Source organism: Cytobacillus sp. (genome assembly GCF_964223445.1).
GTDB lineage: Bacteria > Bacillota > Bacilli > Bacillales > Cytobacillaceae > Cytobacillus.
This window is the reverse complement of sequence record NZ_CAXQGS010000129.1, coordinates 57,672-112,824: the sequence shown is the minus strand read 5'-3', so window position 1 is coordinate 112,824 and position 55,153 is coordinate 57,672. Positions and strand designations below refer to the sequence as shown.

66 protein-coding genes and 1 riboswitch (2 of these 67 only partly in view) are annotated in these 55,153 nt (G+C 41.2%); of the genes, 15 read left to right on the top strand and 51 right to left on the bottom strand.

The window, feature by feature from the left end; all coding sequences use genetic code 11:
* Positions 1-101, top strand: partial view of a ferredoxin gene (locus tag ACEQ1T_RS22465; RefSeq protein WP_009332793.1) — the 3' end only. Its footprint begins 148 nt before the window's first position; the window shows 101 of its 249 coding nt (coding positions 149-249); its start codon lies beyond the left edge, outside the window; it ends in the stop codon at positions 99-101.
* A 131-nt stretch (positions 102-232) separates the two neighbouring features.
* Here ACEQ1T_RS22465 and ACEQ1T_RS22460 read toward each other — a convergent pair whose 3' ends face one another.
* From ACEQ1T_RS22460 to ACEQ1T_RS22370, 19 genes are all read right to left on the bottom strand, one after another.
* Positions 233-817, bottom strand: a complete 585-nt coding sequence (locus tag ACEQ1T_RS22460) for an ECF transporter S component (protein ID WP_370224804.1) — start codon at positions 815-817, stop codon at positions 233-235.
* A gap of 162 nt (positions 818-979) precedes the next feature.
* Positions 980-1,151: riboswitch (FMN riboswitch) on the bottom strand.
* Positions 1,152-1,298: 147 nt separating this feature from the next.
* Positions 1,299-2,111, bottom strand: coding sequence for a histidinol-phosphatase (locus tag ACEQ1T_RS22455; protein ID WP_370224802.1), 813 nt, complete (start codon positions 2,109-2,111; stop codon positions 1,299-1,301).
* 68 nt (positions 2,112-2,179) lie between these two features.
* Positions 2,180-3,079, bottom strand: coding sequence for a LysM peptidoglycan-binding domain-containing protein (locus ACEQ1T_RS22450; RefSeq protein ID WP_370224801.1), 900 nt, complete (start codon positions 3,077-3,079; stop codon positions 2,180-2,182).
* Between the two features lie 214 nt (positions 3,080-3,293).
* Complete coding sequence (locus ACEQ1T_RS22445; RefSeq protein ID WP_370224799.1) at positions 3,294-4,559, bottom strand: hypothetical protein; 1,266 nt, start codon at positions 4,557-4,559, stop codon at positions 3,294-3,296.
* The gene (gene sigX / locus ACEQ1T_RS22440; protein ID WP_206838287.1) at positions 4,534-5,085 is read right to left on the bottom strand and encodes an RNA polymerase sigma factor SigX; all 552 of its coding nucleotides are present in this window, start codon (positions 5,083-5,085) and stop codon (positions 4,534-4,536) included. The genes ACEQ1T_RS22445 and sigX overlap by 26 nt, the downstream gene beginning before the upstream one ends.
* A 254-nt stretch (positions 5,086-5,339) precedes the next feature.
* The gene (locus ACEQ1T_RS22435; protein ID WP_370224797.1) at positions 5,340-7,124 is read right to left on the bottom strand and encodes an ATP-binding protein; all 1,785 of its coding nucleotides are present in this window, start codon (positions 7,122-7,124) and stop codon (positions 5,340-5,342) included.
* Entirely contained in the window at positions 7,121-7,837 is a 717-nt protein-coding gene (locus ACEQ1T_RS22430; RefSeq protein WP_019380359.1) for a response regulator transcription factor, read from the bottom strand. The genes ACEQ1T_RS22435 and ACEQ1T_RS22430 overlap by 4 nt, the downstream gene beginning before the upstream one ends.
* Before the next feature lie 428 nt (positions 7,838-8,265).
* The gene (ccsB, locus tag ACEQ1T_RS22425) at positions 8,266-9,447 is read right to left on the bottom strand and encodes a c-type cytochrome biogenesis protein CcsB (protein ID WP_370224796.1); all 1,182 of its coding nucleotides are present in this window, start codon (positions 9,445-9,447) and stop codon (positions 8,266-8,268) included.
* Positions 9,448-9,459: 12 nt separating this feature from the next.
* Entirely contained in the window at positions 9,460-11,091 is a 1,632-nt protein-coding gene (locus ACEQ1T_RS22420) for a cytochrome c biogenesis protein ResB (protein WP_370224794.1), read from the bottom strand.
* A gap of 19 nt (positions 11,092-11,110) precedes the next feature.
* Positions 11,111-11,635, bottom strand: a complete 525-nt coding sequence (gene resA, locus ACEQ1T_RS22415) for a thiol-disulfide oxidoreductase ResA (RefSeq protein WP_009332804.1) — start codon at positions 11,633-11,635, stop codon at positions 11,111-11,113.
* 181 nt (positions 11,636-11,816) lie between these two features.
* Positions 11,817-12,542: a 23S rRNA pseudouridine(2605) synthase RluB gene (gene rluB, locus ACEQ1T_RS22410; RefSeq protein WP_206838296.1), complete on the bottom strand. Its 726-nt coding sequence runs from the start codon at positions 12,540-12,542 to the stop codon at positions 11,817-11,819.
* A 210-nt stretch (positions 12,543-12,752) separates the two neighbouring features.
* Positions 12,753-13,289, bottom strand: coding sequence for a spore maturation protein (locus tag ACEQ1T_RS22405; RefSeq protein WP_206838298.1), 537 nt, complete (start codon positions 13,287-13,289; stop codon positions 12,753-12,755).
* Between the two features lie 7 nt (positions 13,290-13,296).
* Entirely contained in the window at positions 13,297-13,884 is a 588-nt protein-coding gene (locus ACEQ1T_RS22400; protein WP_206838300.1) for a nucleoside recognition domain-containing protein, read from the bottom strand.
* Complete coding sequence (locus ACEQ1T_RS22395; RefSeq protein WP_206838302.1) at positions 13,877-15,028, bottom strand: D-alanyl-D-alanine carboxypeptidase family protein; 1,152 nt, start codon at positions 15,026-15,028, stop codon at positions 13,877-13,879. The genes ACEQ1T_RS22400 and ACEQ1T_RS22395 overlap by 8 nt, the downstream gene beginning before the upstream one ends.
* A 225-nt stretch (positions 15,029-15,253) precedes the next feature.
* Positions 15,254-16,144: a superoxide dismutase gene (locus ACEQ1T_RS22390; protein WP_206838305.1), complete on the bottom strand. Its 891-nt coding sequence runs from the start codon at positions 16,142-16,144 to the stop codon at positions 15,254-15,256.
* 129 nt (positions 16,145-16,273) lie between these two features.
* Entirely contained in the window at positions 16,274-16,762 is a 489-nt protein-coding gene (locus ACEQ1T_RS22385; protein ID WP_206838308.1) for a YpuI family protein, read from the bottom strand.
* A gap of 31 nt (positions 16,763-16,793) precedes the next feature.
* A complete protein-coding gene (locus tag ACEQ1T_RS22380; protein WP_206838311.1) occupies positions 16,794-17,213 on the bottom strand; it encodes a hypothetical protein in 420 nt (139 codons plus the stop codon).
* A 98-nt stretch (positions 17,214-17,311) separates the two neighbouring features.
* Positions 17,312-17,899, bottom strand: a complete 588-nt coding sequence (gene scpB, locus ACEQ1T_RS22375; protein ID WP_206838313.1) for an SMC-Scp complex subunit ScpB — start codon at positions 17,897-17,899, stop codon at positions 17,312-17,314.
* A gap of 1 nt (position 17,900) precedes the next feature.
* Entirely contained in the window at positions 17,901-18,662 is a 762-nt protein-coding gene (locus tag ACEQ1T_RS22370) for a segregation/condensation protein A (protein ID WP_206838315.1), read from the bottom strand.
* Positions 18,663-18,873: 211 nt separating this feature from the next.
* Here ACEQ1T_RS22370 and ACEQ1T_RS22365 point away from each other — a divergent pair, with 211 nt between their 5' ends.
* On the top strand, positions 18,874-18,972 hold the full coding sequence (locus ACEQ1T_RS22365) for a YjcZ family sporulation protein (RefSeq protein WP_206838319.1): 99 nt from the start codon (positions 18,874-18,876) through the stop codon (positions 18,970-18,972).
* A gap of 204 nt (positions 18,973-19,176) precedes the next feature.
* The gene (locus ACEQ1T_RS22360; RefSeq protein ID WP_206838321.1) at positions 19,177-19,698 is read left to right on the top strand and encodes a DUF309 domain-containing protein; all 522 of its coding nucleotides are present in this window, start codon (positions 19,177-19,179) and stop codon (positions 19,696-19,698) included.
* A gap of 127 nt (positions 19,699-19,825) precedes the next feature.
* On the opposite strand, the gene ACEQ1T_RS22355 is transcribed toward ACEQ1T_RS22360, so the two are convergent.
* A complete protein-coding gene (locus ACEQ1T_RS22355) occupies positions 19,826-20,173 on the bottom strand; it encodes a GNAT family N-acetyltransferase (RefSeq protein ID WP_206838322.1) in 348 nt (115 codons plus the stop codon).
* Between the two features lie 491 nt (positions 20,174-20,664).
* Between ACEQ1T_RS22355 and ACEQ1T_RS22350 the strand changes: the two genes are divergently transcribed.
* Positions 20,665-21,534, top strand: a complete 870-nt coding sequence (locus ACEQ1T_RS22350) for a DUF1002 domain-containing protein (RefSeq protein WP_370224789.1) — start codon at positions 20,665-20,667, stop codon at positions 21,532-21,534.
* A 26-nt stretch (positions 21,535-21,560) separates the two neighbouring features.
* Here ACEQ1T_RS22350 and lysA read toward each other — a convergent pair whose 3' ends face one another.
* The 16 genes from lysA to spoIIM form a co-directional block, all read right to left on the bottom strand.
* Complete coding sequence (lysA, locus tag ACEQ1T_RS22345; protein ID WP_206838326.1) at positions 21,561-22,880, bottom strand: diaminopimelate decarboxylase; 1,320 nt, start codon at positions 22,878-22,880, stop codon at positions 21,561-21,563.
* Between the two features lie 184 nt (positions 22,881-23,064).
* Positions 23,065-24,549 carry a spore germination protein gene (locus ACEQ1T_RS22340; RefSeq protein ID WP_206838327.1) on the bottom strand — a complete coding sequence of 495 codons (1,485 nt, stop codon included), beginning with the start codon at positions 24,547-24,549 and terminating at the stop codon, positions 23,065-23,067.
* A complete protein-coding gene (locus ACEQ1T_RS22335; RefSeq protein WP_206838329.1) occupies positions 24,521-25,111 on the bottom strand; it encodes a stage V sporulation protein AE in 591 nt (196 codons plus the stop codon). Before ACEQ1T_RS22335 ends, ACEQ1T_RS22340 begins: the two co-directional genes overlap by 29 nt.
* A gap of 55 nt (positions 25,112-25,166) precedes the next feature.
* Entirely contained in the window at positions 25,167-25,589 is a 423-nt protein-coding gene (locus ACEQ1T_RS22330) for a stage V sporulation protein AB (RefSeq protein ID WP_206839292.1), read from the bottom strand.
* The gene (locus ACEQ1T_RS22325; RefSeq protein ID WP_206838330.1) at positions 25,579-26,199 is read right to left on the bottom strand and encodes a stage V sporulation protein AA; all 621 of its coding nucleotides are present in this window, start codon (positions 26,197-26,199) and stop codon (positions 25,579-25,581) included. Before ACEQ1T_RS22325 ends, ACEQ1T_RS22330 begins: the two co-directional genes overlap by 11 nt.
* A gap of 227 nt (positions 26,200-26,426) precedes the next feature.
* A complete protein-coding gene (gene sigF, locus ACEQ1T_RS22320) occupies positions 26,427-27,185 on the bottom strand; it encodes an RNA polymerase sporulation sigma factor SigF (RefSeq protein ID WP_009332823.1) in 759 nt (252 codons plus the stop codon).
* Between the two features lie 12 nt (positions 27,186-27,197).
* Entirely contained in the window at positions 27,198-27,638 is a 441-nt protein-coding gene (gene spoIIAB, locus ACEQ1T_RS22315; protein ID WP_206838332.1) for an anti-sigma F factor, read from the bottom strand.
* A gap of 4 nt (positions 27,639-27,642) precedes the next feature.
* A complete protein-coding gene (gene spoIIAA, locus ACEQ1T_RS22310; RefSeq protein ID WP_206838334.1) occupies positions 27,643-27,993 on the bottom strand; it encodes an anti-sigma F factor antagonist in 351 nt (116 codons plus the stop codon).
* Between the two features lie 225 nt (positions 27,994-28,218).
* Entirely contained in the window at positions 28,219-29,382 is a 1,164-nt protein-coding gene (locus ACEQ1T_RS22305) for a D-alanyl-D-alanine carboxypeptidase family protein (protein WP_206838337.1), read from the bottom strand.
* A gap of 147 nt (positions 29,383-29,529) precedes the next feature.
* Positions 29,530-30,834: a pyrimidine-nucleoside phosphorylase gene (locus ACEQ1T_RS22300; protein ID WP_206838340.1), complete on the bottom strand. Its 1,305-nt coding sequence runs from the start codon at positions 30,832-30,834 to the stop codon at positions 29,530-29,532.
* Positions 30,835-31,062: 228 nt separating this feature from the next.
* Positions 31,063-31,884 (bottom strand): purine-nucleoside phosphorylase, encoded by an 822-nt coding sequence (locus ACEQ1T_RS22295; protein WP_370224786.1) that lies wholly within the window; start codon positions 31,882-31,884, stop codon positions 31,063-31,065.
* A gap of 31 nt (positions 31,885-31,915) precedes the next feature.
* A complete protein-coding gene (gene deoB, locus ACEQ1T_RS22290) occupies positions 31,916-33,100 on the bottom strand; it encodes a phosphopentomutase (protein WP_370224783.1) in 1,185 nt (394 codons plus the stop codon).
* A gap of 323 nt (positions 33,101-33,423) precedes the next feature.
* Positions 33,424-34,317: a site-specific tyrosine recombinase XerD gene (gene xerD / locus ACEQ1T_RS22285; protein ID WP_206838345.1), complete on the bottom strand. Its 894-nt coding sequence runs from the start codon at positions 34,315-34,317 to the stop codon at positions 33,424-33,426.
* Between the two features lie 9 nt (positions 34,318-34,326).
* Complete coding sequence (locus ACEQ1T_RS22280; RefSeq protein WP_206838347.1) at positions 34,327-34,554, bottom strand: YqzK family protein; 228 nt, start codon at positions 34,552-34,554, stop codon at positions 34,327-34,329.
* 242 nt (positions 34,555-34,796) lie between these two features.
* The gene (locus ACEQ1T_RS22275; RefSeq protein ID WP_206838350.1) at positions 34,797-35,264 is read right to left on the bottom strand and encodes a Fur family transcriptional regulator; all 468 of its coding nucleotides are present in this window, start codon (positions 35,262-35,264) and stop codon (positions 34,797-34,799) included.
* A 236-nt stretch (positions 35,265-35,500) separates the two neighbouring features.
* Positions 35,501-36,145 carry a stage II sporulation protein M gene (gene spoIIM, locus ACEQ1T_RS22270; RefSeq protein WP_206838352.1) on the bottom strand — a complete coding sequence of 215 codons (645 nt, stop codon included), beginning with the start codon at positions 36,143-36,145 and terminating at the stop codon, positions 35,501-35,503.
* 168 nt (positions 36,146-36,313) lie between these two features.
* On the opposite strand from spoIIM, the gene ACEQ1T_RS22265 reads away from it, so the two are divergent.
* Positions 36,314-36,889, top strand: coding sequence for a GNAT family N-acetyltransferase (locus ACEQ1T_RS22265; RefSeq protein WP_370224780.1), 576 nt, complete (start codon positions 36,314-36,316; stop codon positions 36,887-36,889).
* 15 nt (positions 36,890-36,904) lie between these two features.
* Here the strand turns inward: ACEQ1T_RS22265 and ACEQ1T_RS22260 are convergent, their stop codons facing one another.
* Together ACEQ1T_RS22260 and ACEQ1T_RS22255 are read right to left on the bottom strand one after the other, a co-directional pair.
* Complete coding sequence (locus tag ACEQ1T_RS22260) at positions 36,905-38,071, bottom strand: endonuclease Q family protein (protein ID WP_206838355.1); 1,167 nt, start codon at positions 38,069-38,071, stop codon at positions 36,905-36,907.
* Between the two features lies 1 nt (position 38,072).
* Positions 38,073-38,624, bottom strand: coding sequence for an NUDIX hydrolase (locus ACEQ1T_RS22255; RefSeq protein WP_206838357.1), 552 nt, complete (start codon positions 38,622-38,624; stop codon positions 38,073-38,075).
* A 77-nt stretch (positions 38,625-38,701) separates the two neighbouring features.
* Between ACEQ1T_RS22255 and mciZ the strand changes: the two genes are divergently transcribed.
* Positions 38,702-38,836, top strand: a complete 135-nt coding sequence (gene mciZ / locus ACEQ1T_RS22250; protein ID WP_206838359.1) for a Z-ring formation inhibitor MciZ — start codon at positions 38,702-38,704, stop codon at positions 38,834-38,836.
* Positions 38,837-38,908: 72 nt separating this feature from the next.
* A complete protein-coding gene (locus ACEQ1T_RS22245) occupies positions 38,909-39,832 on the top strand; it encodes an aldo/keto reductase (protein WP_370224777.1) in 924 nt (307 codons plus the stop codon).
* Positions 39,833-39,865: 33 nt separating this feature from the next.
* On the opposite strand, the gene ACEQ1T_RS22240 is transcribed toward ACEQ1T_RS22245, so the two are convergent.
* The 6 genes from ACEQ1T_RS22240 to ACEQ1T_RS22215 form a co-directional block, all read right to left on the bottom strand.
* Positions 39,866-40,588, bottom strand: a complete 723-nt coding sequence (locus ACEQ1T_RS22240; RefSeq protein WP_206838364.1) for a hypothetical protein — start codon at positions 40,586-40,588, stop codon at positions 39,866-39,868.
* A 67-nt stretch (positions 40,589-40,655) separates the two neighbouring features.
* Positions 40,656-40,901 (bottom strand): YqkE family protein, encoded by a 246-nt coding sequence (locus tag ACEQ1T_RS22235; protein ID WP_206838366.1) that lies wholly within the window; start codon positions 40,899-40,901, stop codon positions 40,656-40,658.
* A 77-nt stretch (positions 40,902-40,978) separates the two neighbouring features.
* A complete protein-coding gene (locus ACEQ1T_RS22230; protein ID WP_206838368.1) occupies positions 40,979-41,350 on the bottom strand; it encodes a VOC family protein in 372 nt (123 codons plus the stop codon).
* Between the two features lie 70 nt (positions 41,351-41,420).
* Positions 41,421-42,089 carry a 3-oxoacid CoA-transferase subunit B gene (locus ACEQ1T_RS22225; protein WP_206838371.1) on the bottom strand — a complete coding sequence of 223 codons (669 nt, stop codon included), beginning with the start codon at positions 42,087-42,089 and terminating at the stop codon, positions 41,421-41,423.
* 24 nt (positions 42,090-42,113) lie between these two features.
* Positions 42,114-42,803, bottom strand: coding sequence for a CoA transferase subunit A (locus ACEQ1T_RS22220; RefSeq protein ID WP_370224775.1), 690 nt, complete (start codon positions 42,801-42,803; stop codon positions 42,114-42,116).
* Between the two features lie 55 nt (positions 42,804-42,858).
* Positions 42,859-44,046, bottom strand: a complete 1,188-nt coding sequence (locus ACEQ1T_RS22215) for an acetyl-CoA C-acetyltransferase (RefSeq protein ID WP_206838376.1) — start codon at positions 44,044-44,046, stop codon at positions 42,859-42,861.
* Positions 44,047-44,239: 193 nt separating this feature from the next.
* On the opposite strand from ACEQ1T_RS22215, the gene ACEQ1T_RS22210 reads away from it, so the two are divergent.
* From ACEQ1T_RS22210 to ACEQ1T_RS22200, 3 genes are all read left to right on the top strand, one after another.
* On the top strand, positions 44,240-45,148 hold the full coding sequence (locus tag ACEQ1T_RS22210; protein ID WP_206838378.1) for a hydroxymethylglutaryl-CoA lyase: 909 nt from the start codon (positions 44,240-44,242) through the stop codon (positions 45,146-45,148).
* A gap of 116 nt (positions 45,149-45,264) precedes the next feature.
* Positions 45,265-45,396, top strand: coding sequence for a hypothetical protein (locus ACEQ1T_RS22205; RefSeq protein ID WP_269082991.1), 132 nt, complete (start codon positions 45,265-45,267; stop codon positions 45,394-45,396).
* 127 nt (positions 45,397-45,523) lie between these two features.
* Positions 45,524-46,450 (top strand): alpha/beta hydrolase, encoded by a 927-nt coding sequence (locus ACEQ1T_RS22200; RefSeq protein WP_206838380.1) that lies wholly within the window; start codon positions 45,524-45,526, stop codon positions 46,448-46,450.
* Positions 46,451-46,495: 45 nt separating this feature from the next.
* Here ACEQ1T_RS22200 and ACEQ1T_RS22195 read toward each other — a convergent pair whose 3' ends face one another.
* Both ACEQ1T_RS22195 and ACEQ1T_RS22190 read right to left on the bottom strand, forming a co-directional pair.
* On the bottom strand, positions 46,496-47,038 hold the full coding sequence (locus ACEQ1T_RS22195; protein ID WP_206838382.1) for a hypothetical protein: 543 nt from the start codon (positions 47,036-47,038) through the stop codon (positions 46,496-46,498).
* A 182-nt stretch (positions 47,039-47,220) separates the two neighbouring features.
* Entirely contained in the window at positions 47,221-47,547 is a 327-nt protein-coding gene (locus ACEQ1T_RS22190; protein WP_206838383.1) for an iron-sulfur cluster biosynthesis family protein, read from the bottom strand.
* 116 nt (positions 47,548-47,663) lie between these two features.
* Between ACEQ1T_RS22190 and ACEQ1T_RS22185 the strand changes: the two genes are divergently transcribed.
* A complete protein-coding gene (locus ACEQ1T_RS22185) occupies positions 47,664-47,882 on the top strand; it encodes a CDGSH iron-sulfur domain-containing protein (RefSeq protein ID WP_370224773.1) in 219 nt (72 codons plus the stop codon).
* Between the two features lie 17 nt (positions 47,883-47,899).
* Here ACEQ1T_RS22185 and ACEQ1T_RS22180 read toward each other — a convergent pair whose 3' ends face one another.
* The 3 genes from ACEQ1T_RS22180 to ACEQ1T_RS22170 form a co-directional block, all read right to left on the bottom strand.
* Positions 47,900-48,058 carry a hypothetical protein gene (locus ACEQ1T_RS22180; protein ID WP_206838387.1) on the bottom strand — a complete coding sequence of 53 codons (159 nt, stop codon included), beginning with the start codon at positions 48,056-48,058 and terminating at the stop codon, positions 47,900-47,902.
* An 87-nt stretch (positions 48,059-48,145) separates the two neighbouring features.
* Positions 48,146-48,475, bottom strand: coding sequence for a YolD-like family protein (locus tag ACEQ1T_RS22175; RefSeq protein WP_206838389.1), 330 nt, complete (start codon positions 48,473-48,475; stop codon positions 48,146-48,148).
* Between the two features lie 14 nt (positions 48,476-48,489).
* Positions 48,490-49,749 (bottom strand): UV damage repair protein UvrX, encoded by a 1,260-nt coding sequence (locus ACEQ1T_RS22170; protein ID WP_206838392.1) that lies wholly within the window; start codon positions 49,747-49,749, stop codon positions 48,490-48,492.
* A 240-nt stretch (positions 49,750-49,989) separates the two neighbouring features.
* On the opposite strand from ACEQ1T_RS22170, the gene ACEQ1T_RS22165 reads away from it, so the two are divergent.
* Positions 49,990-50,196 (top strand): YqzH family protein, encoded by a 207-nt coding sequence (locus ACEQ1T_RS22165; RefSeq protein WP_370224771.1) that lies wholly within the window; start codon positions 49,990-49,992, stop codon positions 50,194-50,196.
* A 206-nt stretch (positions 50,197-50,402) separates the two neighbouring features.
* Here the strand turns inward: ACEQ1T_RS22165 and ACEQ1T_RS22160 are convergent, their stop codons facing one another.
* On the bottom strand, positions 50,403-51,197 hold the full coding sequence (locus ACEQ1T_RS22160) for an SDR family oxidoreductase (RefSeq protein ID WP_206838393.1): 795 nt from the start codon (positions 51,195-51,197) through the stop codon (positions 50,403-50,405).
* A 1-nt stretch (position 51,198) separates the two neighbouring features.
* Complete coding sequence (locus ACEQ1T_RS22155; protein ID WP_206838395.1) at positions 51,199-52,173, bottom strand: MBL fold metallo-hydrolase; 975 nt, start codon at positions 52,171-52,173, stop codon at positions 51,199-51,201.
* Positions 52,174-52,851: 678 nt separating this feature from the next.
* Between ACEQ1T_RS22155 and proC the strand changes: the two genes are divergently transcribed.
* The 3 genes from proC to namA form a co-directional block, all read left to right on the top strand.
* Positions 52,852-53,682 carry a pyrroline-5-carboxylate reductase gene (proC, locus tag ACEQ1T_RS22150; protein WP_370224770.1) on the top strand — a complete coding sequence of 277 codons (831 nt, stop codon included), beginning with the start codon at positions 52,852-52,854 and terminating at the stop codon, positions 53,680-53,682.
* A gap of 68 nt (positions 53,683-53,750) precedes the next feature.
* Entirely contained in the window at positions 53,751-54,890 is a 1,140-nt protein-coding gene (locus tag ACEQ1T_RS22145) for a glycosyltransferase family 2 protein (RefSeq protein ID WP_206838399.1), read from the top strand.
* Between the two features lie 97 nt (positions 54,891-54,987).
* Positions 54,988-55,153 carry the start of an NADPH dehydrogenase NamA gene (gene namA / locus ACEQ1T_RS22140; RefSeq protein ID WP_206838401.1) on the top strand. It continues 854 nt past the right edge of the window, so the window shows 166 of its 1,020 coding nt (coding positions 1-166); the start codon lies at positions 54,988-54,990; the stop codon falls past the right edge of the window.

Here is a 55,153-nt window from a genome sequence, read left to right as displayed (position 1 = left end):
TATTAGTTGATGATATGATGGATGCATTCGAAGGCTGCCCGACCGATTCAATCAAAGTAGCTGATGATGCTTTTGATGGCGACCCGCTTAAATACGAATAATCCTCAACCATACTCTAACCTTTGTTAAGCTGCTGCTCCCTTTCATCATGAAAGGGAGTTTTTTTGTTAACATTGCATGCATGAACAGAAAAGCAGCGGCACATTTGCCGCTGCTATAAACTTATATAGTATTAAGCTGCGCTTTTAATAACAGCCTGCTTTTCCACCCAAGTTCTCATGCGTGTAAAAATAAGCATGAAAACAATTGAAATGATTAAACCTTTTAAAATGTTGAATGGCAAAATCCCTGTCACAATCATTGTTCTCATTTCAGGCGCTGACATTGCAGGGAAGTTAAGGAAGAATGTATATGCCGGCAGAATTACAAGGTAATTCAGCACACTCATAATGACAGCCATAACCATTGTGCCGATTACAAGCCCAAACGTCATGCCCTTTTTTGTTTTCAGCTTGCTGTACACATAATAGGTCGGCAGGACGAACAAAATGCCTGCGGCAAAGTTTGCAATATGCCCAACAGGAACACCTGTTGCACTCCCTGTCATGAAGTAATCAAGAATATTCTTAATAAGTTCCACTAAGATCCCTGCTGCTGGACCAAAGATTAACGCTGCGATTAATGCAGGAATATCGCTGAAGTCAATCATCAGAAATTGCGGAAACGGCGGGATTGGGAAATTGAGCAGCATTAATACGTAAGAGATGCTGCTTAGCATTCCAATAGCAACCATAGATTTGATATTAAGTTTTTTCAAGTTCCTCTCTCCTTTTTAGGACTATCTCTCCTAAAGAAGAAAGGTTCAGCTAAGCAAAAGTCTTCGCAATAAATAACCCTCAAGCTAATATAACTTGAGGGATAGTTGCAAAGGCACGCTTAATAACGTTCAAAACCTGCATATTTTGAACGTCTGCAGAACCTCCATCTTCTCCCATCCAGACTGTACTGTCGGCTTTGGAATTGCACCAAATCCTGCCCAAATAAACTGCAGAGCTTTTTATTCAAAAACTCTGCTCTAAGGCTCGCGGGCTTAGAGTCAATATTGACCCATCACCGCCGGTCGGGAATTTCACCCTGCCCCGAAGATAGACCGTATTTATTTATACAGATTCATTATACTGAAAAAAAGTTATTCTGTGAAGGGATATGTTCACCTGTCAGGTTTAGATCCATGCCAAAACCCTTTCAGTTTTTTTAGATATAACAAAAAAAGACGGCAATAAGCCATCCTTTATATATTATCCAAGCGGATATTCCTTTCTTTCTCCTTTTGAGAAGGTCATGATGGACTGATACCCCACTTCTTTTGCAAGGTCAATTGCCTTTTCAAAATCTGCACCTACATGTTCAGGAAAGTGCGCATCAGACGATAAAACAATCGGGATATTTTTTTCATGGCATCTCTGAAGAAGACGTTTGTCCGGGTATAGTTCCCCCACTGGTTTTCTCAGACCAGCCGTGCTAATTTCAACACATGTCTTGGATTCTGCCAGCGCATTGGCTGCACGATCATATTGCTCCAGCAAAAATTCTTCGTCCTGTGGAACATATTTAAAAATTTTCACGAGGTCTAAATGGCCAACAATATCGAATAAATTTGACTGAGCCAGAGTAACCACCTGATCAAAATATTTTCGATATACTTCATATAGATCCCGTTTATCCCATTCTTTTCTAAATTCAGCCAGGTCTATACCGAAATCTCCAACCCAATGAATGGATCCGATTACATAGTCAAACGAATAACTATTGATAAACTTCTCCATTTCACCATGTTTGCCTGGTGTGTAGTCCATTTCGATCGACATCTTCACATCTATGTCATTGCTCCAAGCTTCATGAAAAACATTCACATAGTCTTTCATATCATAAAAACGCCTCTCGTTTACCCATGGATTCTGCAGGATGTCTGCTGTCTGGTAGAAATGATATGCATGCTCTGAAATTCCAAAAGATTCAATCCCTTTCTGAACTGCAGCATCTGTGAATTTTTTTAAGTAATCCAGGCTCAACGTGCCATTTTCGAGATGATTATGATAGTCTGTAAGCATTTTTCAAACTCCCCCAGTTTTTTACCCATTATACTTTAAGGGAGTAAAGCGGTGCAATCATTTCTATTCTATTTTTTGTGAATGATTAGAATTTGTCCAATTTTTATTACATCTGAATCAGCATTATTTAAGTCTTTGATTGCTTCTGCAGTTGTATCATGAAATTTCGCAATAGAAGATAGAGTATCTCCTTGTTTAACAGTGTATTCTGTATATTTCTCGGGTTTTATCAATAGCTTTTGACCTAAAAAAATGTGATCAGGATTAATATTATTTAAATCCGCAATATCCCCAGCATTCAGATTATAGTGTGCAGCAATAGACCACAATGTTTCCCCTGTTTTAACTATATGGTAAGTTTCCACGGAATCATTTTTTATTTTCCCTGATTCAACATTAGACGGCCGTGCTGAAACTTCACGCGCATTTTCCTCTTTAATCACAGCATTTACAGCTTGTCCAACTACTCCCATTCCAAATGCAACAGAGGGATCAACTGCATTTATTTTATCAGCTGTCCATGCATGCGTATGTATTTCAAAATGGAGATGCACACCTGACGAGTCACCCGTGCTTCCCATCAGTCCGATTTTCTGTCCCTGCTCAACATTTTCTCCTTCAGCAGAAAAACGTTTTTCCAGATGGGCGTACACTGTTTCAGTTTGGTTGTTATGTTTAATGAATATCACATTTCCGTATGTTTGGGAATAATAAGACCTGGACACAATTCCTGTGTCAACAGCATAAACTGGATTCCCGGAATCCCCAGCTATATCGATGCCTTTATGATGCCCTTTCCTTGTCCCAAACGTGTCTGTAATTACACCATCTGCAGGCCATACCCAATGCTTTGTCATTTCCGGAATTTTTGGCTCCGCAGCTTTAGAATGCTTCCCTCCCAAAAATAACAGACTCACACAAAGAGCCATTATTCCTGCGATAAAGAAACGCCTTATGTAATCCTTCATCCTTTTCCTCCTATGTTGTCAGCTGAAATATCCGTACGAGTGCCTGCCACTGTCCACACTCTCTTTCACCCTATGACAGCTTGTACTCTTTTAGAACAATTAACATAAAGCTCTTAAAAGCACAGTTATTAGTATACTTCCAGCAGCATGGTTTTTATGCAGTCCTGAGGGATTTTTATTCAAAAAAAAAAGGCAGCCACATGGGCCGCCCTCTCTAATTTGGCAAATCTCGTTTATTAGCTGCTACTGGTACCTTTAATTCTTCAGTAAGGTCAAACTTGCCGATTTTATCAACATCTGCATTTTCCAATTTAACTGTATCAAAATTAAAATCTTTTGCCGTAAGAAGTATTGCTTCAATCGCATGAAGTGTTGATTCATCATCAATTATTTCTGATTCATTATGAAAACGGATTAAGAGTTTGCCATCCTGTATTTCTTCTGTTTCAAAATCAATGTCTTCTGGTATGGATGCCTGCAAATTATTTTCAGTCCGGTCTTCCTTCATGGCTGTTAGAGCATCTTTTATAGAGTTGAGATGTTGTCTAAGCGGGACCAGGAATGGTGTTGATTCTGCGCCATTTGGATATAAGAAATAATAAATTAAGTTACCATTGCTATTTTCCGGGATAAATTCCTCTCTATTTCCATAATGGCTAAATTCAACGCCGATTTCCCCTTCAGTCATGAGGTTAATCTTTTCTATATCAAGATTATTCATTATATTGGACAAGACCTTCTCTAAAAGTAATTCTGTCGCGGAAGACATACTATATGGATGATCCGCTGGCACATCAACAGTTAACATTTTATTTTCCTGATCATAGGTGAAATTTGCTTTCAGAGGATAGTAATCATCTAAACCCCATTCATCTTCGGTAAGCCTGCTCATCGTGTCTTCAAATTGTTCAAATTTCGTCCTGGCAGGGTCTTCATCAATTAAAACACTGACGGGTACAATATTTTGCGCATCCTTATCCGGAATCGCATAAGTCAGTACCTCTTTCCCTGCCAAATCTTCTTCATAAACGGCAGTAGGGCTTGATTCTGATGCAACTGTCTTCTTGTTTATCTCATCATTTAATTTCGCTTCCGCTTCCGGCTCAGTTGACAGCTCTGCCTGGTCCAGTTCTTCTGAGCCTTTCTCTTGGGCAATTAATTCAGAGTCTTCCTCTTTCGCTTCCAGAATAGTGTTATTTTCATTGGTTATTTGTTCAGATGAGGTTGATCGGTCCGCTTTCAATTCGACCTGCTTATCTGCAGACTCCTGCCAGCTCATAAGGTTTGGGACGAGAATAAAAAGCAGGAGCAAGGCAGCAGCCGCTGCGATAGACGGCAGGATCCATGTTCTGTTTTTTTGCTTTCCCATCTTCAATTCGATGGCTTGATAAATGTCTCTCGGATCACGATCATCCTTAATTTTAGGCATCTGGCTCAGAAATTCCTTAAGCTGCTCATCGCTCCACTTTGATTCCTTCATTATCCATTCCCTCCTTCACCTTAAAATCTTCCATATGCTTTTTAAGCACCTTTAAAGCACGATGCTGGGTTGTTTTAACCTTGCTTTCGGTCCAGCCTAGTGAATCAGCTGTTTCAGTAATGCTGAGTTCATGTATATATCTCATAATTATGACAAGCCTCTGGTCAATGGTGCATAAATCCAGACAGCGATAGATCAGCTGAATTTCTTCTCTTTGCAAGGCAATTTCTTCAGGCAGTGGGAGCTCATCCTTTACCTGCTGAGTTGACCAGTCAAATTTCTCCATAATCCTTTGCTTCCAGCCCTTTTGTTTGCGAAAGGAATCTATGGCAACATTCCGCGCAATTGAAAAGAGCCATGTTTTTTCGCTGCTTTTTCCTTCAAACCTTTCATATGATTTTAATACTCTTATATAGACTTCCTGGACTAAATCCTCAGCCAGTTCCTTGTTTTTGACCATATAAAAAAGAAATTGAAAAACGTCATGATGGTATTTTTTATAAAGTTCATCAAAAACGGAGTCCATGGATTCCCCTCCCCGTTCAATAAAATAGTCGTTCTCTCTCTAAAAAAAGTTACAGTTTAACTATATTATTATTTCGCAGAAAAGCGCAAGAGCCTGTTTAAGTGCAGGATTACTCCCTTTCCTGCAGAAACCCCGGCCTAATGCATAGAAATACCTTTCAAAAAAAAGGGGAAGGAAATTTCATGCATCTCCTTCCCTAAGCTTATTATTAATTGTTTCCCGTGTATCAAGAACAATCGTCACATTTCTCGCCTTTATCCTTCATTTCGAGGAATAAAAATTGAAAATGTCGTACCATGTCCGGTCTTGCTTTGAACGGTAATATGACCTTTATGAGCTTCAATTATATTTTTTGCAATTGCAAGGCCTAGACCTGTTCCAGATCGGCCCCTCGTTCTTGCTTTGTCCGCTTTGTAAAAGCGTTCAAATACAAACGGCAGGTCTTCTTCGGGAATCCCCGAGCCAGAATCCTTCACTTCAATAAACAGTCCCCGTTCATCACTTCTTTCGATCACTTTTACCTCTCCATTCTGAGGGGTATGCCGGATGGCATTATCAATCAGATTGGTCATGACCTGTTCAATTCTGTCCGGATCAAATTGAATAGGGACACCCTTGCTTTGCAGATCATTTTCCAGACTAATTTCCTTCTCTTTTGCCAGCCCCTGAAACTTCCTTATAATTCTTTGCAGATAGGAATTCACTTCAGTGTCTTCCATTGTCAGCTGAATATGTCCAGCTTCCATTCTGGCAAGATCCAGCAATTCATTCACAAGCCGGCCCATTCTCAGGGATTCATCATAAATGACACTTGCCATTTCTTTTTTCTCTTCGTCCGTTCCGGCAATATCATCGACGATCGCTTCACTATACCCCTGCATCATAGAAATGGGCGTCCTTAATTCATGAGAAACATTCGCTATAAAATCGTTGCGGAGCTTATCAAGCTTACGCTCTTCCGTCATATCCCGGATAACCGCAACCGCTCCTCTTATATATTTATTGTTATAAAGAGGGCTGACGATGATCACCCAGGAACGTCCCTGTATAGAGATTTCACCAATTTGCTCCTTTTCGGTATTTACAGCAAGCTGGAAAAGTTCCATTACTTTGGATGGCACTTCCTCTGTATTATTCTCTATGTCATCCAGTTCATAAAACCAGCTTTGCAAAAACCGCTCCGCAGGAGGATTTGTGATCAGGATCGTGCCATCCCGGTTAAAGGTAATTACCCCATCAGCCATTCCGCTTAGAATGCTTGCCAGCTGTTCTTTTTCCTGGCTTAGAGCATTCATATTGAATTTCAGCTGTCTGCCCATTTGATTAAAAGCCATGGCTAATTCGCCAACCTCATCATTAGTCAGAATCGGAACCTTTGTATCAAATTTGCCTCTTGCTACCTCAAAGGCAGCTTCTTTCATTTTTCTGAGCGGAGCATTAATTCTTGTCGATAAGAAAAATGCAAAGATGGTTGTTAAAATGATGGCGACTCCTGCTGCCAGCAAAATGAACTTGGTCGTTGAACGCAGTGTTTCATGCATGACTTCAATGGATTGATAAATAAAGACGGCCCCTTTGCTGCTGTCACCTTCAAGAGGCACCCCAATTATAAGAATCTTGCTGTCATCATCTGCATCTTCTTCTGAATACTCAGGATTAACAGATGTTACTTTTTTTACAGTTTTATCTTCCGTGAGAACTTCTTTTAAATCATCCTCCTCGGTGAGGTAGGAGATGGGGAGTTTTAATGAATCTGTATGGTTTGGGGAATAGTAGTACTCATTCGGCGAGTTAATAATGACTACTTTGGTAACATCATCGACAAGCTCCCAGGAAATCTCCAAACCGACTTCACGATTATGCTCTTTTAAAATTCTGGTTATTTTATGGGCTGTATTCGATAATCCTTTTTCTGTTTCATTTATATGGTAATTCTCAAAAAACTCAAGCAGCATGACTGTTAAAATCAGCAGTACAAAGGAAACTAATAAAAGAATAGTGCCCCATAGCTTACCTGCAACACTCCTAAAGAGCATCATTCATTGATAACCTCGAACTTGTAGCCCACTCCCCAAACAGTGACAATCATTCTGGCAGCCTGCTCAGAAACTTTATTTAATTTTTCTCGCAAGCGCTTTACATGAGTATCGACTGTTCTTAAATCTCCGAAAAATTCATAGTGCCATACTTCCTTTAGCAGCTGTTCCCTGTCAAAAACCTTATCTGGCGCCTTTGCCAGGAAATAAAGAAGTTCATATTCCTTAGGCGTTAAACTGACTTCTTTCCCATCAGCCAGCACTTTGTGAGCATCATTATCAATCGTTAGATGAGGAAAAACGATTACATCTTTCGCTGTTGTTTCTGTTTGAAGGTAGGTAGTTTTAGAAGACCTGCGCAATAATGCCTTCACGCGAAGCACAACTTCTCTTGGGCTGAAAGGTTTTACAATGTAATCATCAGTGCCCACTTCAAAACCCTGTACGCGGTTAACTTCTTCCCCTTTTGCAGTCAGCATGATTACGGGGGTAGCTTTTTTCTCTCTCAGCTCTCTGCAGACTTCAATGCCGTCTTTGCCAGGCATCATTAAATCCAAAAGAATGACATCGTAATCATTTGCCAAAGCTTTTGACAAAGCCTGGTTTCCATTTTCCGCTTCATCAATCGAATAATTTTCACGCTCAAGGTACATCTTTAATAAACGGCGGATTCTCTCTTCATCATCCACTAGTAAGATTTTTACTTGGTTTTCCATTTTTCAAATCCCCCTAACGTTCAATTAAATAAATAAAGCTTTAATTAAAGCCCTCACTATTGTGAAGTGAAGGCTTGTATGTTTAATATCAGAATTATTATCTTTGAATTTTGAGAACTGTCTAGCTCCAGCGCCTATCCCCTCGAGGTCACAAGCTTGTCTTGTTTCGGCTCCTAGGGACTCGGGGGTCATAAGCCGTTTCCTTTCAGAAGGAAAAACGCCTTCTTACAGGAACCATCTTATGCCTGTCGTCCCTGGGCAGTCGCCTCCACATTTCGGTCAATCCGCCCAAAAAGGCAAAGAACGCCTTTCCGGGAGGCTCGTCTTGTGCTTGAGGTCCGCAGGATGCGGGTCATGCAGACGTTGCCACAGGACGTGGTGTTCTTAGTCTGCGTTCCTTCGTGAGCAAGGCGCTTCCGCTTTTCTTGTTATGATCCGGCGTAGGAGTGCAATCCTGCAATGACCAGGTTTACCGCAACCAGGTTAAACATGATAATGATAAATCCGATTACTGCGAGCCACGCAGACTTTTCACCGTGCCAGCCCTTTGAAAGGCGAAGGTGAAGATAGGCAGCATAAAATAGAAAGGTAATAAGCGCCCATACTTCCTTTGGATCCCATCCCCAGAAACGGGTCCAGGCGATTTGTGCCCATATCATGGCAAAAATCAACGCTCCGAGCGTAAATACCGGAAATCCGATTAATACTGAACGGTAGCCGATCTCATCAACCAAATCCAGATTAATATTTTTTGCAAGCGGCTGAAGCGCAGCTCCAACCCTTTTTCGGAGAATCAATCTTAAAGCAAGATATAGAATGATACCTGAAGCCAATGACCATATAACTGTATTTAGTTTTTTGGCATTAATAATTGCAGGCATTTCCGCCAGTGGTTCAAATTTTCCTTCCGTAATCAGCTTTCCCTCGTTTGGACCGGTTAAAGCAGGCATATGATATTCAAGCACAGCTTCCTGTCCGTTCTTATCGACCCAGTTAAATTCGGCCTTGTAGCCGGAAACTGAAAAGCTTGAGCTTATAATAATAAAGCCAAGTGTACAAACCAAGCCAAACATAACGGCTTCCAGCCAGAATCTCTGTTTACTTTGCTTAGATTGATCGACTGATTTTACTAAATAGATAATACCTGCAGCAAAGCTTACAGCTAATATAGCCTGTCCAACTGCTGCTGTTGTAACGTGGATATGAAGCCAATCACTCTGCAGAGCCGGAATCAGGGGTGAAACTTCCCGCGGAAACATGCTTGCATAAGCGATCATAAGCACAGCAACAGGTAGTGTAAAGACTCCTAAAATAGGTGTTTTATAAATCAAGTAAATCACTATAAAAGCACCTACAAGCGACATTCCAAAGAATGTTGTAAATTCAAATAAGTTGCTGACAGGCGCATGTCCGGCTGCAATCCATCTCGTAATAAAGTAGCCGAGCTGTGCAGCAAACCCGATAATGGTAATCCATAGTCCAATTGCTGCCCATTTGTTTGGCCCTTTGTTTATATTTTTCTTATCCTTTATGGAGCCAGCAAAAAAGACAGTAGCAATTAAATAGAGGATAAAAGCTGTGTATAGTAAATTGCTGCTTATTGTAACCAATCAGATTCCTCCTTAGCCTTTCTTTTCACTTTGATTTTGAAGCTGGTCTTCCGGCACCTTAATTCCGGTTCCGTCCAATGCTGCCTCTATTTCCCTTTTAAGTCCATGCCAGTTTTTATTAGTGTGTCCGGCTACCCACACTTCTCCATTGACACGGCGCAGCCAGATTCTACGATGGTTCCAATAAGACCCTTGCGCAACACCTATCATGAAAATAACACCGCCCAATGCGATAATCCATAGAGTCAAATCTTTTCGGACAGTCAGAGCCGATACATTTTTAGTATCTATGCCTTTAAATGCCATCTTATATTCATTGTCGCCAAAAGGTTCAATTGTCTGCCGGATTGCAACAAAGCTAATTTCTCCATCTGGCTTTTCCGGAGTATACATTTTAAAAACAAAGGCAGGATTATTAGGAACTCTGGACTTTGTAATCGGTTCCCCATTTTCATCAAATTCAAAATCGGGAAAATAACTGACAACCTCCGCTTTATAGCCATTTCCAAGATCATAAACATCCTGAGGATCGTTCAGGTCGACTGTTAAATCACCATATTCTTCACCCGTTTTTTTATTTGTCAAGGCAAAGGACATTTTGTTAAGCTCATTAAGTTTATAATCTACTTGGTATAATGCAAATTTTTCAAACTTCAGAGGTTTATTTACCTTAATTTCAAAGTCCTTAACTTTCTCGAGATCAGCCTCTTCCCCTGCAACTGTATCTCCCTTTTTTTTATATAGAGTCACATTGGACTGATAATTTTTTGCTACCATCCCTGCCTTATCAATCGCTTCTTCAAACACTTCTTTATCTTTCTCTTTATCGTACATTTCAAGGATGAAGCCATCATTTTTAAGGTAGTATTCTCCATTGGTTTCAGGAATGACCTTTGTCTCGCCTTCCCGGATCCAAAGTATTTTGTCAACGTACATGCCCGGTACAAAACGCAGCATTCCTCCGATTAAAAATATGATAAGCCCTACATGGTTAACGTATGGGCCCCATCTTGAAAAACGTCCCTTTTCGGCAAGGATGTTTCCATTCTCTTCTCTGATGCTGTATTTCTTGGATTTTAATTTTTCTTTTGCCATTGTAAATGCCCGGTCATTGTCTTCTGCCTGAGACACCCCAAAAATCCGCTGGCGCAGCAGATAGCTTTCATGACGGCTTACCCTCTGTTTTTTTAGAGCCCTGTACAAAGGGATTACCCTATCCAGGCTGCATATCACAAGCGAAATGCCAATTGAGGCAATCAAAATCAAATACCACCATGAGCTATAAAGGTTATGAAATCCTAAATCATAGTATAATTTGCCTATCCAGCCATATTGATCTTCGTAATATTCTTCAGCAGGCATGATCGGCGGAATATACATTTCCTGAGGCAGAATTGTCCCGAGAGCTGAAGCAATCAGCGTAATGACAATCAGCCAGACTCCAACCTTAACAGATGAGAAGAAATTCCATATCTTATCAATTATCGTTTTGTTATAGGTTTGCGAACGGCGTGCACTTCCCTCATACCGCATATCCAGAAGTTTCTTATCCTTTTCCTTTTCTTCCAATACCTTGCCGCATGACTCACATAGTATTGTACCTATGGGGTTTACATGGCCGCAGTCGCACTTTACTTCTTTCATATATAAAACTCCCCGTAACCTATGGTTTAATCTGTTCCATATAGTTCTTGATCGTATCTTCAGTCATCTCTCCTGTAATATACTTGACAACCTTACCATCTTTATCGATAAGGAAAGTGGCAGGAAGAGGATTAATCCCGTAAGCTGATTGGACCTGGGTATTCTTATCAATGACAATAGGGAAAGATAAATCGTAACGCTCAGAAAATTTATTAACTGCCAAATCTGTTTCTCCTACATTGACAGCCAAAACCTGAACACCCTCATCTTTAAATTGCTTATATTGGTTGTTCATATATGGCATCTCTTTCTCACAGGGCTTGCACCATGTTCCCCAAAAGTTCAGGAAAACACCCTGGCCTTCATAATCTGATAATCGGTGTTTATTTCCATCCATATCTGTCAGAACAAAATCTGGTGCCTTTTCCCCCACGGCAACCTTTTGAATCTTGTCTTTTGTAAAATTAGCGTATAGCGTATATGCCACGGCAGCACCAAGGACAAGCAATATGACAGTTCTCATTACCAGACGCTGCTTTTTCATAAAAAACTTCCCTCCTAAGGCATCCTTTCAGATCAAAAATCGTACATTTAACAAGTTATATGTAACATATGGAAAAAGAATTTAGCCTCATAGCTGTTTACTATTATAGCATTTTTCATCATACCTATATTGTTAACAAATTATCGTAACTGTGACACTTCTATGAATTTTTCAGGGCTAACTATTTCTTCGTCATAGCAAGTGCCCGCAGCTGCTTAACTTCATGGGCCGTAAGTTCTCTCGCATCTCCCGCTGATAACCCCTGCAAATTGAGATAGCCATATCTCTCCCTCTTCAGTTTCAGAACGGGGTGGCCAATGGCTTCAAACATCCTCCTAACCTGGCGGTTACGTCCTTCATGAATGCTGATTTCCACAATTGCTGTCTGTTTTTTCTTATCCATTGATAAAAGTTTGGTTTTAGCAGGTGCTGTTTTTCCATCTTCGAGTACCACACCTCTTTGAAGGCTTCTCATGCTTTCTTTTGAAGGGATGCCTTTTACCTTGGCAACGTAGACTTTTTCAATCTCATTGCTTGGGTGCATTAAAAGATTTGCAAACTCCCCATCATTGGTAAGAATGAGAATTCCGGATGTATCGTAATCCAGTCTGCCAACTGGGTAAATTCTTTGTTTGATGCCTTCAAAAAAATCCGTGACGACTTTTCTGCCTTTATCATCGGAAACGGCAGAAATTACGCCTCTTGGCTTATAGAGAAGGAAATAAACGGGCTCCTCTCTCTCAACTGGAATCCCATCCACTTCAATCCGATCTGAAGGAGATACTTTAACACCCAGTTCCTTCACAGTTTTTCCATTAACTTTTACACGGCCTTCAGCCATTAGCTCTTCCGCTTTTCTTCGCGAAGCAAACCCGGCATGGGCAATAACCTTCTGCAATCTTTCCATATATGTCACCTCAAAGTTTTATTTACAGTATTTCATACTTTTTCACTCCTACTGAATTATGACATAATTCGTCAAGTTTTCAAAGCAAACCATAGTCAAAACAGCTTACATTAAAAAGAGTCTATATTTACTGAAAGTTGGAATTTGGAAGTAAAATAAAAAAGATACCCCAATTCAGGTATCTTTTGTGCAGGAAAATGTATTTTAATGTTACATACTGCCAAAAACAAGTGTTACGATCACAATGGATGCAATGATGCCTGCCAAATCGGCTAAGAGTCCGACTTTGAGGGCATCTCCCATTTTTTTGATTCCTACCGCTCCAAAGTAGACCGTCAATACATAAAAAGTTGTATCTGTACTGCCCTGAAGCACGGAGGCAAGTCTGCCTATGAACGAGTCGGGACCATGGACAGCGATTAGGTCACTGGTCATTCCCAGAGCTGCAGTCCCAGAGATCGGACGGATGATAGCAAGGGGTACGATATCAGGAGGTACTCCAATTGCATCAAGTCCGGGCCTGATCAGATCCATAAAATACTCCAGAGCGCCGGAAGCCCTGAAGACCGAGATGGCTACAAGCATGCCGACAAGAAACGGAATGATGGATACAGCAATTTTTATGCCTTCTTTTCCGCCTTCAGTAAAGCTTTCATAAGTAGGAACTTTCTTAAATGTTCCATATATTAATATAAAGCCTATTAAAATAGGAATTAACCAAAGGGAAACAGCTGACACAATCTCCATCCTAACCTCATCCTTTACGCGTTCTTCGGTAATAGAAATAACGATCTATCATTATTGCGGCCAATGTTGAGCAGAATGTAGCCACTAAAGTGGGACCTACAATATCGGTTGGCGAGGCGGAATTATAATTCATCCGTATTGCAATCACGGTTGTAGGAATTAAAGTAAGACTTGAAGTGTTGATGGCCAAAAAGGTAATCATAGAGCGGCTCGCTTCATTTTTGCCTCCATTCAATTGTTTCAGCTCTTCCATAGCTTTAATGCCGAGCGGGGTAGCTGCGTTTCCAAGACCGAACATATTGGCCATCATATTTGAAAGCATATATCCCATCGCAGGGTGATCTCCGGGCACCTCTGGAAATAGCTTTTTCACAATTGGCCGGAATAACGAAGCAAGCTTTTTCAGCAATCCAGCGTCCTCTGCTATTCTCATCATTCCCAGCCAAAAAACAAGAATGCTAATTAGGCCGATGCATAACGTGACCGCTTCTTTTGCACCATTGAAAATGGCTTCGTTCACTTCATTCATGGTGCCATTTATCATAGCGAAAACTATGCCTATAGCGGTAAGCATCACCCAAATGATATTAACCATTTGTTTTCACTCCCGCAATGGAGGTAAAAAGCCCCTTAAAGTAATCTAATAGCGATTTATCTTCTTTTGCTGGATCATGCTTATAATATAAAGAGAGCTTTTTAACAGGCTGATCTTCAAAATACACTGTTGCATGACCGATGACTTCAGGCATAGTCCGGCTGTCTTCCCACTCTGATTCAGGTTTCTGCAGCTTTATATCAATTTTAAACTTGCCTTTTTCCTCCTTTGAAACAGGGTAGTTGTAGGAATGCTTTAAATAAACTTTGCCTTTATAATAATCTTCATCAATATCCTCTATAACTCCCTTCGGCAAGACTTCCACCATGTCATAGGTTTTAAAAGCTGTCTCATACATATTAATATGATCATTCCAGTCATCGGGTCCGTTTAATGTTACTGCTATCAGATTTAAACTTCCTTTGGATGCTGTTGTTACTAAAGTTCTCTTCGCCCTCTTTGTATAGCCTGTTTTTCCTCCGGTGCAATACTCATATAATTCAGTCAGAAGCCTATTTTTATTTTTCCAAACCCTGTCCCAGCTTTCATTTGGATTTGGCGCTCTATGCACCTTTGTTCCAGCAATTTTTTGGTAGATCTCATTATTCATTGCATACCTGGTTAGCAATGCCATATCATACGCTGTCGAATAATGGTCTTCATGATCATCCAGACCATGGGGGTTTGCGAAATGTGTGTTTTTCATGCCAATCTCTTCAGCTTTCTTATTCATTAAAAAGCCAAATCCTTCAAGGCTTCCGCCAACATGCTCTGCGATTGCAACAGCAGAGTCATTGCCTGAACGAAGCATGAGTCCATAGACCAGATCTTCAAGCTTTATTTTTTCGCCTGCTTTTAGATAAATCGAGGAGCCTTCCGCTCTGACAGCACGGTCACTAACTTTAACCAAGTCATCCATTTTCCCGGACTCTATAGCCAGAATTGCTGTCATGATTTTTGTAATGCTTGCTATTCTCCTCACTTCATTTGCATCTTTCTGGTAAAGGATACGGCCAGAATCCTGCTCCATTAATATTGCGCTCCGGGCACTTACTGAAACAGAAGCTTCTGTCTCCTGAGGAATATACATCATCATCAACGCGGTGACCAAAACCATGGCCAGCAGCCTGCTAAACCTTTTCATTGCACAAAACCCCGTCTCCTTTATGGATGTCAAATTGAGCGAAATACATGATCTCCCCGCCAGGGAGGAGTTCCATGTTTTTCATTTATTTGTACAAGTTTATGCAGGACAAGTAGTGATATGACTATTAAGTTTGTCTTGTCTGGAAGCTTTGGAGGTGGCCTGTCCATCAAAAATAAGGGGAATACTCTTGGTACTCCCCCTCTTACTTATTTCTGCTCCTATTTAGTACGGCTTCCATTTTAACTCAGATGCTTTTAAATACCTGTCCTCCACATCCTTCCAGTTGACAACATTCCACCAATTTTTCACATAATCTCCGCGATTATTTTTATATTGCAGATAATAAGCATGTTCCCATACATCTAAAACCAGCAATGGGATCGTATCCCACTGGGTTAAAAGCATATGTCTTTCCGACTGAAGTATTTCAAGTCTGCGCGCTCTTGGCGACCAGACCAGGATTGCCCAGCCTACGCCTTCTACCTGTTTGGCTGCTTCAGAGAAATGGCTTTTGAACCTTTCAAAGCTCCCAAAGTATTTGTTGATTTCTTTCAGGAGTGCCCCAGAAGGTTTTCCTCCGCCCTCAGGGCTCATATTATTCCAGAATATCGTATGCAAATAATGGCCAGATCCATGAAAGGCAAGTTCACGGGACCAGTGTTTTACCAGACTGTAATCATTATTGTCCCTGGCATTTTGAAGCATCACCTCTGCTTTGTTCAATCCATCCACATATGATTGATGATGCTTATCATGATGCAGCCTCATAATTTCGCCTGAAATATGCGGCTCAAGCGCATTGTAATCATAAGGGAGCGGAGGCAAAATATGCTTACCCGCAGAAATGTACGGTTCATTAATATAGATATTTCCAAGCTGCTGTCTATTAGAAAAGTAATTCTCCATATCGGAATGTAGAGCATCCACTTGTTCCTGCAGCTTTTCCAGGGCTTCTATATCGAGGGGGCCGCTTATTCCATCCATAATTCCGGTAAAATGATCCAGCCTTTGCCACAGTTCACTGTTTTGTTCAACATCCTCCGAGTCTAAAAACTCTCTTAGCTCTTTGTTCCATTTTGTAACTTCCCTGATGTAATCTTCCATTTTACTCATACAATCCCTCACTCACTTCTTTTTATAGCTCACTTTCTATTTGTATGAGTGGAAGTTTGTACGTTTTCCAAAGAACCAGGAATTCTTCACACAAAAAAAAGAACAGCTTCCAGCTGTTCTTCAACATTCCTATTTTGATTGAATCATTTTTGTCCGGTAATCAGTTTCGTAATATTCAAGTTCCTCCCGAATCCTTTGGAATTCTCCTTCCAGCTGCCTGAACATTGTTTTTAAGCTGTCGGGAACTTCCTCATGGAATTGGATTGAGTTTTTTCCAGTATATGCTGAACGGCTATTCTCAAACCAGGCATCATTTTTCGGAGAGAAAAACTCTTCAATGCATTGATGGTAAATCCTATATAATGTCTTTTCGGCAGCCCCCTTTTGGAAGGGTTCGCTTTTTAAAATGATCTTGCAGGTATCAAGCCCTTCTTCACAATAAACCAGCAGTTTTCTGACATGTGAAAGAATGCTTTTATAATAATTCACATTTCCCTGTTTTTCTGTTTCAAGATCTTTAATCGTTGTATTATTTAAGAAATCTTCAAAAGCGGCAACGCTATTACCGAGGAAATTTTTCACATCTTCCATTTGTGATTTAACGATTGAATTCCCCATCCATTACACCCCCGTATTTATACACTGGCTATTACTGCGGTTGAACAATAAAATCTAAAGGTGATCGCAGGTCAAAGGATTTTTTATTCTCCAGCGCTTCAAAAATGGAGGGAAGCCTGGAAAAGTCCAGATCCTGAAAATAGGATGCAAAATCAGCCTTTGAGTTTAGATAAATTCGTTTGCGATGCCTAAAACCCGGGTTCTTTAATAAACATGAAAGAGCAACAAGATCCTTGAACTGCACCTCTCTCGTACCAGCAATGAAGACTGGATTCTGTTCATAGGGTGTGAACTCATTCATGGATTCATCAAAGAAACGGACATATAAAACATGAAAAGTTTTCTCCTGCCCATCTTCTTCGAACACAATCTCGCTTCTGTTAAAAAAGTCCTCCGAAGTGTTCGGCTTTTCTTTTTCAAGCTCGTATCCCCTGCAATGTTTAATCAGCAAGCAAAACCCTCCTATTTCCCCCGATGGTTTTAAGTTAATATGTATAGGAAAAATATAAATCTATTTTACCACACATCCTTTGTAATGTGTCAGAAAACTCAAGAATCTAGCTCCTGGAATTTCTCAAAGAATAAATCTGCTTCTTCCTGGAATGAATCCTCTTCTTCACTAATCTTATCCGGCAGCGGCGGAAGCTCTTCTATGCTTTTAAGGCCAAAATAATCAAGAAACTCTTTAGTCGTTCCATACAGGTAGGCTCTCCCTGTTCCTTCTGCCCGTCCAACTTCTTTAATCAGTGCTTTTGCGGATAATGTCTGAAGAGGCCTCTCTGTCTTGACTCCTCTTATCTCTTCAACCTCTGTCCTTGTAATAGGCTGTCTGTATGCGATGATTGCCAGTGTCTCGAGTGCCGCCTGAGATAAGGAGGCGGAAGATGGAGATTCTACCAGCTTTTTTAAATATGGAGAAAACTCTTTTTTCGTAACAAGCTGAATAGTCCCCGCCAGTTCAACCGCCATAATTCCGCGGCTGCTATTGCTATAGTCTTCAATAAGGCTGTCCATGATTTCACGGGCCTGAAGTTCTTCCACCTCCAGAACATGGGCAATTTGCTTTAGGGATAATCCTTCATCACCAGCAGCAAACAGAAGGCTTTCAGCAATTCCCTTCCAATTAATAAACTCCATCTTATTTTTCTCCTTCCATGGAAGCTACAAAGATATCCGAGAAGTTTTTGTCCTGCTCGACCAGTATTTCTTTACGCTTGATTAACTCAAGTACCGCCAAGAAAGTTACCACTATATGTTCTCTGTCTGATATTGGAAAAAGGTCGGTAAATTTTTTCCTGCCCTTAAAATTCCTTAACTGGTCCACAATTTCAGACATCCGCTTCTCTATGGGAATCTCCTGGCGGGCAACCTTCGCAGAAAGCGGCCTTTGCAGTTTCTTCCTTCTTAATAACTTTTGCAGAGCGCCAAGCATATCATAAAGACTTACATTCAAATCAGCTTTTTCCTGCTGTGAATCATTTACATATTCCGAAAGGTCTGCAGGCGGCTTTGTGTACATTAAACTTCTATCCTGTTCCCGCTCCTTAAGCTCTTCTGCAGCTTCCTTATATTTACGGTATTCAATCAGCCGCTCTACAAGTTCATCCCTTGGATCTTCTTCCATTTCCATTCCAAATTCATCTTCCAGCTCTTCCTCATCATGCTTGGGCAGCAGCATTTTGCTTTTAATTGCCAGCAATGTAGCTGCCATTACAAGATATTCGCTTGCTACGTCAAGCTGAAGCTCCTTCATTGTATGTATATAAATGAGGTATTGCTCGGTGATTTCTGATACAGGAATGTCATAGATATCGATTTCAAGCCGATTGATAAGATGTAGAAGAAGATCCAGCGGCCCTTCGAACGCATCTATTTTTACATTATAATGATCATATTGCATAAATACCCACCAAATTTTCCTAATATAAATTTCCCTTAAACGCCAAAATACTATATCTAGTATAGATTATTCATTAGTGTTATCCAATAGAAAAATAACCCTGATGCCCGTTATGCCCGCAAATTCAATTTCGAACTTTTTGATGCGCCCAATCATTCAGGCAATTGCCTACATACGATGTATGGAAATAAAGATACAGGAGGTATTTTATATGTCTAATGCTGGATTTGGAGATTGCGGAAAAGGGTTTGCTTTAATTGTTGTGCTGTTCATCCTATTAATTATTGTAGGAGCTTCCTGTTGCTTCTAAATTGTTGCGTTTAATACAGCAAATAAGGCTCTTTGCTTGCTGGTCCTGAAAAAAGATGGCATCTCAGAGACCAGCCAGCAGCGCCCAAATATAAGTGTTCAAATGCATCCCCTGTAAAAGCCCGGTCTTATCGCCGGGTTTTTATTTTTCTGATAACCGTTTCCCTATGTTAAAATAAAGAAAGAATTGTCAAGGAGTGAAAGTATGTATCCTGATGAATATATCGAATTCATGGTCCATTTTCATGGTGACCGTGATTATTTTGAATGTCACGAAATACTGGAGGAATACTGGAAGAATACGGATCGAAACAATAAGAGTTCTACATGGGTCGGATTAATTCTCATGGCAGTTTCTTTTTATCATCATCGCAGAGAAAATTTTAATGGTGCCGAACGCACTCTCCGCAAAGGAATCGGCATATTGGAGTGCAGCCCTGCAGATTTGACGGCACTGGGACTTAATGCAGATCATTTGATGAAAGACCTTAAGGAAAGGCTCGACCTGATACAAAAAGGAGGGAAGTACACGAGCGTTAATTTGCCAATTACAGACAACTTGCTTAAGGAAAAATGCATGAATATTTGCTCCTCCAAGGGAATTGCCTGGTGCTCTGACAGCATTCTGCTGGATAAAGAAATTGTTCACCGTCATAAAAGAAGAGATAGAACCATGGTCATTAAAGAGAGACTTGATGCCCTGAATCAGAAAAAAAGGCAGGAATAATGATTATTCGCTGCCTTTTTCAATGTATGATATTGTATTATTTTGAACCTCAATAAGTGACCAGCTCCGTCTCCTGACCTCTCGAGATCAAAAGATTGTCGGGGGTGGCAAGGCGCTTCCTCTTTTCTTAATTAACATCACATTTGTTCAGAAAAGATTCCGTTTCATCAGTTGCAGTTAACGTTTTGCCAGGATAAAGTTCATCCAATGCTTTTATCATTGTTTTTCCTATCCCTTGATGCCGGTGTGACGGGTTAACAGAGATATGCTGAATCTCCATGGTCTGATCACTTGATGTAACACCGACCAGCCCAATGATGTCTTCGCCTTCCTTCCACAAAAACAGCTGCCAATTTTCTTCTGATTCATATTGCTTCATCGTCTGCTGCAGCCTTTTCAAGTCTTTTTCATTAGGCATGAAAGATAAAAGACCCATTGCAATTTTTTCAAATGATTTTTTATATCGAATTAGCATATTAATCCCTCATTATTTGAATAAAAACATCATAAACCATTTTTCCCATTTTTTAATATTTGTAAACTTACCATAACAGTATATGTATTCAAGCTGAATGTTGCTATTTTCGAATAAAAACCGGCTTATTCATTGCCTTAACGCATTTTCTGATATAAGTGGGCTCTAAACTATAAAAAACCAGTAAACCAGTCCCCATCCGATGCTTAACACAAGCAATAAAATAAAAAGAAGCCAATTGCTTTTTTTCATGATTCCTTACTGCCCCCATTTATATATAAATCCTGAGACTTACAAACTATCATTCATTTTACACTATTCTTTCTGATAATTCCATTCTGCTTGCTGAAATAGGCATTTTGAGCTAATGTTTCATTTATAGAAGAATTGAAACTTTTTCGCATAAGAATCGTCTATTTACAGGAAGCCGGTATGAATAAGGCAGACTTATCCTACAAGGCTTACCTAATTTTACACCGGGAGGAAACCGCATGAAATGGAATAAAATACTTGCGCTGTTCATGATTTCACTATTATTAATTATGCCGATACAGGCATTTGCCGATATGGCAGAAGGTGATGTAATTGTCACTCTAGGAGAGAATCTTTCAGAAGAACAAAAAAATATGCTTCTTGCTGAAATGAAAGCTCCGAAAGATGCGACAATCATTACTGTTTCAAATGAAGAAGAACATAAATATCTTGGCAATTATATCTCTAAAGCTTTAATAGGCACCAGAGCGATATCTTCTTCAGCCGTCACAATAGCAAAACAAGGCTCCGGACTTGAAGTTGAAACAAAGAATATCAACTGGGTTACTGATGAAATGTATATTAATGCTTTGATTACTGCAGGTGTAAAAGATGCGAAAATCTATATAACAGCTCCTGCGAATGTTTCCGGAACAGCTGCCTTAACAGGCATCATCAAGGCATATGAAATCTCAGCCGAAAAAACAATTCCTGAAGATGTCAAACAGGCAGCCAATGAAGAAATGGTTGAAACAGCAAAGCTTGGCGATTCGGTCGGAAACGAGAATGCTGCTGCTTTGATTGCCAAAATTAAAGAGGAAATTGCCAAAAACTCACCTGAAACCGATGCAGAACTAAGAACCATTATTGAAAATGCCGCAAAAGAACTTGGCATCACTCTGACTGAACAGGAGACTTTAAGCTTAATAGATTTATTCAATAAGCTGAAAGAGCTTGATATAGACTGGAATCAGGTCGGCGAGCAGCTTAACCAGGCTAAAGACAAAATTTCCAAATATCTTGAAAGTGAGGAAGGCCAAGGGTTTTTAGAAAGTTTAAAGCGTTTTTTTGTGAGTGTAATAGACGCTGTTAAAGCCATCTTTTCTTAAAAAATTAAGCTGCCTTGGCGGGCAGCTTAATTTTTTATTTTTTCATTTATCGGCAGATCTAATCTTAAAATGTCCTCGTATGTTTCTCTTTTAACAACCAGCTTAGCCTCTCCATTTTCAATAAAAACTACAGGCGGCCTTGGGATTCGGTTATAGTTGTTTGCCATGGAATAACCATATGCGCCGGTACAGAAAACGGCCAGGAGGTCTTGATCCCCTGCTTTTGGAAGCGGCAAATCCCAAATAAGCATATCGCCTGATTCACAGCATTTACCTGCAATTGATACCGTCTCTTCCGGTTTATCCAATACCCGGTTTGCCAATACTGCTTCATACTTAGCCTGATAAAGAGCCGGCCTGATATTGTCACTCATGCCGCCGTCCACAGCCAGATAATTTCTTACATTTGGAACCTCTTTTCGTGATCCCGTCTGGTATAAAGTTGTCCCTGCATCTCCCACAAGTGACCGGCCCGGCTCAATCCAAATTTCCGGCATCTTCATTGAATAGTGTTCAGCCTGTTTCTTAACTTCCCCAATGATTTCTTCAACATATTGAGATGCGTGAATCGGATCATCATCTTCTGTATAGCGGATTCCAAAACCTCCGCCTAAGTTAAGCACTTTAGGTTCATAAGCATGCTTTTCTTTCCATTCTGCCATCTTTTCAAAAATTTTCTTGGCAGCCAAAATGAACCCTGTTGTATCGAAAATCTGAGAACCAATATGGCAATGAAGTCCAAGCGTTTCGATCCAGCTTGAATTAAGCGCTTTAAGTAAAGCCGTTTCCGCCTGTCCATTCTGAAGGTCAAACCCAAATTTTGAATCTTCCTGGCCAGTCAAGATATAGTCGTGGGTATGTGCTTCAATTCCAGGTGTAACCCTCAGTAAAATTTTTGTCCTGGCTGCAAGTGATTCACAAAGCTCTTCTAATAATTCCAGCTCATGAAAATTATCGACAACAATACAGCCGACATGATTTTTAAGAGCCATTTCCAATTCTTCTCTGCTTTTATTGTTCCCGTGAAAATGAATTCTTTCAGATGGAAAATCTGCTGCAAGAGCTGTGTATAACTCACCCCCTGAAACTACATCCAAAGAAAGACCTTCTTGATCAACAAGCTGAACCATCGCCACGGTAGAAAAAGCTTTGCTAGCATATGCCACTTGTGCTTTTATTCCAAGCTTATCGAAAGTCTGCTTAAATCCCCTTGCCCTTTCTCTTATTAATGCCACATCATATACATATAAAGGTGTTCCAAATTGACCGGCAAGATCGACTGTGTCCATACCGCCAATTTCAAGATGCCCTTTTTCATTTACCTTCATTGTGCCGTGAAAAAACATGGTTCCCCCTCTTCCTTTTTCCGCAGGAGCCAGGCCAGGTGCCCCTGCCCCCGAGATTAATCAGTATGAAAGAAATAGACAGCTGCGTAAGAGACTGTCTATTCTGTTTCCTTTAATCCTTTATTTAATTAAAAAAACTTTACCATATTTCGTGTATTTCCGCAATCGGCTTTACGCGTATTTCTTATTTAACAGGCTGTTTATAACGATTTTTAGTCTGGACGATGCTCGGCCTGATCTTTGAACCGGGCATGGACCGGCGAATCAGGATTTGGGTTAAAGCCACCGGACTGAATGGAATAAAAGGCCAAAGATATGGTGTGTTTAATGATTTGATGCTTGCAAGAAGAAGAATGGTCAGTGTAAGCCCTACCACCAAGCCTGGTGTATGGAAAATCGCAACAGCAATAAGCAGGCCAAGTCTTACAATTTTATTGGCAATACTCAATTCATAGCTTGGTGTTGCAAATGTTCCAATAGCTGCGAGCGCTACATACAAGATGACCTCTGGCACAAACAAACCGACATCAATAGCAATTTGACCAATAAGTACTGCTGCTATTAATCCCATCGCGGTTGAAAGCGGAGTTGGTGTATGAATGGCGGCAATCCTTAGAAATTCAATCCCGACATCGGCAAGAAACAGCTGGACAATGACAGGAACATTCGTTTCTTCATTTGGACCGACAAACGCAATTCTTTCAGGCAGGAGTGAAGGCTCCAAAACGAACAAAAACCAAAGCGGCAGCAGCACAATCGATGCCAATAAGCCTAAGAAACGAATCCAGCGGACAAATGTACCGACAGCTGGCGATTGTCTGTATTCTTCCGCATGCTGTAAATGATGAAAATAAGTAGTAGGCGTTATAATGACACTTGGTGAAGTATCAACGAATACGATAACATGCCCCTCTAGCAAATGGGCTGCTGCCACATCCGCCCTTTCCGTATACCGGACCAGCGGGAAAGGATTGTACCCCTGTTTCAATATAAATTCTTCAACTGTTTTATCAGCCATGGTAATTCCATCTATTTCAATTGCCTTTATTTCTTTTCTAATTAAATCAACTAAATCTTGATTTGCAACATCTTTAATGAAGCCGATGGCAACATCTGTTTTAGACCTTTCGCCTACACGCATGATCTCAAACCGAAGTCTTTCATCCCTAATTCTTCTGCGGGTTAAGGCAGTGTTTACTATAATATTTTCTACATAGCCATCCCTTGATCCACGGACAACTTTTTCAGTATCCGGCTCCTGAGGGGTTCTGCCGGGATAGCTTCTGACATCGATGACAAGCCCTTCTCCCTCTCCCTCGCCGACAACCACAATTAGGCCTGAGAGCACCTGATCGACCAGCTCATCCATTGTTTTAATGTGCTCAATTGATTGATGCCTCAGCCTGTTTTCAATGATTTTAAATAGGTTAGAGGAAAGTTTTTCACTATCATTGACCCCAACCAGTCCCTCAATGATGGCTATAATGAAACTTGTATCCGTTAACCCATTAATATAATAGAAATGTACATCTTTCCTTAATATCGTTAGCTTTCTGACACCCAGATCGAAGCTTTCTCCCAGGCCGACTCTTTTTTTCATATATTTTTCAATTTCATGTACAGATTCAAAAATGGGTGTCTTATCTTCCTTCGTCTTGCTTTGTGCCATAATAGCCGCTCCTTTCCAATACAAGTTCTACTGCCTTTTTAGTAATTGGTGATCCTGCATCATAATGATCTTTTTTGGACATCTTCCCGATATCGCCAATTCCCACGATTATCGGGACATCCAGCTGATCAAGACAATAAACGGTATCACCATTGATTCTGCCTGTTTCCATCTCGGGAACTCCAAATTTATCAACTCCGTAGGGGGTTAATTCGCCATTATTATCAATACATACATCTACCTTTGTCCATTCGGCCTGTCTTGTTTTTGAGGCAACAGCTATGATTCCCAGAACATCGATATCCTTATGGCACGCAACATATTTCAGCGCATTCTCCCCAGCTCCCTCCCCGATAAACCCGCTGTCATCAAACATGACCAGCACAGGATCATGGGAGACTTTTTTTATCAGCTTGACGATTTGCTGACCGGTTAAGATTGAAGGATTTCCATGCGACAAGGATAAACATCTTCCCCCAATTTCCTTAGCAACAAGCTCAACTGTCTTCCTTGCAAAATCGTCTCCATCTGTTATAAGAATGACGTGCCTCCGTTCATCCATAGCGGTTTTTCCTTTCCGAATCCTCATTTTTCTTTAAATATGCCCAGCCGATTGCTTATTTATTTACAAAATAAATCCATTGAAACAGTGATCCGAACACCTTTCCAAATACAAATGCCATTAATAAAATCGCAATTTTCCCATCCACTCCGATTCTTTTCGCAAGAATTGGAAATACATTCAAAACTTCAGTTAAAGCTGCTGCCAGCATTCCAATAAATATTCCCGAAGCCAGCCCAAGAGGTATCAAAAGCAAGGGTGTAAACTGCATCACCGGATTCCATAAAGTTGCCAGTGCACCTGCCAAAGCACCCATAACAACTGCAGCTTCATAATGATGGATCATCTTCATCGTTTTGGTCAGCTGTGTCAGCCTGGGGATGATGCCCAAAACAGCCAAAAAGGCAACAAAACCTGAACCAACAGCGAGCCCCCCGGCAAATCCAATGATCATTACCAGGACAACATTAATGGTCATCAAGATGCTTCATACTCTCCTTGTTTTCTTTCAATGCAACATAATTATCAAGATCCAGCTGATAATTGAACATTTCTACTTCCAATGGGCTAGGCTCTTCATTAAGCCGCTTCTTAAAAACATGATTAAAGAATATGATCATGCCAAGCCCCAGGCCTATTGAATAGGGAATTTGAAAAATGAGGGGCTTGCTGTCCACTTCCCCAGTTATGAGAGTGTAAATTCTAAGCTGTACAGCCTGCATACTCACGTCTTCATGAAAATTCATAATAGCCAGGGCAGCACCAATAAACAGAAGCAGCCAAACCAGCAGGAAAAGAGGGAATGATACTTTTTGCTTTTTTGTAACCACCTCAACTATCGCTTGAGCCGGCCCGATCGACTGGACTTCCAGGTTCGAAAATAATTGGGTAATGGCGCGAATTACTTTCATAACGTCAATTATCACAATATTCCGGTCATGCTCGCTTACTTTATAAAGCGGAAGTGCACAAAGCTTTTCATAAATGTCCTCATCGGCAATGACCTGTGCGATATCTTTTAGCAGTATTCTCTGATTGGGCCGTATTTGCAGACGGTGCCGCAAGCGAATATAAACTGTTTTTTCCAAAGCGCTCACTTCCTACAAAGTGATTTCCTTTACATCAACTTGTTACGCCTATTTAGAGCGATTCCGCTTTTGTGTCTATATTTAGTATGAGTTACATATATTAGCTTCATGAACTCCAATAATTGGCTGTTTAGAAAAACAATAGATATGGGGATCTAGACAGTTATCTATGTGTTTATACTTTATGCAATTTATTTTGAAAATAAAAAAAGAAAGACCGGATGGATTTAAATATCCATTCGGTCTTTCATTTGCTGGAGTATCTTTTTTTCAAGACGCGATACCTGGACCTGGGAAATACCAAGCCTTGCTGCCACTTCGGATTGGGTCTGATCTTTATAGTAGCGCAAATAGACTATCAGTCTTTCCCGCTCATCCAATTCGCGGATCGCTTCTTTTAGAGCTATCTTATCAAACCATTTTCCTTCATTCCCATCATCTATCTGATCGAGCAGCGTTATGGGATCCCCGTCATTTTCATACACTGTTTCATGTATTGATGAAGGAATCCGGCTTGCTTCCTGGGCGAGGATAATATCTTCCGGAGAAATTTCCAGAAACTCGGAAAGCTCTGTAACTGTTGGGATGCGGCCAAGCGTTTTTGATAGCTCATCTTTGGCCTTCCTGATTTTATTGCCCATTTCCTTCAATGAACGGCTTACCTTAACCGTTCCATCATCGCGTATGAATCTTTGGATCTCTCCAATAATCATTGGAACCGCATAGGTTGAAAACTTTACATCATAACTGAGATCAAATTTATCAACAGATTTCAACAAGCCGATACAGCCAATTTGGAAGAGGTCATCCGGTTCATATCCTCTATTCAAGAATCTTTGGACGACAGACCAGACAAGACGCATATTTTTTTGAACAATTTTGTCTCTTGCACCCTGATCCCCGCTTTGGCTTTGCTTTATAAGCTCCTTGACTTCATTGTCCTTTAAATAGGTTTGGCCCTTCTCTGCTTTAACCTCCACATCCATAGCAAGACTCCCTTAATTGCATAGCATTTTACTATTTGATAAATGCTTCCTTAATCGGATCTCTGTGCCTATTCCCGGCTGCGATTTGATTTCGATTTCATCCATGAAATTTTCCATGATGGTAAAGCCCATCCCTGATCTTTCCAGTTCAGGTTTTGTTGTAAATAACGGCTGTCTGGCCTCCTCCACATCCATAATTCCATGGCCTTTATCCTTAACGGTCAAATCAATAAATCCATCTTCAATCAGGACAGAAATATAGACAATCCCATTAGGATCATTTTCATAGCCGTGAATAATGGAGTTGGTTACAGCTTCGGAAACGACAGTTTTAATTTCTGTCAGTTCATCCATCGTTGGATCAAGCTGGGCAATAAAGGCAGCAACAGTAACACGAGCGAATGATTCATTTTGGCTAAGTGCGCTAAATTCGAGGTTCATCACATTTTTCATAATTCTAGGCAACCCCCAATCTTTGCAGTGCGTTTTCTTCTGTCGTTTCTAAACGGATAATCTTAAATAAACCCGACATATCAAATAGTCTCTGCACTGCTGGAGAAATCGCACAAACAACCATTTCACCATGCTTTTGTTTGATTTGTTTGTACCTGCCCAAAATAACTCCCAACCCTGAACTATCCATAAACGAAAGCTGCTCAAGGTTCAAAATAATATGATTGATGCCATGATCTTCAATCGCCCTTGCTGCCTGTTCACGCAGCTCATCTGCAGAATGATGGTCGAGCTCCCCGCTTAAACGAATACATAAGACATCATTCTTCACTTCCAAATTAATGTTAAGACTCACTACCTTAGCCTCCTTATCTGGTATCCGGAACTGAAAAAGCCGCTAATGCTTCATGCTTTTCCTGCGGATAGGATAAGCCGGAACCTCAAAAAATTCCGGTATCCGCCCTTATAGTGAGTCAATTTCGATGCCCGATGTTTCATTTCCTTCCTGGAGACAAAACTAGTGCATTTTCGCTAAAAATAATTAACATTAATATTCTTTTCGACAAAAATGGAATGGTATTTATTCTGCTTTTGAAAATAATCCCATTGATCTCTTAAACAAGGTCCACCATGATGCTTCCTTACTATCTTCTTTAGCAACCAGAGGGCTTTCAACTAAAACTTTTCCATCCTTTTTCAAGGTTAATGTTCCGATTTGATCGCCCTTTTGGACAGGTGCCTGAATATTATTATTTAAAGTGACTTTTTGTTCAATTTCCTCAATGCTTTCACCTTTTTTAGTTAATAGGGAAATCGGTTCGCTTGTCAGGGCTTCAACCATTTTCTTCTCCCCTTTACTTACTGCAATTTTGCCAAGTACGTGATTTCTTTCATACATTGGGTGTGTCTTATATTGGCTGAATGCATAGTCGAGCATTTTAGTCACCTGGGCATTGCGTTCTTTCGAAGTCGGTGCGCCAAATACAACTGCTATCACCCGCATGCCATCTTTCTCCGCTGTTGCTGTCAGACAGTATTTTGCTTCAGAAGTAAAACCTGTTTTAAGTCCATCAACTCCTGGATAAAAACGCACAAGGCGGTTTGTATTGACAAGCCAGAATTTTTTATCTGTGTCCTCACGAAGATAAGCTTCATATGTGCCTGTAAACGCAGTTATTTTTTCATATTTAAGAAGCTCTTTCGCCATAATTGCCATATCATGTGCAGTACTGTAATGTTCCTTAGCTGAAAGGCCTGTGGGGTTTTGGAAATTAGTATTCTTAAGACCTAATTCCTTTGCCTTTTTATTCATCATTTCAACAAAAGCTTCTTCTGAACCGGCAATTCTCTCAGCCATTGCAACGGACGCATCGTTTCCGGAACCAATTGCGATTCCCTGCAGCATTTGCTTTGTGGTCATTTCTTCACCTGGCTCGAGGAAGATTTGCGAACCGCCCATGGATGCTGCATACTCGCTTGTCCGGATTTTCTCATCCCATGACAGCTTTCCTTCATCTATAGCTTCCATGATTAAAAGCATTGTCATTACTTTAGTCATACTCGCAGGCGGAAGCTGTTCACTGCTATTTTTTTCATACAATATCGAACCGGTATCACGTTCGATAAGAATTGCGGATTTCACATTATCCGCTAAATCTGCACTGCTTTCTCTTGCAAATCCTGAAGGAACAAAGATTGTTGCCATTAATAATGTTATTAACATTAATGAGACGAGTCGTTTCATCACACAATACCTCCATTCTTTATAGCCTCCATTTTTTCCATTCAAAGAAAATTTATACAGTTAAGGCAGATTAAAAATAATAAGAGAAGACAGCACCACAGCAAAAAGCCGCCAGACATAAAGTCCTGGCGGCTTTTTGCTGCTATATTATTCAGTTATTTCCTCATGAATCAATATTGGAGCCGGTACTTTTTCAGTCGACATAGTAATGTTTTCATAAAGCATATTTCTTACTTCTTCTACATTTTCAAAGTTGCTGTAGATGGTTACAAGAGATTCACCCTTTTGTACCTGGTCCCCGATTTTCTTTCTTAACATAAGGCCGACAGCAAGATCGATTTCGGATTCCTTGGTTGCTCTTCCTGCTCCCAAAAGCATGGCTGCTGTTCCAATTTCATCTGCTATAATCTCAGATACATAGCCATCCTGCTTAGCTTCTAATTCAAATGTATATTTTGCCTGAGGCAATTTTTGCGGATCATCAACAACTGAAGCATCTCCGCCCTGAGAGCTTAAGAATACTTTGAATGTTTCTAAAGCGGAACCATCTTTAATAACATTCTCAAGCTTTTCACGCGCTTCCTTCAATGAATCCGCTTTTTTCGCCAAGAAAACCATATGGCTGCCCAAGGTCAGGCAAAGTTCTGTCAGATCTTCAGGACCTTCGCCTTTTAATGTATCGATCGCTTCTTTTACTTCAAGGGCATTTCCAATTGCATAACCCAGCGGCTGGCTCATATCCGATATAACTGCCATTGTGTTTCTGCCAACATTATTTCCGATTCGAACCATCGCTTTCGCTAATTCACGGGAATCGTCAAGCGTCTTCATGAATGCGCCAGCGCCTGTTTTAACATCAAGGACAATGGCGTCAGCACCTGCAGCGATTTTTTTGCTCATTATCGAACTTGCAATTAGAGGAATGCTGTCAACTGTAGCTGTAACATCGCGAAGTGCATACAACTTTTTATCAGCTGGTGTTAAGTTGCCGCTCTGTCCAATTACTGCAATCTTATTTTGATTAACAAGCTTAATGAATTCATCATTTTCAATTTCTACATGGAAACCTTCTACCGACTCAAGTTTGTCGATGGTTCCGCCTGTATGTCCGAGTCCCCTCCCTGACATCTTCGCAACCGGAACACCCACTGCCGCTACAAGCGGTCCCAGGACCAGTGTTGTTGTATCGCCAACACCGCCAGTTGAATGTTTATCTACTTTAATGCCTTCTATTTTTGATAAGTCGATTTGATCACCGGATTCTACCATCGCCATAGTCAAGTCGGCTCTTTCGTTCTCTGTCATTCCCTGGAAAAAGATAGCCATTGTTAAAGCACTTACCTGATAATCCGGGATTGAACCGTCTGTATATCCTTTAATGACAAACTGAATTTCTTCAGTTGTTAACTCAAGTCCATCCCTTTTCTTTTCAATAAGATCCACCATTCTCATAATCAAACACCACTGCTTTCATTTATTCTTTTCTTATGGCTCTAATCTAATCGATTGTTGTTTTTGATCAATAAGTCAGCCCGTTGATTTCCGCTACGGACACTTGCTTTCCGCGGGGAGGAACGAGAGCCTCCACCCGCAGGAGTCAAGTGCCCTCCGCTCCAATCAACTCAGTAATTAAACTAAGTTAGCCGCATAGCCTCCAGAATCAACATGCCTTAAGAAATCTTATACACCAAGTTCCTTAACGATTGCTTTCACATAACGAAGGAAATCGGCTTTGACTTTCTCAGTTGTTTCGATTACTTCTTCGTGGTTTAGCGGCTGATCCAGGATACCTGCAGCCATATTTGAAATACAGGAGATTCCAAGCACATTCATTCCTGAATGCTGTGCCACAATGACTTCTGGAACAGTTGACATGCCGACTGCATCTCCGCCAATTGTTCTCAGCATGCGAATTTCTGCAGGAGTTTCATAAGTCGGCCCCGTATTGCCGACATAAACTCCTTCCTGAATCTTCAGGTTTAGCTTATCGGCAATTCCTTTTGCAAGTTTTCTTAATTCTTTGGAATATGCTTCTGACATATCCGGAAAACGCGGACCCATGCGGGAATCATTAGGACCAATAAGCGGATTGCTGCCCATATTGTTGATATGGTCTGAAATAAGCATGAGATCTCCAGGTGAATAGGTTTCATTCACTCCGCCTGCTGCATTTGTAACAATCAGCTTCTCAACACCCATTTCATTCATAACTCTTACAGGAAAGGTTACCTTATCAAATGAGTATCCTTCGTAATAATGAAAACGGCCTTGCATAGCAACCACTTCAATGCCGTTCAAACGTCCGAAAACCAGCTGTCCAGCATGGCCCTCTACCGTTGATACAGGAAAATCAGGGATTTCGTTATATGGGATTTTAACCGGTTCTTCAATTTCGTCTGCCAGTACTCCGAGTCCTGACCCTAATATCAGCCCAATCTTTGGCTGCCCAGTATATTTATTTTTAAGAAACTCAGCCGCATTTTGAATTTTGCTATAATTCATCGTCATTCTCCTCATCTGTTTTTATATTGCGTTATTTCAATTGTTTTAAAAAGCTTTTGCCAAAAGCCGGCATCTTTACATTAAAGTTATCAGCGATCGTTGCTCCAATATCTGCAAAAGTTTCGCTAATTGGAAGCTCTTGCCCTTCCTTCATGTCTTTTGAGTAAACAAGAAGAGGAACATATTCACGTGTATGATCTGTACCATGATGTACAGGGTCATTCCCATGGTCGGCAGTAATCATTAATAGGTCGCCGTTCTGCATTTTTTCAAATACTTCAGGCAGGCGCTCATCAAATTCTTCAAGTGCTTTTCCATAGCCTTCTGGATCGCGTCTATGCCCAAACAATGCATCAAAGTCAACAAGATTCAAAAAGCTCAGGCCCGTAAACTCTTTTTCAAATGTTTCAATCAGCTTATCCATTCCATCCATATTTGAAGTTGTGCGAATGGCTTCAGTCACCCCTTCACCATTAAAAATGTCGGAGATTTTGCCGATTGCCAATACATCGAGGCCGCTGTCAGCCATTTCGTTCATTACTGTACGGTCAAATGGCTTTAACGCATAATCATGTCTATTGGATGTTCTTTGGAAATTTCCCGGCTCTCCAAGGAATGGTCTGGCAATCACTCTGCCGACCATATATTTTTCATCCAGCGTCAGCTCGCGTGCAATCTTACAGATTTTATACTGTTCTTCGATTGGTATTATATCTTCATGCGCCGCGATTTGCAGTACGGAATCTGCTGATGTATAAACAATCAAAGCGCCGGTTTTCATATGCTCTTCCCCGAGTTCAACTAGAATTTCCGTTCCGCTCGCCGGTTTATTACCGATTATTTTTCTCCCCGTACGGGCTTCAAGTTCAGAAATCAATTCCGGCGGGAACCCGTCTGAAAATACCCGAAAGGGAGTCTGGATATTCAAGCCCATGATCTCCCAATGTCCAGTCATTGTGTCTTTTCCGTTAGAAGCTTCCTGCATTTTTGTGTAAAATGCCATTGGCTTCTCTGCTTTTTCGATTCCTTTGATTTCACTGATATTACTAAGCCCAAGTTTGCCCATATTCGGCATCTTCAGGCCATTCATTTTTTCTGCGATATGGCCGAGCGTATCAGCACCTTTATCACCGAACTTATCGGCATCTGGCGCTTCTCCAATTCCCACTGAGTCCATGACGATTAAAAAAACACGCTTATATGTATATGCAGACATATGATAACCTCCTAATTATTTGAATACGGTTACAAAAATCATATTCGTATAGTACCCTTTTTAGGTTTATTTAACACTGATTCTCTTGCTGAAAGAAAAGCGGAACGACTTGCCCAGCCCATGCACCTCAAGGAGGCAGGCGAAGGAGCTGAACAGTAAAAAAGAGAAATTCTTTCATTTAAATAAATATATAGATAGCCTTTTCATTCGTCAGAAGTCTGACATCTATATTTTACATAATAAACAGGTAAAAAGACAAGAAAAAGCTGCCTATTTTTCATGGCAGCTTTATGACATTTATATTTACTTATACAATTAATGCTTTAAGCACGCGGATGATATTGGCTGTACACATCTTTAAGACGAGTTTTGGTTACATGCGTATAAATTTGCGTGGTTGAAATATCGGCATGTCCAAGCATTTCCTGGACTGCTCGTAAATCAGCACCATTTTCAAGGAGATGAGTAGCAAATGAATGTCTCAGCGTATGTGGAGTAAGTTCCTTCTCGATCCCTGCCTCCTGAGCCAGCCGCTTCAATATTTTCCAAAATCCCTGTCTTGAAAGACGTTTGCCGTGATGATTTAAAAATAACGCTTCATCTTTATGCTTTTTTGAAGCAAACTTTCCTCTTCCTTCATTTAAATACATTTCAAGCGCTTCGGAGGCTGTTTTGCCGATAGGCACAATCCGTTCCTTGTTTCCTTTGCCTAAACATCTTACAAAGCCCATCGTTAAATGCACATCACCTATGTTCAGGCCTATCAGCTCACTCACGCGAATACCTGTAGCATATAAAAGTTCAAGCATGGCTTTATCGCGCAAACCAAAGTGATCCTTTATCTCTGGTAAATCCAATAAAGTTTCCACTTCCTGCATGTTTAATACTTTTGGAAGCGAACGTTCCATTTGCGGTGTTTCTATATGAACAGAAGGGTCATGGCCAACTGCTTTTTCGCGGAGCAGAAATTGGTGAAAGGCCCTTAAAGAGGCTATATGCCGGGCCAAAGTTTTTGAGGATTTGCCCTGTTTTTTTAAAAAACCGAGAAATTGGACAATCTGCATACGCTGCACACTCTCAAGGCTTGAAATCTTCTCTTCAGACTTGAGATATTTCAGATAACTTTTCAAATCTCTTTCATAAGATACAATTGTATTTTTGGCGAGGCCTTTTTCTACAAGTAAATAATGAATAAAGTCTCTTAATTGATCATCCATATGATTGCATTACTCCCCATTTAAGTAGAAAAGAATTAACCGGTCCAGCCAGCTCGCATCTTCATCCGTTCCGCTCGCCGACACCTTAACAGCCGCTCCCTGTGGTTCGTCATAGCGGTGATAATCCTGGTATTCTTCGTTTAACCACATAATACCATAATAAAAAAGGATTGTGCATCCAGTAAAAATGACAAATACTTTAATGGTCTGAAAAGCCATACTCAGCCAGGATTTCATTGTTTGGTCCTCCATAACTTTTAATAAAAAGAAAGATTTAGAAGCTTACTATTATTAAAAGGTATGCCATTTTGGACAAGAATTATACCTGAATCTGCATAATAGGCGTTTCTTCAGGGCACATTCCTTTATAGCCAGGCTATTCTAGATTATTGTTTTTCCGCTGAAAAAAGCAAACTATATAAAATTAAATCAAAATAAAAAGCCCATTCTAATGTTAGAATAAGCTTTGTCAATAAGTATTAGTTTCCTTCTGCTTCGTTGTCTGTCTGTTTATCCTGGCAGCGGTAGCAGATGCCATGAAACGTAAGGCGGTGATCCTTTATTTTAAAGTTCCAGCGGCGTTCAACCACTTCCTCTACGTCTTCAAGCAAATCTTCCTGAATTTCATCAACAGCTCCGCACTCAATACAGACTAAATGGTGGTGGAAATGGGCTGCCCCTTCCTGACGCAGGTCATAACGGGAAACTCCATCACCAAAGTTAATTTTATCGACAATTTTTAGTTCAGTCAGCAATTCAAGTGTTCTATATACAGTTGCCAAGCCTATCTCAGGCGATTTCTCTTTTACTAGGAGGTAGACATCTTCCGCACTTAAATGATCCTCTTCGTGTTCTAACAGGACGCGAACTGTTGCCTCTCGCTGTGGTGTTAGTTTGTAGCTGGATGAATGCAACTGTTTTTTTATTCTTTCAATTCTGCTTTCCATACCGAAAGTCCCTCCCTCGCCACTAACATTCTCATTATAACAGAAATAAGATCACATTCAAAATAAAATAATTATAAATAACAGATAAAAATTAATTTTATATAATAATTATTATAATATACTTCAAAAGATTCTTATACCTCTTTATATGTACCCTATCTTTTTGTTTCTACCCCTTTTCCTGTACAAACAAAAGGCAGAGCCGCCCGCTCTGCCTTTCGCAATGATTCATATATTTAGGATTGGATTGAGTTGACAACAGACTTCATTAAGACAGGCGAGATAAACGCCTCCACTCCTGCTGCAGCAATTAAAAACAGAATGGCTACAGCAAAAGCAATCATATATCTTCCAAAAAGAGGCATCATGGGCTGACCTGCTTTTTTCATAAATTGTCTTCTTATCATTTTTAAAGAGAAAGAAACAGCCAGAGTTGCAGCGAGAATAAATATAGGTATGATGATCAGATTCTGGGGAAGGACAGATACGAAGGAAAGCAAAAATCCTTCCAACCCCATTTGGTTAACGAGAAAACCAACAGTAAAGCCAACCACCATCCCTTTCATAAATAGAAGTATTAGAATAACAGGCAGTCCAATTATGGAGATTCCCAAAATCCACATCAGTCCTATAAATTTTGTATTATGAAAAAAGCTCTGTTTGAATAATTCATCTGCTGCTGCAACATGTCCATCTGATACTTGGCCAAAAAACTGCGACAGATAATAAAATAAATCTTCTTTTTGTGTAAAGCTTAAGCTATTTACAACGATAGCCCCAAAAATGACACCCATCAGGAATAGCACAATAATAAATAAATAGATTGAGGAATGTTCGCGAAAGTGGGCTGCTGCAGCGTTCTGGTACATTTTTTTCTTCATTGCTCTTCCTCCTAAAACAAACAGATTGGATATTAAATTGTATGCCTGTCCCAGATTTGTATGACAATGAATTGGATAATTCCCCAATGAAAAAAAGTCTTGAATATTCCAGTTATTTCCGCTATAATTTTCAAAATTATTTAAATTGTCACAGGAGGGAATAAGAAAATGGATCCGATTTTAAATGAGTTTCCAGAGAGAATTGAAACCGAAAGACTTTATTTGAGACCTGCCTTGCCCGGAGATGGAAAAACAGTGCATGAGGCCGTATCAGCTTCAGCTGATGAACTTAAAAAATGGCTTCCTTTTGCACAGAATGAACAATCAGTGGATGAAACTGAAGCTGGCATCCGCAAATCTTATGCCAAGTTTATACTTAGGGAAGATTTCCGTATCCATATATATAGGAAAGAAGACGATGCGTTTATTGGCTCTACTGGCCTGCATCGTATAGATTGGGATGTCCGTAAATTCGAAATTGGCTATTGGGGAGATTCGAGGTTTCAGAAAAAAGGATATATTACTGAAGCTGCTGAAGGTTTGGCGAAATTTGCCTTTGAGCATTTCCAAGCGAATAGAGTGGAAATTAGATGTGATCCGAGAAACATAAATAGCAGAAGGATTACCGAAAGGCTGGGGTTCACACTTGAAGGAATACTTATTAATGACAGTCTAAGCGCAGATGGAACAGAGCTTAGGGATACATGCATTTATGCTAAAGCACCTAAAAAACATAGAGCCTGATGAGCTCTATGTTTTTTAGGAATCCATAATTTTGCCGTACTTTCCCCCGCCCCCTGCCTTTAAGTTTAATGTTCCTTCACGCGCCTTCCCAATAAGCCTGGCTGTTTTCTCAGGTATTACTTTGCTTATTTCTGATAAAGGAACATCATGAAGAATGGCCATTTCAGTGCCGAAATGATTCAACATCTTCTCCAGCATTTTCGGGCCTAACCCTGGAATGAATTCAAGCGGTACCTGATGAATATAAGGAGGCCGTTCAACAAGCAATTCTCCAGATGATTTTAGTTCAGAGATCCTGTCAGCCACGCCTTTGATAAATTTGTGGTGACCGCAATTTCTGCATTTACCATTTGCTTCATCGAAGTGGCCAAAACATTCAGTGCAAACAGTCTGATGGTATTTTCCAAGCATCGGATCAAGCCCGAAATTGGTTTTCACTTTGCCTTTTTCTTTTCCAGTCAAAGCCTTCTTCAGGTCAGCAAATGCTGGTGACTCCATTTCAAGGATTTGATATTCTCTCGCGATCTTTTTTAGTGAATGGGCATCTGAGTTTGTTAAAAAGGTATATCTGTGAAGTTCAGCTATTTGGTCAGCCATCCCAGTATCTGCACTGAGCCCCAGCTCTATTGCATCAATTAAGCCAGGATCAAACACCTCTGACAGCGACCGCTCTACCCCTTTCCCGAATAAACTTTTAAATGGGGTAAAAACATGGGCAGGAATAAAAAGCCCATCCAGTTCCTTCACTTTTTCCTGAAGCATTCTGCCTGAGGCATAAATTCTCTGTGAGCTTAACGTTATGTTCTTTAAATGTCCCGATAGCCAGGCTGAGAAAACCTTCATGGCTGAAAGTGTCGGAAAGAAGCAAAGAACATGAATTGGGCCTTTACAGGATTCATCATATATTTCAAGTTCTGACCCGGGTATAATCGTTAAATCTCCATATTGAAGTCCCCCGTACCTATGCTCAGTTATAAGGCCTTTTTGGGACAAATCCTCGATTTCAAGTATGACTTCAGGAGAATGACAATCAATAATTCCGATGATATCAAGCCCTTTTTCATTTCGGGCATGCCTGATGATATTTGTGAAGGTTAGGGATTTAGCGCCTGTTATTTTAACAGGCTTTCCCGTAAACGTACGTCCAATATGGATATGGAGATCAGCAAAAAAGCGCTTCATGCTATTTTTTCAGCGCCTCTTGCAGCTGCAGATATTGGATAGCATAAGCTGTTTTCGCATCATAAATTCTTTGCTGCTTCAGCAGGGATATTGCTTCATCAAGCGTTACTTCCATAAGATTCACAAATTCATCTTCATCAGGCGAAGCGGCATTTTCTATTTTCATAAGTCCCTTTGCTATATATAAATGTACCAGCTCATCGGCAAATCCAGGAGAAGTGTAGAATGAGATCAGCCATTCCATTTCCGTGCAGCCGTACCCCGTTTCTTCTTCCAGTTCCCTTTCTGCACAAACTCTGGGTTCTTCTCCTGTTTCAAGCTTTCCGGCAGGGATTTCAGCAATAATCTTATCCAGCGCTTTCCTATATTGTTCGACCATCACTATTTTATTATCTTCTGTTACTGCCAATACAGCTACTGCCCCGGGATGTTTGATAATTTCCCGCTTCGATGTTTTGCCATTCGGCAGCTCAACATCTTCCACTTGCAGACTAATGACTTTACCAGTGAAGATTTTTTCCGTATTAATCGTTTTTTCTTCTAGGCGGCTCATTGTTTTCAGTCACTCCTGTTCTATTCCGATAATGATTGCTCATACATTTTATCATACTTGATGAGGGGGAGTATGGCATGAAGGTGTATGTCCACAATAGGGGAATTATTCTGACCGGCAAAGCCTGGGAAGTCCGGGAGAAACTAAAACAATACAGCAGGCAGTATGTTCTTGTAAAAGACTGGGTTGAATCTCAGAACAATATAAAATGATAAGCCTCTAAATTTGAGTATGCCTCATTTATTTATGTACAATTATATAAAACACTCAAATGAGGTGGGTACTTGAAAAAGAGAAGACTTGGAAACTCAGACTTGTACGTAAGCGAGCTCGGGCTGGGCTGCATGTCAATTGGCACCAACCCTTCCCAGGCTCAGGAGATTATTGAAGCTGCCCTTGAAGAAGGAATCAATTATTTTGACACAGCTGATTTATATGACTTTGGCGAAAATGAAAAGCTTGTCGGACAATCCTTAAAGAGTGTCCGCGAACAGGTGATCATTGCTACCAAAGCCGGCAACCGCTGGAATAAAAATAAAGATGGCTGGAGCTGGGATCCCTCAAAAAGCCACATCAAAGAAGCTGTAAAGGACAGTTTGAAAAGGCTGGACACAGACTATATTGATTTATATCAGCTTCATGGCGGCACGATGGAAGATTCTATTGATGAAACCATTGAAGCATTTGAGGAACTGAAGGAAGAAGGATACATCCTGCAGTATGGCATATCCTCCATCCGTCCCAATGTGATCCGTGAATATGTTTCAAGATCCTCCATCGTTTCTGTCATGATGCAATACAGCATTTTAGATCGGCGTCCTGAAGAAGAAGCTTTGCCGCTTCTAAATCAAAAAGGCATCAGCGCGGTTACAAGAGGTCCGCTCGCTAAAGGATTGCTCAGCGAAAAAATGCTGGATAAGGCTACGGAGTCAGTTAAAGAGAAAGGCTATTTGGATTACAGCTATGCTGAATTGGCAGAAGCACTTACCAGCATTAGGGAAAAAATTTCGGATGAGCGCTCCATGACTGAGATAGCATTTCAGTATAATCTTGCGGATCCCGCTGTCGCTTCCGTGATGGCAGGTGCCAGCACGTCAGAGCAAGTTAGGGCAAATGCAAGAGCAGCAAGAGCTAATCCCCTCAATAAGGATGAATTGGCTATTATTCAATCCATTGCCAAGCTAAACAAATATGAGCAGCATCGATAATTTAACCGATGAGGGCTGATGAAAGTTCAGCCCTTAAATCATTATTAAGATTATCGTATACCCTGCCACTCCGCCAATAAAAGCAGCAAAGTTACTTTCTCTATTCTCCGGCAGTTCCTCCTTAAGCACATTTAATATCACGCCTCCTGCTAGAGTCGCAAATAAAAAAGCAATCACCATCTCACTTACTTCAGTAATGACTCCAACTGCCCATCCTATTAATATGGAAAATGTCAGTACCCAGTGTCCATATTTATCGTATATTCTTTTATGTGATTGTCTCAAGCCATGATCATTAGAAATGAAATGGACTGATAGAGCAAAAAAGTATATTAGCCATTCTTTTAAACTGTCAAACTCTCCATGTACAAGCAAATAGCCAATCAGCATATTGTAAATAAAGAAGCTGGACATATGAAGCCAAAAAAGTTTTGCTGTGTTCCGCTTTTCTTTACTTTTTTGAGAATATTTCACTGCTTTCTCAATCCCGTAAAAAGCGCAAAGACCCAACATTGCAAATATGTATACATGGCTATCCAGGTATTTGAAAAGCTCTGAACTTTCCATACCTTCTATACTTTCTTGATGCTCTTTAAGCTCAGGCAGGACATGGACAAATATATAAGCCACTGAAATTCCGCTGGCTGCTGATAAAAGCCTGCTTCTTGGGATATAGGTTAAGAATTTCATGTACCTTGATAAGAAGTGCACAAATGAAAAACCGAGGGCAAAAATAAAATTTAATAAAGAAAACATGGAACGGCTCCCATCATTTTTTATTAATCATTGCCCTCGGTTATTTTAAATGAAACTTGTTTATTTTTTATTTGAACTCTTTCCAGTTAAGATCGCTTTCTCCTAGCAGTTCTTCAAAACTTTTATTTTTTTCGCGCAGTCTTCTTTCTTCTCTTTTTCTGCGCTCATCTTCTTCCTTCTGTTTATCTTCAGCAGCTTTTAATTCCTGCTTTTTCCCTTTTAATTGCTCCATTAAGTCCTGATTTAGCATGTCGCCGAGTGTGACTGGCTTATCGTCTTTTTTAGGCTGGGAATGGTGTTTCTTCTTTTTCATATAAACCCCTCATCAACTAAGTTTGCCATTTATTATAACATATTTTATTATTCTTGAAGGAATAGGCTGAATCGCTATTATGGCAAAAACTCCAGAAACTCAATTCTATTTCCGAATGGATCATCAACAAAAAATCGGTTTCTTCCTTCTATAGGCGGTTCTTCCTTTATAGCTATTTTCTGCTTTTGAAGACTGCTTCTCAAGTCTTCGAGGTTTTCCACAATAAATCCAGGGTGGGCTTTTTTTGCCGGAAAGAAGCTTTCCTGCACCCCAATATGGATTTCCTGATCTCCGCATATAAACCAGCAGCCGCCGCGCTTTTGAAGATTTTCAGGCTTGGGAATTTCCTTCAGTCCAAGCTGTTCACCGTAAAATCTCCTGGCTTCATCCTCGCAGCCTTGTGGAGCAGCAAGCTGGATATGGTCGATTCCTTTAAATGAAAAACTCATTTCTTCCCCTCATTTCCTTTGGCTGAAAATAATGAAAAGCACAGCAGGCAGCTGTACTTTTCAAAAGATATTAATAAGCTTCTGTTATAACGTTTTCATCAACTTGCAATTCAGGTTCTGTTGAATTGATTATGTCCTCGACTGTGAAGCCTTTAGCGACTTCAACAAGCTTCAAACCAGAAGCAGTGACATCGATGACTGCCCGCTCAGTGATAATCCGGTCAACGACGTTTTTTCCTGTTAAAGGAAGGCTGCATTCTTTAAGGATTTTCGAATCACCATTTTTATTGGTGTGGTCCATGATCACGATGATTTTATTGGCGCCATGAACCAGATCCATTGCACCGCCCATTCCCTTGATCATTTTCCCGGGAATCATCCAGTTGGCCAGATCTCCTTTTTCAGAAACCTCCATACCGCCGAGAATGGCAATATTCACATGGCCTCCCCTGATCATCGCAAAAGATTCAGCACTATCAAAATAGGAGGACCCCGAAATTGCGGTAACTGTTTCTTTTCCTGCATTAATTAAATCCGGATCCACTTCGCTTTCCGCAGGATATGGTCCAATTCCCAGCAATCCATTTTCAGATTGAAGGACTACTTCTTTATTATCAGAAATATAGTTTGCAACCAATGTCGGCATGCCGATTCCCAAATTCACGTAATAGCCATTTTCAATTTCTTTCTCAGCACGTCTGGCAATTTTCTCACGGACTGCTGCTTTATCGTTACTCATGAGTCCCACTCCTTCCGTCAGTATCTATTTCTTTACAGTCAGTCTTTCAATGCGCTTTTCCTGTTTTCCCTCAACCAGCGACTGAACATAGATGCTCGGCGTATGAATATAGTTCGGATCCAATTCACCAATTTCATAAAGTGTCTCCACTTCTGCAATTGTCACTTTGCCTGCTGCTGCAATCATTGGATTGAAGTTCCGGGCAGTTTTGTGATATACAAGATTGCCCATTTTATCGCCCTTCCATGCTCTTACAAGGCTGAAGTCTGCTTTCAGTGCCTCTTCGAGGAGATATTCCTTGCCGTCAAAAACCTTGGTTTCTTTCCCCTCTGCAATCGGTGTACCTACTCCTGCCGGCGTATAAAAAGCAGGAATGCCGGCACCGCCTGCACGGATTTTTTCCGCGAGTGTTCCTTGAGGACGCAGCTCTACTTCAATTTCCCCTGAGAGAACCTGTCTTTCAAACTCTTTGTTTTCGCCGACATAAGATCCGACCATTTTCTTAATCTGTTTATTTTTTAAAAGCAGTCCCAGTCCCCAATCGTCAACACCGCAATTGTTCGAAATGACTGTAAGGTCCTTGACCCCTTTATCAACTAAAGCCAAAATAAGGTTTTCCGGAATTCCGCAAAGGCCGAAACCGCCAACCATTAGGACAGCACCATCGTGAATTTCCTGAACCGCTCCACTGAAGGAAGTACAAATTTTCTTCACTTCAATCGCTCCTTTCATTAAAATACTTATTTTTGCTAAACTTTTTTGAAGTTTTCTATGCAAGCTCCACCACTGTGGCTACCCCTTGGCCTCCTCCAATGCAAAGAGTCGCAAGGCCTTTCTTTGCCTGTCTTTTTTGCATCTCATGAATAAGAGTTACCAGGATCCTTGCTCCGCTTGCGCCGATTGGATGTCCCAGTGCAATTGCTCCGCCATTTACATTCAGAATCTCCTTGTTAAAACGAAGCTCCCTGTCAACTGCGAGCGACTGGGCTGCAAATGCTTCGTTTGCTTCAATAAGCTCCAATTCATCCATGGGAACAGATGCCTTTTCAAGCGCTTTTTTTACGGCTGCAACAGGGCCAATGCCCATGATGCTTGGATCCACACCTGCACTTGCATTTCCTTTAATCGTCACTAAGGCCTTAAGCCCCAGTTCATCTGCTTTCTTTCTGCTCATAACCAGCAATACAGCAGCCCCGTCATTAATCCCGGAAGCATTTCCGGCTGTTACGCTGCCGTCCTTCTTAAACGCCGGGCGCAAGCCTCCGAGCTTTTCAGCAGTCGTCCCTTTTTTCGGATACTCGTCTGTATCAAAAACAATCGGATTCCCTTTTCGCTGAGGAATTTCAACAGGAACGATTTCATCTTTGAATTTTCCTTCTTCAATTGCCTTTGCCGCCTTTTCCTGGCTGGCTGCGGCGAATTCGTCCTGTTCTTCCCGGCTCAGCTCGTATTTCGAGCAGAGATTCTCAGCAGTAACTCCCATATGGTAATCATTAAATGCACACCAGAGCCCGTCTGATATCATCGAATCTATAAGCTTTTGATCTCCCATTTTAAAGCCATTTCTTGCATTTTTCATTATGTAAGGAGCCTGACTCATATTCTCCATGCCGCCAGCAATCACCGCTTCAGCATCACCTGCTAAAATGGCCTGTGCAGCTAAATGAACTGCCTTCAGCCCGGAACCGCAGACCTTATTAATCGTCATTGCGGAAACGCTTTCAGGAAGACCCGCTTTAAGAGCTGCCTGCCTTGCCGGATTCTGGCCCAGACCTGCCTGCAGGACATTTCCCAGGATTACTTCATCTATCTGATCCGGTGTTACACCTGCTTTTTCAAGAGCGCCTTTTATCGCAATCGCCCCAAGTTCTGGTGCTGATACACCTTTAAGGCTTCCATTAAAACTGCCGATTGCTGTCCGGACAGCGCTGACTATTACGACCTCTGTTTGTGTCATCTCTCTCATCCTTTCAAAACATCTCTCTGCTTATATTCGTGCCAAGATCCCAAAATTCCTTTTATTTTGTCAAAATTTTTATTATTCTTGCAATCAAAAATACTTTCCTACTACAATAAATTTAAGGCATATAGCAATTTTTAAGAAAGCGCTTACCATACACGATTTAAAATATGAAACGGGAGCTGAAAACATGACGCTGGCATTTCCAAATAAAGTAACAATTATTGAAGTGGGCCCGCGGGATGGACTGCAAAATGAAAAGTCCTTTGTACCCACCGAAGTCAAGAAAGACTTTATTAAAAGTTTAAAAAATGCAGGATTAACAGAGTTGGAGCTTACTTCATTTGTGTCTCCGAAGTGGGTCCCGCAGATGGGGGATGCAGCTGAAATTACGGCAGATTGCCTTGATGCAAATACAAGGGATATCGTGCTGGCCCCAAACCGCAAAGGCATTGACAGGGTATATATGACTGAATGCCGGGCCGTTGCCGTTTTCGTCGGTGTAAGCAATACATTTAATAACAAGAATATCAATAAACCCACTCAGGAAAGCATGGATGAACTAAAGCCGATTATCGGAGAACTGAAGGAGAAAGGTTACTTTGTCCGCGCCTGCATCTCTACGGCATTTCATTGCCCCTATGAAGGAGCAATCAACCCTGAAGATACAGTTGGGCTATGCCGTCAATTTGTTGACGCAGGGGCTGATGAATTAAGCGTAGCAGATACTATCGGGATGGCTGCTCCCCATGAATCGTATGGACTTTTTTCCCGTTTAAAAGAAGAGTTTCCAAATACCCTGCTGACTGCTCATTTCCATGACACAAGAAAAATGGCCCTTACCAATATCTTTGCAGCCTTACAGGCAGGTGTCGACCGATTTGATACTTCCGCCGGAGGACTTGGCGGATGCCCATTTGCCCCTGGCGCTGCAGGCAATGCGGCAACTGAAGATGTTGTTTATATGCTTGAGCGTATGGGAATTGAAACCAATGTTAACCTTGATCAATTAATGGAAGCGGTAAAAATTGTTCAGCCTCATCTTTCCAGGCCGATTGAAAGCACCTATTTCAGGCTGAACGCTCAAACAGTTCAATAGCTGCTTCTTAGGATGAATAATACGCCCTTTCTTATAGCATCTTATTAGATGAGGCAACTGCTAAAGCAGCTGACGAATTCAATTCAGCTGCAGCCTATTAGAAGGGGGATAATCCGATGAGCCAAAAACGCGATAAAGGATATAGCCAGAAGGGGAAGCCGAATTCCGATACAGTAAACCAGACGATTGCTGCCGAGGAATTAGAAAAAGCAATACATCCAACTAAAAGACAAAACGCAAAGCAATGAGCCGCTGCATAGCGGCTTTTTTTTATGCGTAGAGCCCCTCATGAAATTTCAGCATGTCCCGGCTCACATCTCTGTTTTAATTTTATCCAGAATGGTAAAATAAAGAAAAAAAGATGGAGGGATGGGTTTGAGAAGGTTTTTACGTTATTTATTTTCCATCGTTCTCTTTCTTTCATCACTCGGCGTCTATTTTACAAATAGGCTTATGTTTATGAAAAAGAAGGAAGATGGCTATATTTTAGAAAGGGAGAAGGAGTCCGGCAGACTTGATCTTATCAAGTATGAAAGCCTGCCAAAGAGAGACGTGCTTATTCCCTCCCCATTTGGCTATAACTTAAAAGCCGTGGCTGTCGAACCACATAAAAATAGTCGCTATATTGTTATTTCCCACGGAGTTACGGAAAATAAAATGAACTCGATTAAATATATGAACCTCTTTTTGGACCGGGGATTTAATGCGGTTATCTATGATCATCGCCGCCACGGAGAATCTGGAGGAAGAACGACAAGTTATGGGCATTATGAAAAGTTTGATTTAAAAGCAATTGTTGATTGGCTTAAAGCCGAAAAAGGGCCAAATATTCAGATTGGCATTCATGGCGAAAGCATGGGAGCTGCTACAATGATCCTCTATGCGGGAATGCTCGAAGACGGTGCAGACTTTTACATCGCCGATTGCCCTTTTTCAGACTTTAAAGAGCAGCTGGCTTACCGTTTAAAAGCAGAGATGAAGCTGTCGCCAAAGCTCTTTTTGCCTGTCGCTGATCTATTTCTGCGGATGCGTGAGAAATACTCCATTGCAGATGTATCGCCTATTTCTGTTATTGAAAATATAAAGAAACCTATCCTGTTCATTCACAGTGAAAAAGACGATTTTATTTTGCCGACCATGTCCGAGGCTTTGTACGAGAAGAAAAAAGGTCCTAAACAATTTTACCTTGCTGTCAATGGGATCCATGCTCAATCCTTCAATGAAAACAGAGAAGACTATGAAAAAGTCATCGACGAGTTTTTGGATCAGTATGTCAACAGCAAAGATGCTTTATCACAATAGAAACAGCTGGCTTCAATGTAAGCCAGCTGTTTCATATAAGATCCTCTAATTTTTCTTTTTCTTTATGATTTCCTTGCCGTCTTCAGACAGTCCTCTTGCAGTATGAAAATCTCCCATTTTAAAATAATAGCGTTTGTTTTCTTTTTTAATAATTGCCGCTTCTTCAAATTTCTCTTCCTTGCCGGCTGTTTCTACTTTTTTAATATCCCCGCTTTGAATCTCACCAAAAATTACCGGCAATCTGTTTTCTAAATTACCTTCTTTATCATAATCATAAAAAGTATCTGTATAAACGGTCATATGTTCATTCTCATAATGTTCCCAATGGTTATGGCCTTCATTTTTCCAGCCTTTTTTGTCACTGCCTTTCAAATAGGCGGCTGCCATGGCCTCGACCTCATTGTGTCCATCATTCTGCTGCGTTAAATACAGGAGAATAACTCCATCTTTTACTTTTTCTTTATGTAAGATTTCTTTTACATTGAATGGAATTCCATCATCAATCGCCTGGCCCATTGTTGCTGTACTGCACCCTGACAACATCAGGAAAGCTGCCAGCAGCAAAAATAACAGATAGTTCTGCTTCATTCAAATCTCCCCCAATCAGCACTCTCTTCACCCATAATGACAAACATCTTCGTTATTCTATTTAGCCTGTAACCTTTTACTAATATATTAAAACCTTATTTTCCAGAATTTTGGAAGGGTATTTTTACCTATGTACTAATTAAAAAAGACCGCCATCCCATAGCGGCCGCCTGCTACATCATTTATTTTGTTTTATCAATAAAGCTCATTCTCGGGTTTAAATACTGATTCGGACTTTTTAACTGAAAGCAGTTTGCCTTCTCTGAAAAGTCTATTATCAAATCGTCATCTAAAAATACTTCCTTTGATTTTTCCACATATATGCTGCCAGTGTTCGTTTTGATTTCCCTGTCATCATCATCAAGCTCGTCAACAAGCCAGAGTGCCGTCACTCCGCTTACAACACAGCCGCAGCCATCTATATCATACTTAAGCCTTATAAATCCATCTTTGCCGGCAATGCGTCCCGATAATTTTTCTGCCGCCAATTCAGTTAATGCAATTTCCATGTTTTAAAACTACCTCCCCTTTGCATATGCTGTATTTTAACACAGATAGGAATAACATGCTTCTGAAAGAGACAGTTGCTTATTCAGCCACCAAAATTGTGAAAGGATGATTGGATATGTCAAAGGCGCAGATTAAAGTAATGGATAATGGATCGTTTCGTGTAACAGGTGATGTAGAATTAATCGATATGGATGGCAATAAATTTGAAACAAAACAAACCTTCTCCCTTTGCCGCTGCGGAAGATCCACGAAAATCCCATTTTGTGATGGCACTCATAAAGGAACTTTTCAATCCTGTGTCCGTGCGGAGAAAGCTCTCGATGACAAGCAATAAGGGTGGAAAACGGGGACTTATCCCCGTTTTTTTTCATTTTTTATTCCTGCGGGTGTTGCTCTTTCATCCTGTACAATCCCTTGAAGCAGTTCCCGGTCCCTGTCCGTACTGTCTTCTCCGGCCCCTGGTGCGATATTAGCCATCGGCAGCTGTTCCAGTTCTTTTCCTCTAGGCATATTTCATACACCTCCCTGCTGTTAAGATGCTTCCCGCGTCCAAAAACTACCCGTTTTAAATTCATCCAGTTCAGACATCTCTATTCATCAAGTGAACCTCGCATCCGCTATAGCGTTAATGGAAATATGATGAATTTCCCCAAATCGATCAACAATATGAAGCTTTTGGCCAAGTTCATCCCAATAATGGATGCTCCCGATGACGAGTTCATAATTCCTGCCCCTGTAATGAGTAAGTGTAACGCTTTTTTGAAATTCCATTGCCTCTGAAAGAATTTCATTCATATATTCAAATTTCTGCTCATCCAATTCCCGCTCTTGCTCGTACGTATCTTCCTCTGCCCAGTCTCTTAAGAGCTTTACATGTTCCGGCAGCATCATAGAAGTCCATTTTATTCTGCCCCGATCGCGAATCATAAGCTGACCCCCTTTTACATTTTATGGCCGCCAACCAATGTCGCACGGTGCTTGGCGGTTCCTGCGCTTGTATAAGAGACGGCTCTCAGCAGAGCTCCCCCTCCAAACTTGGAGCGGATCCGGTCCACTGTGTAGCCGAGCTCCCTTTTTTTCCAGCCATCCAAATCGAACAGATTCAGCTGCATTTCGCAGTCATCCGTAATATTGCCGAGGGAAATGGAAATCTGACGCACTGTTTTGCCCTCATAATTCTCGTCAAAAAGCTCGAGGCAGACGCGGTAAAGATCCATCGTAATATTGGTTGGCTGGTCAACTGTCCTTGAGCGGTAGAAGCCTCCTCCGAATTCATCCTGGCTGTAGCCAAGGCCAAAGCTGATGGTCCTGCCGGCTTTACGGTGGCTGCGGGCCCTTCTTGCCACTTCCTCACACATCTCAAGGACCACATGCTTAATTTCCTTTTCCTCTTTGTAATCCCTCAGTAAAATCTGGCTTTTCCCGAAGCTGATCTGCCCTTCCATGATCGGTGCCCCTATTTCCGACAGATCAATACCCCATGCATGGTGATAGAGCTGATTGCCCATAATCCCAAACTTTTTTTCAAGCTTAGCCAAATCATAGCGGGCTAGCTGTCCTACTGTAAAAATCCCCATTCCATTCAATGTCTTTTCAACACGGCGGCCGATGCCCCACATTTCCCTTAAAGGGGATACATTCCACAGCTTTGTTTTCACATCTTCATACGTCCATTCAGCAACTCCCCTTTTTTTCGCTTCAAGATCCAGGCAGAGCTTTGACATAAGCAAATTAGGCCCTATTCCTATGGCACAGGGGAGCTGAAATTCCCGTTCAATATCATCTTTTATTTTCCAGGCAATTGTCCGGGCATCACCCCAGAGATGCACTGCGCCGTCTACTTTTATAAAACTTTCATCGACACTGTACGTATGGATGGCTTCCTTGGGGACATAACGGTTAAACACCCTGGTGATTTCAGTGGAGATTCTTAAATAAGTCGCCATTTTCGGCTCCTCAATTCTAATGCGCGGGTCATTAGGAACCTCAAAAAGGCGGGCCCCTGTCTTTATCCCAAACTCTTTTTTCATTCGCGGAGAGGCAGCCAGAACAACGCTGCCCTTCCGTTCCACATTCCCCGCAATCACAAGATAGCAGTCAAGGGGATCCAGACCAAGCATGACAGCAGAACAGCTTGCATAAAAGCTCTTCATATCAACACACAAAATTTGATTATTCGGCATTGTGCTGTAATCAACCATGACTTCGACATCCTCCTTCAGAAAAGCGCAAGGCGCCGCACCAGCTTATGCAGGTCGGCAGCACCCGAATCCAAATAAAAATAACCAAGAACATTTGTTCTATATATGTATACCCAATATATTAAGCGAATATGCGTTCGGTTTCAATGGAAATTTTACGCGGTTTTTCTTAAAACAGGTTCTTTTGCCAGGTGCCGATATGACCAGAAACCAGTATAATCAGCTTGAGGTGCAAAAATAATGAACAAAAAACTGATATATAAAATGGTTCAAAACTGTTTAAAGCAATATAACGAGGACAGCCATTCCATTACGTTTGAAAGCAGGGAATTTGCAGAGATATTCAATAAAGTCATAAAGGAGAAAAATAAAGAAGCAGACAGCGAGCTGCATGAAATAGTAAATGATGTGGTATACGGGTATATTACGGGCTCACCTTATTTTTAAAGAATAAAAAAGCAGCTGCAGGGATTTGGCTGCAGCTGCTTTCTTATAAGATAAGACAGTATAAATTTTTGAACGTCAATAACTGTCTAGCTCCAGCGCCTACCCCCTCGAGGTCACAAGCCAATCCTCCCAAAAAAGGCAAAGAACGCCTTTCCGGGAGGCTCGTCTTGTGCTTGTCGGGGGTGGGCAAGGCGCTTCCGCTTTTCTTATTTCTGATTGAATGCACGTTTTCCAATTTTTTCGAACAGTCCTGGAAAAAGTGTATAGACAATACTTCCCGCATTCATCCACCGCGGGAGATTAATTTCCCTGACTGGCATCAGCATGGCATTGACTACTTTAAGCGCCACATACTCGGGCTTAAGCATATACTTGCTGACATTTTTCACATATGTGCCTTTTTCATCGGCAATATTGAAGAAGTTTGTCTCAATCGGTCCGGGATTAACAGCAGTCACAAAGACATTGCTGTCAGCCAGCTCCATGCGAAGGCTGTTCGTATAGCCAAGAACAGCATGCTTGGTTGCAGAATAGATACTGGATTTCGGTGTGGCAATTTTGCCCGCCTGTGAGGCGATGTTGATAATATGGCCGCTTCTCTGTTTCCTCATCACCGGCAGCACCATGCTGGTGCAAGCCATTAAACCAACTACATTTACATCAAACATTTCCTTTATTTCTTCAACTTTTGCTTCATGCGCCTCACGGAAAACTCCGAACCCGGCATTATTAACAAGAACATCTATGCGATCAAACCGCGCAAGTACTTCGGAAAAAACAGCCGAGACTTCGTCAGTGTCCGAAACATCGAGTTTACGTATGTAAACATCCACTGAAAAACGCCTCTGCAAATCTGCCTGCAGTTCCTGCAATTTGTCAAGGCTGCGGGCAAGAAGGACAAGGTTTGCTCCCCTCTCAGCACAAAGAACAGCCATTTGGGCTCCAATCCCTCCAGATGCACCTGTGATAATCACATTTTTATTTTTCAAACTGTCTGACAAATCAAACCACCTCTTTTGATGCGGAATACAAGAATGCTTCCTCCTCTTTATTTATATAAATCTCTCCTATTGAATGCAAATAGTCAAGCTGCGCGACCGTTTCGGAAATCGTCAGGGAAAGCTCCTTCTCATAAACTTTCGGAAAAAGGCGGCGGCACACTTCAAAAACAGTGAGTGACTCAGACTCAAGCCATGCCTTTACTTTCATTGCCCGCTCATGCTGGCGGCCAAGCCTTTCGTTTATTAACTCATTCACATTTGTAATATCCTCTCCATGTCCAGAGTAAAAAAGGGATATTGGCAGCTGCCGCAGCTTTTTCAGCGACTCGTTATACTGAAGCTGCGGCTTCGGCCGTTCCGAATTGCCGGGAAGCGGCGGCTCCAGGATGGGATTGGGAGAAATGTGTGCAAGCAAATGGTCTCCTCCAAGGAATACACCATCTTTCTCCCTGAACAAACCTATATGGCTCTGTGCATGCCCAGGCGTCTCCACTACCGTCCAATCGTCCATCCCTTCAGGCTGGCTGCCTTCCTTCAGTTCGCCCGTCAGGGTACGATTGCAGGAATAGCGCAGAGTCTTTTTCATCTTGTTTATAAAAGAAAAATAGCTTTCAGGAATCCCAAATTCGTTAAACAGTTTTATGTAAAATTCATCATGAAATTTTAGAAACTGGTCCGTCCGGGACAGCCACCTTTGATTAACCGGGTGCCCGAACACATCGAGACTGTCTGGAAAAAAGTCAAGCAGCCCGGCATGATCGGGATGATGATGTGTAAGGACAACCTGTTCAAAATCACCGGGAGTTAAATTCAGCTCTTTAAGCTGGGATTTTAGAGCTTCCCACGCTTCATCCGTTTTAGGGCCGGCGTCCACAAGAGTCAGCTTTTCCCCTTTTACTGCATATACATTAACGTCACCGACAGGAAAAGGTGTCGGGATAACAAGTTTTGCAATTCCATCCTTCCAATCTGCCATTTTAACAATCCCCCTAAAATCACTATATTTAAATAAAATAAAGCTGTTTTTTTTATATACTTCCGCTGGCCATCCAAGTCATACAGTCCATATGCCCTTAAGATAACCACCCTGTTTCACCCTTAAAATATAAGTATTTGCCATGCGTACAAATTACTGAAATTCCATAACAAAATTTAGAAATCTTCATATATAAAAATAAGTGTACCGTTCTTTTTGCTAATTGTCATTATTTTCACATAATTTTTGCGCATTATTAATATTTTTTTGGGAAATACCGCTTGACAAATAAGCGTGTCTTCTTGCATAATCACAATTAAAATTTGATTTCCACAGACCAAAGCTGGAATATGGACAGCAGAAAAATAGCGATGAATAAGATTAGTAAATGGAAAACGGCGAAAGAGAGTGAAGCTCAGCGGCTGAAAGGCTTCACAGTCCACTTGACCATTGAACCTGCCTTATGAGCTGTTAGGAAAACCTAAACGCACCCCCGGCGTTATCGGGATCGAGATGCCTTTTCAAAGACAGCGGATGCAGCAGGCATGCTGCACCAAGAAGGAAAAGGCAATGAAGGTGGTACCGCGGAAGCATAGTCTTTTCGTCCTTTACTGGATGGAAAGGCTTTTTTATTTTAGTCAGCCGGCATTATGAACAATAAAGGAGGAATAACAGCAAATGAAAAAGTTAGCTATTATTGGAGCAGGATCAATGGCAGAAGCGTTAATATCAGGAATGATTGAAAGCCGGCTCATTACCGGCAGCAATATTTGGGTCACAAACAAATGCAGCAGGGAAAAGCTGCAATCCATGCAAAAAGCCTATGACGTTCAGACTACTTATAATCTCAGCGACCTGTTCAGTGGTGCTGAAACTGTTATTTTAGCGATGAAGCCAAAAGATGCAGCGGATGCCATCACTCTCATAAAACCTTATTTACAGGAAGATATGCTGATCATTTCCGTTCTGGCTGGGGTTTCAATCGAAAGCATTGAACGTTTGGCGGAAAAAAAGCTGCCAGTCGTGAGAGCCATGCCGAATACATCGGCAGCCGTCGGAAAGTCCGCCAGTGCGTTATCGGCTAATGAAAGAGTGACCAAAGAACAGATGGAAGCAGTAAGAAGCATTTTTGATACAGTGGGAAAGTCAGCGTTTGTAGAGGAAAGTCAGCTGGATGCCGTAACAGGCCTGTCAGGCAGCGGACCGGCGTATATTTACTATCTTGCGGAAGCCATGGAAAAAAGCGCGGAAGAAATCGGGCTCGAAAAGGAGATGGCGAAGGAATTCATCATCCAGACCCTCATAGGGGCAGCCGAAATGCTGGCCAGGTCAGCCAAGGATCCTCAGCAGCTTAGGAAGGAAGTAACAAGTCCCGGCGGCACTACCGAAGCAGGTGTAAAAGTTCTTGAAGCGAACGGTGTGCAGAAAGCCTTTATTGAATGCATTAAAGAAGCGACAGCCCAATCCAGGCGGCTTGGCCAAAGCTTCAGCAGCACAGTGAAAATTTAGCCGGGGTCATCTCCCCTGTAAATACGCCTTCTTAATGCAAACTATGAAAAAAGGATGAGAACCTGCAAATGCTCATTATTCTATTAAGCGCAAGTCTCCTTGTATGGATTGCAGTACTAATTGATGCCGCTCTGGGACTAAAAAGCCTGGACCGCCTTGAAGATAGCGATACGATGACTGAAGGCCCTCTTCTTTCTGTCATAACAGCGGCAAGGAATGAAGAAGCCAGGCTTGAGGAGAGCTTAAAAACCCAGCTGCAGCAAAGCTACAAACGCATTGAATGGATATTGGTCAATGATCGTTCAACAGACAGCACGGGGAGGATCATGGACCGCCTCCAGGAGCGTGATTCAAGGGTTAAGTGTCTCAATATCAAGACGCTCCCCAGTGGGTGGCTTGGAAAAAATCATGCCCTTTACAAGGGATATTTAGAGTCATCAGGGGAATTAATCTTGTTCACAGATGCCGATGTGTTATTTAAAAAGGATGCCCTCAGCAAGGCGGTTCATTATTTTAATAAGAATGACCTTGACCATTTAACGGCGGCACCGAGCTTGGCAGGAAGGAGTTTCTGGCTCAATACATTCATTGCTTTTTTTCTTTTCGGCTTTTCCTATTATAAACGCCCCTGGCTGGCGAACAATCAGCGTTCCAAAACCGGCATTGGCATTGGGGCATTTAACATGGTATCCAGGCAATCCTATGAAGCAATCGGAACACATAAAGCAATAAAAATGAGGCCAGATGATGATTTAATGCTGGGAATGAGAATAAAACAAAATGGTCTCAAACAGAAATTTGCAACGGCGATGGACCTGATTGAAGTTGAATGGTATGAAAGCTTAAAAGAAGCCTTCAAAGGATTGGAGAAAAATACATTTGCTGGCCTTCATTACCGGGTTAGCATGGTTCTGTTTGCCATTGCCGGCACATTCATTTCTCAGGTGCTTCCCTTTATCACCATTTTTTCAGCCGAAAAAGTTATTTTCAGTTTAAGCCTTGCAAACATCACTTTTTTAGCAGTTGTTTATACAATCATTACAAAAAGAATGTCCAAATTTTCTCCGCTTCTGTTTGTTGTATTTCCAATTACAGCTCTCCTGTTTATTTATTCCATACTCCGTGCCAGCATTCTAACCTTTGTAAGGGGCGGTATAGTCTGGAGAGGTACATTATATAAATTAAGCGATCTGAGGAATAAGCGCTAAAGTGAACAAACACCTTCCTAAGTGCATGTTCTTTTTCATTTGCTGAATCGCCTGATATACTTAATATTTAGGATAGCGAAATAAGGAGGCATTGATTATGGAAACAAAGCTTTTTTCCCCTTTAACGATTAAAGGAATCACCTTTAAAAACAGAATTGTTATGGCACCGATGTGCATGTACTCAAGCCATAATGAAAACGGCATGGTTGAAAACTGGCACCGGACACATTATACGAGCCGGGCTGTTGGCCAGGTGGGGTTAA

Excerpts from the sequence above, each read along its gene's own strand:
- ACEQ1T_RS22455 (WP_370224802.1), bottom strand. The coding sequence starts at position 2,111 with ATGCTTACAGACTATCATAATCATCTCGAAAATGGCACGTTGAGCCTG.
- ACEQ1T_RS22450 (WP_370224801.1), bottom strand. The coding sequence starts at position 3,079 with ATGAAGGATTACATAAGGCGTTTCTTTATCGCAGGAATAATGGCTCTT.
- ACEQ1T_RS22445 (WP_370224799.1), bottom strand. The coding sequence starts at position 4,559 with ATGAAGGAATCAAAGTGGAGCGATGAGCAGCTTAAGGAATTTCTGAGC.
- sigX (WP_206838287.1), bottom strand. The coding sequence starts at position 5,085 with ATGGACTCCGTTTTTGATGAACTTTATAAAAAATACCATCATGACGTT.
- ACEQ1T_RS22435 (WP_370224797.1), bottom strand. The coding sequence starts at position 7,124 with ATGATGCTCTTTAGGAGTGTTGCAGGTAAGCTATGGGGCACTATTCTT.
- ACEQ1T_RS22430 (WP_019380359.1), bottom strand. The coding sequence starts at position 7,837 with ATGGAAAACCAAGTAAAAATCTTACTAGTGGATGATGAAGAGAGAATC.
- ACEQ1T_RS22420 (WP_370224794.1), bottom strand. The coding sequence starts at position 11,091 with ATGAAAGAAGTAAAGTGCGACTGCGGCCATGTAAACCCCATAGGTACA.
- resA (WP_009332804.1), bottom strand. The coding sequence starts at position 11,635 with ATGAAAAAGCAGCGTCTGGTAATGAGAACTGTCATATTGCTTGTCCTT.
- rluB (WP_206838296.1), bottom strand. The coding sequence starts at position 12,542 with ATGGAAAGATTGCAGAAGGTTATTGCCCATGCCGGGTTTGCTTCGCGA.
- ACEQ1T_RS22405 (WP_206838298.1), bottom strand. The coding sequence starts at position 13,289 with ATGGAGATTGTGTCAGCTGTTTCCCTTTGGTTAATTCCTATTTTAATA.
- ACEQ1T_RS22400 (WP_206838300.1), bottom strand. The coding sequence starts at position 13,884 with ATGGTTAATATCATTTGGGTGATGCTTACCGCTATAGGCATAGTTTTC.
- ACEQ1T_RS22395 (WP_206838302.1), bottom strand. The coding sequence starts at position 15,028 with ATGAAAAGGTTTAGCAGGCTGCTGGCCATGGTTTTGGTCACCGCGTTG.
- ACEQ1T_RS22390 (WP_206838305.1), bottom strand. The coding sequence starts at position 16,144 with ATGAGTAAAATGGAAGATTACATCAGGGAAGTTACAAAATGGAACAAA.
- ACEQ1T_RS22385 (WP_206838308.1), bottom strand. The coding sequence starts at position 16,762 with ATGGGGAATTCAATCGTTAAATCACAAATGGAAGATGTGAAAAATTTC.
- scpB (WP_206838313.1), bottom strand. The coding sequence starts at position 17,899 with ATGGAGTTTATTAATTGGAAGGGAATTGCTGAAAGCCTTCTGTTTGCT.
- ACEQ1T_RS22370 (WP_206838315.1), bottom strand. The coding sequence starts at position 18,662 with ATGCAATATGATCATTATAATGTAAAAATAGATGCGTTCGAAGGGCCG.
- ACEQ1T_RS22365 (WP_206838319.1), top strand. The coding sequence starts at position 18,874 with ATGTCTAATGCTGGATTTGGAGATTGCGGAAAAGGGTTTGCTTTAATT.
- ACEQ1T_RS22360 (WP_206838321.1), top strand. The coding sequence starts at position 19,177 with ATGTATCCTGATGAATATATCGAATTCATGGTCCATTTTCATGGTGAC.
- ACEQ1T_RS22355 (WP_206838322.1), bottom strand. The coding sequence starts at position 20,173 with ATGCTAATTCGATATAAAAAATCATTTGAAAAAATTGCAATGGGTCTT.
- ACEQ1T_RS22350 (WP_370224789.1), top strand. The coding sequence starts at position 20,665 with ATGAAATGGAATAAAATACTTGCGCTGTTCATGATTTCACTATTATTA.
- lysA (WP_206838326.1), bottom strand. The coding sequence starts at position 22,880 with ATGTTTTTTCACGGCACAATGAAGGTAAATGAAAAAGGGCATCTTGAA.
- ACEQ1T_RS22340 (WP_206838327.1), bottom strand. The coding sequence starts at position 24,549 with ATGGCACAAAGCAAGACGAAGGAAGATAAGACACCCATTTTTGAATCT.
- ACEQ1T_RS22335 (WP_206838329.1), bottom strand. The coding sequence starts at position 25,111 with ATGGATGAACGGAGGCACGTCATTCTTATAACAGATGGAGACGATTTT.
- ACEQ1T_RS22330 (WP_206839292.1), bottom strand. The coding sequence starts at position 25,589 with ATGACCATTAATGTTGTCCTGGTAATGATCATTGGATTTGCCGGGGGG.
- sigF (WP_009332823.1), bottom strand. The coding sequence starts at position 27,185 with ATGGATGTGGAGGTTAAAGCAGAGAAGGGCCAAACCTATTTAAAGGAC.
- spoIIAB (WP_206838332.1), bottom strand. The coding sequence starts at position 27,638 with ATGAAAAATGTGATGAACCTCGAATTTAGCGCACTTAGCCAAAATGAA.
- ACEQ1T_RS22305 (WP_206838337.1), bottom strand. The coding sequence starts at position 29,382 with ATGAAACGACTCGTCTCATTAATGTTAATAACATTATTAATGGCAACA.
- ACEQ1T_RS22300 (WP_206838340.1), bottom strand. The coding sequence starts at position 30,834 with ATGAGAATGGTGGATCTTATTGAAAAGAAAAGGGATGGACTTGAGTTA.
- ACEQ1T_RS22295 (WP_370224786.1), bottom strand. The coding sequence starts at position 31,884 with ATGAATTATAGCAAAATTCAAAATGCGGCTGAGTTTCTTAAAAATAAA.
- deoB (WP_370224783.1), bottom strand. The coding sequence starts at position 33,100 with ATGTCTGCATATACATATAAGCGTGTTTTTTTAATCGTCATGGACTCA.
- xerD (WP_206838345.1), bottom strand. The coding sequence starts at position 34,317 with ATGGATGATCAATTAAGAGACTTTATTCATTATTTACTTGTAGAAAAA.
- ACEQ1T_RS22280 (WP_206838347.1), bottom strand. The coding sequence starts at position 34,554 with ATGAAATCCTGGCTGAGTATGGCTTTTCAGACCATTAAAGTATTTGTC.
- ACEQ1T_RS22275 (WP_206838350.1), bottom strand. The coding sequence starts at position 35,264 with ATGGAAAGCAGAATTGAAAGAATAAAAAAACAGTTGCATTCATCCAGC.
- spoIIM (WP_206838352.1), bottom strand. The coding sequence starts at position 36,145 with ATGAAGAAAAAAATGTACCAGAACGCTGCAGCAGCCCACTTTCGCGAA.
- ACEQ1T_RS22265 (WP_370224780.1), top strand. The coding sequence starts at position 36,314 with ATGGATCCGATTTTAAATGAGTTTCCAGAGAGAATTGAAACCGAAAGA.
- ACEQ1T_RS22260 (WP_206838355.1), bottom strand. The coding sequence starts at position 38,071 with ATGAAGCGCTTTTTTGCTGATCTCCATATCCATATTGGACGTACGTTT.
- ACEQ1T_RS22255 (WP_206838357.1), bottom strand. The coding sequence starts at position 38,624 with ATGAGCCGCCTAGAAGAAAAAACGATTAATACGGAAAAAATCTTCACT.
- mciZ (WP_206838359.1), top strand. The coding sequence starts at position 38,702 with ATGAAGGTGTATGTCCACAATAGGGGAATTATTCTGACCGGCAAAGCC.
- ACEQ1T_RS22240 (WP_206838364.1), bottom strand. The coding sequence starts at position 40,588 with ATGTTTTCTTTATTAAATTTTATTTTTGCCCTCGGTTTTTCATTTGTG.
- ACEQ1T_RS22235 (WP_206838366.1), bottom strand. The coding sequence starts at position 40,901 with ATGAAAAAGAAGAAACACCATTCCCAGCCTAAAAAAGACGATAAGCCA.
- ACEQ1T_RS22230 (WP_206838368.1), bottom strand. The coding sequence starts at position 41,350 with ATGAGTTTTTCATTTAAAGGAATCGACCATATCCAGCTTGCTGCTCCA.
- ACEQ1T_RS22225 (WP_206838371.1), bottom strand. The coding sequence starts at position 42,089 with ATGAGTAACGATAAAGCAGCAGTCCGTGAGAAAATTGCCAGACGTGCT.
- ACEQ1T_RS22215 (WP_206838376.1), bottom strand. The coding sequence starts at position 44,046 with ATGACACAAACAGAGGTCGTAATAGTCAGCGCTGTCCGGACAGCAATC.
- ACEQ1T_RS22210 (WP_206838378.1), top strand. The coding sequence starts at position 44,240 with ATGACGCTGGCATTTCCAAATAAAGTAACAATTATTGAAGTGGGCCCG.
- ACEQ1T_RS22205 (WP_269082991.1), top strand. The coding sequence starts at position 45,265 with ATGAGCCAAAAACGCGATAAAGGATATAGCCAGAAGGGGAAGCCGAAT.
- ACEQ1T_RS22195 (WP_206838382.1), bottom strand. The coding sequence starts at position 47,038 with ATGAAGCAGAACTATCTGTTATTTTTGCTGCTGGCAGCTTTCCTGATG.
- ACEQ1T_RS22190 (WP_206838383.1), bottom strand. The coding sequence starts at position 47,547 with ATGGAAATTGCATTAACTGAATTGGCGGCAGAAAAATTATCGGGACGC.
- ACEQ1T_RS22185 (WP_370224773.1), top strand. The coding sequence starts at position 47,664 with ATGTCAAAGGCGCAGATTAAAGTAATGGATAATGGATCGTTTCGTGTA.
- ACEQ1T_RS22180 (WP_206838387.1), bottom strand. The coding sequence starts at position 48,058 with ATGCCTAGAGGAAAAGAACTGGAACAGCTGCCGATGGCTAATATCGCA.
- ACEQ1T_RS22175 (WP_206838389.1), bottom strand. The coding sequence starts at position 48,475 with ATGATTCGCGATCGGGGCAGAATAAAATGGACTTCTATGATGCTGCCG.
- ACEQ1T_RS22170 (WP_206838392.1), bottom strand. The coding sequence starts at position 49,749 with ATGGTTGATTACAGCACAATGCCGAATAATCAAATTTTGTGTGTTGAT.
- ACEQ1T_RS22165 (WP_370224771.1), top strand. The coding sequence starts at position 49,990 with ATGAACAAAAAACTGATATATAAAATGGTTCAAAACTGTTTAAAGCAA.
- ACEQ1T_RS22155 (WP_206838395.1), bottom strand. The coding sequence starts at position 52,173 with ATGGCAGATTGGAAGGATGGAATTGCAAAACTTGTTATCCCGACACCT.
- proC (WP_370224770.1), top strand. The coding sequence starts at position 52,852 with ATGAAAAAGTTAGCTATTATTGGAGCAGGATCAATGGCAGAAGCGTTA.
- ACEQ1T_RS22145 (WP_206838399.1), top strand. The coding sequence starts at position 53,751 with ATGCTCATTATTCTATTAAGCGCAAGTCTCCTTGTATGGATTGCAGTA.